At 35.6% G+C, this 56,182-nt stretch carries 64 protein-coding genes (2 of these 64 cut by a window edge); 35 read left to right on the top strand and 29 right to left on the bottom strand.

The window, feature by feature from the left end; all coding sequences use genetic code 11:
- Positions 1–391, bottom strand: partial view of a TIGR00645 family protein gene (locus J0M15_02820; protein MBN8535961.1) — the 5' portion only. The gene continues 161 nt to the left of window position 1, outside the view; the window shows 391 of its 552 coding nt (coding positions 1–391); its start codon is at positions 389–391; its stop codon lies beyond the left edge, outside the window.
- Positions 392–408: 17 nt separating this feature from the next.
- Entirely contained in the window at positions 409–900 is a 492-nt protein-coding gene (locus J0M15_02815) for a hypothetical protein (GenBank protein MBN8535960.1), read from the bottom strand.
- A 127-nt stretch (positions 901–1,027) separates the two neighbouring features.
- Here J0M15_02815 and J0M15_02810 point away from each other — a divergent pair, with 127 nt between their 5' ends.
- The 7 genes from J0M15_02810 (at position 1,028) to rfaE2 (ending at position 6,253) form a co-directional block, all read left to right on the top strand.
- Positions 1,028–2,029 (top strand): hypothetical protein, encoded by a 1,002-nt coding sequence (locus J0M15_02810; GenBank protein ID MBN8535959.1) that lies wholly within the window; start codon positions 1,028–1,030, stop codon positions 2,027–2,029.
- Positions 1,957–2,832 carry an rRNA pseudouridine synthase gene (locus tag J0M15_02805; protein ID MBN8535958.1) on the top strand — a complete coding sequence of 292 codons (876 nt, stop codon included), beginning with the start codon at positions 1,957–1,959 and terminating at the stop codon, positions 2,830–2,832. Before J0M15_02810 ends, J0M15_02805 begins: the two co-directional genes overlap by 73 nt.
- 113 nt (positions 2,833–2,945) lie before the next feature.
- Complete coding sequence (locus J0M15_02800; GenBank protein ID MBN8535957.1) at positions 2,946–3,338, top strand: hypothetical protein; 393 nt, start codon at positions 2,946–2,948, stop codon at positions 3,336–3,338.
- Positions 3,339–3,353: 15 nt separating this feature from the next.
- Positions 3,354–4,250 carry a 50S ribosomal protein L11 methyltransferase gene (locus tag J0M15_02795; protein MBN8535956.1) on the top strand — a complete coding sequence of 299 codons (897 nt, stop codon included), beginning with the start codon at positions 3,354–3,356 and terminating at the stop codon, positions 4,248–4,250.
- A gap of 10 nt (positions 4,251–4,260) precedes the next feature.
- Complete coding sequence (locus J0M15_02790) at positions 4,261–5,034, top strand: 16S rRNA (uracil(1498)-N(3))-methyltransferase (GenBank protein MBN8535955.1); 774 nt, start codon at positions 4,261–4,263, stop codon at positions 5,032–5,034.
- Position 5,035: 1 nt separating this feature from the next.
- Entirely contained in the window at positions 5,036–5,779 is a 744-nt protein-coding gene (locus tag J0M15_02785; protein ID MBN8535954.1) for an RDD family protein, read from the top strand.
- A 6-nt stretch (positions 5,780–5,785) separates the two neighbouring features.
- The gene (gene rfaE2 / locus J0M15_02780; GenBank protein ID MBN8535953.1) at positions 5,786–6,253 is read left to right on the top strand and encodes a D-glycero-beta-D-manno-heptose 1-phosphate adenylyltransferase; all 468 of its coding nucleotides are present in this window, start codon (positions 5,786–5,788) and stop codon (positions 6,251–6,253) included.
- Positions 6,254–6,280: 27 nt separating this feature from the next.
- Here rfaE2 and J0M15_02775 read toward each other — a convergent pair whose 3' ends face one another.
- The 6 genes from J0M15_02775 to pal form a co-directional block, all read right to left on the bottom strand.
- Entirely contained in the window at positions 6,281–6,985 is a 705-nt protein-coding gene (locus tag J0M15_02775; protein MBN8535952.1) for a hypothetical protein, read from the bottom strand.
- A gap of 22 nt (positions 6,986–7,007) precedes the next feature.
- Positions 7,008–8,081 carry a hypothetical protein gene (locus J0M15_02770; protein ID MBN8535951.1) on the bottom strand — a complete coding sequence of 358 codons (1,074 nt, stop codon included), beginning with the start codon at positions 8,079–8,081 and terminating at the stop codon, positions 7,008–7,010.
- A 303-nt stretch (positions 8,082–8,384) separates the two neighbouring features.
- Positions 8,385–8,741 (bottom strand): hypothetical protein, encoded by a 357-nt coding sequence (locus J0M15_02765; protein MBN8535950.1) that lies wholly within the window; start codon positions 8,739–8,741, stop codon positions 8,385–8,387.
- 128 nt (positions 8,742–8,869) lie between these two features.
- Positions 8,870–9,529 (bottom strand): tetratricopeptide repeat protein, encoded by a 660-nt coding sequence (locus J0M15_02760; GenBank protein MBN8535949.1) that lies wholly within the window; start codon positions 9,527–9,529, stop codon positions 8,870–8,872.
- Positions 9,526–9,843, bottom strand: coding sequence for a DUF4398 domain-containing protein (locus tag J0M15_02755; protein MBN8535948.1), 318 nt, complete (start codon positions 9,841–9,843; stop codon positions 9,526–9,528). Before J0M15_02755 ends, J0M15_02760 begins: the two co-directional genes overlap by 4 nt.
- 40 nt (positions 9,844–9,883) lie before the next feature.
- Positions 9,884–10,420 (bottom strand): peptidoglycan-associated lipoprotein Pal, encoded by a 537-nt coding sequence (gene pal, locus J0M15_02750; GenBank protein MBN8535947.1) that lies wholly within the window; start codon positions 10,418–10,420, stop codon positions 9,884–9,886.
- 109 nt (positions 10,421–10,529) lie between these two features.
- On the opposite strand from pal, the gene J0M15_02745 reads away from it, so the two are divergent.
- Both J0M15_02745 and J0M15_02740 read left to right on the top strand, forming a co-directional pair.
- The gene (locus tag J0M15_02745; protein ID MBN8535946.1) at positions 10,530–13,484 is read left to right on the top strand and encodes a hypothetical protein; all 2,955 of its coding nucleotides are present in this window, start codon (positions 10,530–10,532) and stop codon (positions 13,482–13,484) included.
- Positions 13,485–13,571: 87 nt separating this feature from the next.
- Complete coding sequence (locus J0M15_02740) at positions 13,572–14,081, top strand: hypothetical protein (protein MBN8535945.1); 510 nt, start codon at positions 13,572–13,574, stop codon at positions 14,079–14,081.
- On the opposite strand, the gene J0M15_02735 is transcribed toward J0M15_02740, so the two are convergent.
- Positions 14,049–15,464, bottom strand: coding sequence for a UDP-N-acetylmuramoyl-tripeptide--D-alanyl-D-alanine ligase (locus tag J0M15_02735; GenBank protein MBN8535944.1), 1,416 nt, complete (start codon positions 15,462–15,464; stop codon positions 14,049–14,051). The genes J0M15_02740 and J0M15_02735 overlap by 33 nt on opposite strands.
- 27 nt (positions 15,465–15,491) lie before the next feature.
- On the bottom strand, positions 15,492–17,072 hold the full coding sequence (locus tag J0M15_02730; GenBank protein MBN8535943.1) for a UDP-N-acetylmuramoyl-L-alanyl-D-glutamate--2,6-diaminopimelate ligase: 1,581 nt from the start codon (positions 17,070–17,072) through the stop codon (positions 15,492–15,494).
- A gap of 65 nt (positions 17,073–17,137) precedes the next feature.
- Between J0M15_02730 and J0M15_02725 the strand changes: the two genes are divergently transcribed.
- Positions 17,138–17,803, top strand: a complete 666-nt coding sequence (locus tag J0M15_02725) for an esterase (protein ID MBN8535942.1) — start codon at positions 17,138–17,140, stop codon at positions 17,801–17,803.
- Here J0M15_02725 and J0M15_02720 read toward each other — a convergent pair.
- The 3 genes from J0M15_02720 to rsmH all read right to left on the bottom strand — a co-directional run bounded on the left by J0M15_02720 (position 17,790) and on the right by rsmH (position 21,022).
- Positions 17,790–19,694: a penicillin-binding protein 2 gene (locus J0M15_02720; protein MBN8535941.1), complete on the bottom strand. Its 1,905-nt coding sequence runs from the start codon at positions 19,692–19,694 to the stop codon at positions 17,790–17,792. The two genes, J0M15_02725 and J0M15_02720, sit on opposite strands and share 14 nt — an antisense overlap.
- Positions 19,684–20,004 carry a cell division protein FtsL gene (locus J0M15_02715; GenBank protein MBN8535940.1) on the bottom strand — a complete coding sequence of 107 codons (321 nt, stop codon included), beginning with the start codon at positions 20,002–20,004 and terminating at the stop codon, positions 19,684–19,686. Before J0M15_02715 ends, J0M15_02720 begins: the two co-directional genes overlap by 11 nt.
- A 145-nt stretch (positions 20,005–20,149) precedes the next feature.
- Complete coding sequence (rsmH, locus tag J0M15_02710; protein ID MBN8535939.1) at positions 20,150–21,022, bottom strand: 16S rRNA (cytosine(1402)-N(4))-methyltransferase RsmH; 873 nt, start codon at positions 21,020–21,022, stop codon at positions 20,150–20,152.
- Positions 21,023–21,156: 134 nt separating this feature from the next.
- Here rsmH and J0M15_02705 point away from each other — a divergent pair, with 134 nt between their 5' ends.
- The 5 genes from J0M15_02705 to J0M15_02685 all read left to right on the top strand — a co-directional run bounded on the left by J0M15_02705 (position 21,157) and on the right by J0M15_02685 (position 25,231).
- Complete coding sequence (locus J0M15_02705) at positions 21,157–22,125, top strand: hypothetical protein (GenBank protein MBN8535938.1); 969 nt, start codon at positions 21,157–21,159, stop codon at positions 22,123–22,125.
- Between the two features lie 6 nt (positions 22,126–22,131).
- Positions 22,132–22,902: a uracil phosphoribosyltransferase gene (locus tag J0M15_02700; protein ID MBN8535937.1), complete on the top strand. Its 771-nt coding sequence runs from the start codon at positions 22,132–22,134 to the stop codon at positions 22,900–22,902.
- A gap of 95 nt (positions 22,903–22,997) precedes the next feature.
- The gene (hpt, locus tag J0M15_02695) at positions 22,998–23,522 is read left to right on the top strand and encodes a hypoxanthine phosphoribosyltransferase (GenBank protein ID MBN8535936.1); all 525 of its coding nucleotides are present in this window, start codon (positions 22,998–23,000) and stop codon (positions 23,520–23,522) included.
- 8 nt (positions 23,523–23,530) lie between these two features.
- Positions 23,531–24,007 carry a hypothetical protein gene (locus J0M15_02690; protein ID MBN8535935.1) on the top strand — a complete coding sequence of 159 codons (477 nt, stop codon included), beginning with the start codon at positions 23,531–23,533 and terminating at the stop codon, positions 24,005–24,007.
- A 33-nt stretch (positions 24,008–24,040) separates the two neighbouring features.
- Positions 24,041–25,231 (top strand): hypothetical protein, encoded by a 1,191-nt coding sequence (locus J0M15_02685; protein ID MBN8535934.1) that lies wholly within the window; start codon positions 24,041–24,043, stop codon positions 25,229–25,231.
- Here the strand turns inward: J0M15_02685 and J0M15_02680 are convergent.
- On the bottom strand, positions 25,194–25,334 hold the full coding sequence (locus J0M15_02680) for a hypothetical protein (protein ID MBN8535933.1): 141 nt from the start codon (positions 25,332–25,334) through the stop codon (positions 25,194–25,196). The two genes, J0M15_02685 and J0M15_02680, sit on opposite strands and share 38 nt — an antisense overlap.
- Before the next feature lie 182 nt (positions 25,335–25,516).
- Here J0M15_02680 and J0M15_02675 point away from each other — a divergent pair, with 182 nt between their 5' ends.
- The 3 genes from J0M15_02675 to J0M15_02665 all read left to right on the top strand — a co-directional run bounded on the left by J0M15_02675 (position 25,517) and on the right by J0M15_02665 (position 27,216).
- Complete coding sequence (locus J0M15_02675) at positions 25,517–26,311, top strand: thymidylate synthase (protein ID MBN8535932.1); 795 nt, start codon at positions 25,517–25,519, stop codon at positions 26,309–26,311.
- Positions 26,308–26,814, top strand: coding sequence for a dihydrofolate reductase (locus J0M15_02670; protein ID MBN8535931.1), 507 nt, complete (start codon positions 26,308–26,310; stop codon positions 26,812–26,814). Before J0M15_02675 ends, J0M15_02670 begins: the two co-directional genes overlap by 4 nt.
- Before the next feature lie 96 nt (positions 26,815–26,910).
- Positions 26,911–27,216 carry a PilZ domain-containing protein gene (locus tag J0M15_02665; protein MBN8535930.1) on the top strand — a complete coding sequence of 102 codons (306 nt, stop codon included), beginning with the start codon at positions 26,911–26,913 and terminating at the stop codon, positions 27,214–27,216.
- A 32-nt stretch (positions 27,217–27,248) separates the two neighbouring features.
- On the opposite strand, the gene J0M15_02660 is transcribed toward J0M15_02665, so the two are convergent.
- On the bottom strand, positions 27,249–28,463 hold the full coding sequence (locus J0M15_02660) for a lytic transglycosylase domain-containing protein (protein MBN8535929.1): 1,215 nt from the start codon (positions 28,461–28,463) through the stop codon (positions 27,249–27,251).
- Between the two features lie 150 nt (positions 28,464–28,613).
- Between J0M15_02660 and J0M15_02655 the strand changes: the two genes are divergently transcribed.
- Positions 28,614–29,561, top strand: a complete 948-nt coding sequence (locus tag J0M15_02655) for a signal peptidase II (GenBank protein ID MBN8535928.1) — start codon at positions 28,614–28,616, stop codon at positions 29,559–29,561.
- 75 nt (positions 29,562–29,636) lie between these two features.
- On the opposite strand, the gene J0M15_02650 is transcribed toward J0M15_02655, so the two are convergent.
- Both J0M15_02650 and J0M15_02645 read right to left on the bottom strand, forming a co-directional pair.
- Positions 29,637–30,023, bottom strand: coding sequence for a YkgJ family cysteine cluster protein (locus J0M15_02650; GenBank protein ID MBN8535927.1), 387 nt, complete (start codon positions 30,021–30,023; stop codon positions 29,637–29,639).
- Positions 30,020–31,309, bottom strand: a complete 1,290-nt coding sequence (locus J0M15_02645; GenBank protein MBN8535926.1) for an MFS transporter — start codon at positions 31,307–31,309, stop codon at positions 30,020–30,022. The genes J0M15_02650 and J0M15_02645 overlap by 4 nt, the downstream gene beginning before the upstream one ends.
- An 81-nt stretch (positions 31,310–31,390) precedes the next feature.
- Here J0M15_02645 and J0M15_02640 point away from each other — a divergent pair, with 81 nt between their 5' ends.
- Complete coding sequence (locus J0M15_02640) at positions 31,391–32,320, top strand: hypothetical protein (GenBank protein ID MBN8535925.1); 930 nt, start codon at positions 31,391–31,393, stop codon at positions 32,318–32,320.
- Positions 32,321–32,328: 8 nt separating this feature from the next.
- Here J0M15_02640 and J0M15_02635 read toward each other — a convergent pair whose 3' ends face one another.
- Both J0M15_02635 and J0M15_02630 read right to left on the bottom strand, forming a co-directional pair.
- Positions 32,329–33,615 (bottom strand): class I SAM-dependent rRNA methyltransferase, encoded by a 1,287-nt coding sequence (locus J0M15_02635; GenBank protein MBN8535924.1) that lies wholly within the window; start codon positions 33,613–33,615, stop codon positions 32,329–32,331.
- A complete protein-coding gene (locus J0M15_02630; GenBank protein MBN8535923.1) occupies positions 33,616–34,467 on the bottom strand; it encodes a bifunctional 5,10-methylenetetrahydrofolate dehydrogenase/5,10-methenyltetrahydrofolate cyclohydrolase in 852 nt (283 codons plus the stop codon).
- 110 nt (positions 34,468–34,577) lie between these two features.
- Here J0M15_02630 and J0M15_02625 point away from each other — a divergent pair, with 110 nt between their 5' ends.
- The 6 genes from J0M15_02625 to J0M15_02600 all read left to right on the top strand — a co-directional run bounded on the left by J0M15_02625 (position 34,578) and on the right by J0M15_02600 (position 37,996).
- Positions 34,578–34,835 carry a hypothetical protein gene (locus J0M15_02625; GenBank protein ID MBN8535922.1) on the top strand — a complete coding sequence of 86 codons (258 nt, stop codon included), beginning with the start codon at positions 34,578–34,580 and terminating at the stop codon, positions 34,833–34,835.
- A 143-nt stretch (positions 34,836–34,978) separates the two neighbouring features.
- Positions 34,979–35,224 (top strand): hypothetical protein, encoded by a 246-nt coding sequence (locus J0M15_02620; protein MBN8535921.1) that lies wholly within the window; start codon positions 34,979–34,981, stop codon positions 35,222–35,224.
- Positions 35,224–35,568, top strand: coding sequence for a hypothetical protein (locus J0M15_02615; protein MBN8535920.1), 345 nt, complete (start codon positions 35,224–35,226; stop codon positions 35,566–35,568). Before J0M15_02620 ends, J0M15_02615 begins: the two co-directional genes overlap by 1 nt.
- A 161-nt stretch (positions 35,569–35,729) precedes the next feature.
- A complete protein-coding gene (locus J0M15_02610) occupies positions 35,730–36,281 on the top strand; it encodes a hypothetical protein (protein ID MBN8535919.1) in 552 nt (183 codons plus the stop codon).
- Between the two features lie 265 nt (positions 36,282–36,546).
- Complete coding sequence (locus J0M15_02605; protein MBN8535918.1) at positions 36,547–37,035, top strand: hypothetical protein; 489 nt, start codon at positions 36,547–36,549, stop codon at positions 37,033–37,035.
- Positions 37,036–37,048: 13 nt separating this feature from the next.
- A complete protein-coding gene (locus tag J0M15_02600) occupies positions 37,049–37,996 on the top strand; it encodes a hypothetical protein (protein ID MBN8535917.1) in 948 nt (315 codons plus the stop codon).
- Between the two features lie 26 nt (positions 37,997–38,022).
- Here the strand turns inward: J0M15_02600 and J0M15_02595 are convergent, their stop codons facing one another.
- Genes J0M15_02595 through J0M15_02585 form a run of 3 tightly spaced genes read right to left on the bottom strand, consistent with a single transcriptional unit; the run spans position 38,023 to position 40,264 of the window.
- The gene (locus J0M15_02595) at positions 38,023–38,997 is read right to left on the bottom strand and encodes a hypothetical protein (protein ID MBN8535916.1); all 975 of its coding nucleotides are present in this window, start codon (positions 38,995–38,997) and stop codon (positions 38,023–38,025) included.
- Positions 38,981–39,889 (bottom strand): peptidylprolyl isomerase, encoded by a 909-nt coding sequence (locus tag J0M15_02590; protein ID MBN8535915.1) that lies wholly within the window; start codon positions 39,887–39,889, stop codon positions 38,981–38,983. Before J0M15_02590 ends, J0M15_02595 begins: the two co-directional genes overlap by 17 nt.
- Positions 39,890–40,264, bottom strand: a complete 375-nt coding sequence (locus tag J0M15_02585) for an alkylphosphonate utilization protein (protein MBN8535914.1) — start codon at positions 40,262–40,264, stop codon at positions 39,890–39,892.
- A gap of 144 nt (positions 40,265–40,408) precedes the next feature.
- Between J0M15_02585 and J0M15_02580 the strand changes: the two genes are divergently transcribed.
- From J0M15_02580 to pflA, 4 genes are all read left to right on the top strand, one after another.
- The gene (locus tag J0M15_02580; protein MBN8535913.1) at positions 40,409–41,005 is read left to right on the top strand and encodes a hypothetical protein; all 597 of its coding nucleotides are present in this window, start codon (positions 40,409–40,411) and stop codon (positions 41,003–41,005) included.
- Between the two features lie 111 nt (positions 41,006–41,116).
- Positions 41,117–41,770, top strand: a complete 654-nt coding sequence (locus J0M15_02575) for a hypothetical protein (protein MBN8535912.1) — start codon at positions 41,117–41,119, stop codon at positions 41,768–41,770.
- 380 nt (positions 41,771–42,150) lie between these two features.
- Positions 42,151–44,415 (top strand): formate C-acetyltransferase, encoded by a 2,265-nt coding sequence (gene pflB / locus J0M15_02570; protein MBN8535911.1) that lies wholly within the window; start codon positions 42,151–42,153, stop codon positions 44,413–44,415.
- Positions 44,416–44,460: 45 nt separating this feature from the next.
- Complete coding sequence (gene pflA / locus J0M15_02565; GenBank protein MBN8535910.1) at positions 44,461–45,195, top strand: pyruvate formate lyase-activating protein; 735 nt, start codon at positions 44,461–44,463, stop codon at positions 45,193–45,195.
- Between the two features lie 13 nt (positions 45,196–45,208).
- Here the strand turns inward: pflA and J0M15_02560 are convergent, their stop codons facing one another.
- On the bottom strand, positions 45,209–45,583 hold the full coding sequence (locus J0M15_02560; GenBank protein MBN8535909.1) for a hypothetical protein: 375 nt from the start codon (positions 45,581–45,583) through the stop codon (positions 45,209–45,211).
- Between the two features lie 280 nt (positions 45,584–45,863).
- On the opposite strand from J0M15_02560, the gene J0M15_02555 reads away from it, so the two are divergent.
- Complete coding sequence (locus J0M15_02555) at positions 45,864–46,682, top strand: DUF4423 domain-containing protein (protein ID MBN8535908.1); 819 nt, start codon at positions 45,864–45,866, stop codon at positions 46,680–46,682.
- 1 nt (position 46,683) lies between these two features.
- On the opposite strand, the gene J0M15_02550 is transcribed toward J0M15_02555, so the two are convergent.
- The gene (locus J0M15_02550; protein ID MBN8535907.1) at positions 46,684–47,190 is read right to left on the bottom strand and encodes a purine-binding chemotaxis protein CheW; all 507 of its coding nucleotides are present in this window, start codon (positions 47,188–47,190) and stop codon (positions 46,684–46,686) included.
- Between the two features lie 346 nt (positions 47,191–47,536).
- Between J0M15_02550 and lipA the strand changes: the two genes are divergently transcribed.
- The 3 genes from lipA to lpdA are packed head-to-tail and all read left to right on the top strand — an operon-like array spanning position 47,537 to position 51,651.
- Entirely contained in the window at positions 47,537–48,463 is a 927-nt protein-coding gene (gene lipA, locus J0M15_02545; GenBank protein ID MBN8535906.1) for a lipoyl synthase, read from the top strand.
- Between the two features lie 57 nt (positions 48,464–48,520).
- Positions 48,521–50,140 (top strand): dihydrolipoyllysine-residue acetyltransferase, encoded by a 1,620-nt coding sequence (locus J0M15_02540; protein MBN8535905.1) that lies wholly within the window; start codon positions 48,521–48,523, stop codon positions 50,138–50,140.
- A 32-nt stretch (positions 50,141–50,172) separates the two neighbouring features.
- Positions 50,173–51,651, top strand: a complete 1,479-nt coding sequence (gene lpdA, locus J0M15_02535) for a dihydrolipoyl dehydrogenase (protein ID MBN8535904.1) — start codon at positions 50,173–50,175, stop codon at positions 51,649–51,651.
- Here lpdA and J0M15_02530 read toward each other — a convergent pair.
- Entirely contained in the window at positions 51,617–52,042 is a 426-nt protein-coding gene (locus J0M15_02530; protein ID MBN8535903.1) for a CBS domain-containing protein, read from the bottom strand. The genes lpdA and J0M15_02530 overlap by 35 nt on opposite strands.
- A 299-nt stretch (positions 52,043–52,341) precedes the next feature.
- Between J0M15_02530 and J0M15_02525 the strand changes: the two genes are divergently transcribed.
- Positions 52,342–52,686, top strand: a complete 345-nt coding sequence (locus tag J0M15_02525; GenBank protein MBN8535902.1) for a hypothetical protein — start codon at positions 52,342–52,344, stop codon at positions 52,684–52,686.
- Between the two features lie 35 nt (positions 52,687–52,721).
- Here the strand turns inward: J0M15_02525 and J0M15_02520 are convergent, their stop codons facing one another.
- The 4 genes from J0M15_02520 to J0M15_02505 all read right to left on the bottom strand — a co-directional run.
- A complete protein-coding gene (locus J0M15_02520; protein ID MBN8535901.1) occupies positions 52,722–54,197 on the bottom strand; it encodes an NAD(P)H-hydrate dehydratase in 1,476 nt (491 codons plus the stop codon).
- A 21-nt stretch (positions 54,198–54,218) separates the two neighbouring features.
- Positions 54,219–54,632 carry a MaoC family dehydratase gene (locus J0M15_02515; protein ID MBN8535900.1) on the bottom strand — a complete coding sequence of 138 codons (414 nt, stop codon included), beginning with the start codon at positions 54,630–54,632 and terminating at the stop codon, positions 54,219–54,221.
- Between the two features lie 75 nt (positions 54,633–54,707).
- A complete protein-coding gene (locus tag J0M15_02510; protein ID MBN8535899.1) occupies positions 54,708–56,063 on the bottom strand; it encodes a PhoH family protein in 1,356 nt (451 codons plus the stop codon).
- 50 nt (positions 56,064–56,113) lie between these two features.
- Positions 56,114–56,182, bottom strand: the 3' portion of a protein-coding gene (locus J0M15_02505) for a PilZ domain-containing protein (GenBank protein ID MBN8535898.1). 441 nt of this gene lie beyond the right edge of the window; only the last 69 of its 510 coding nucleotides appear in the window; its start codon lies beyond the right edge, outside the window; it ends in the stop codon at positions 56,114–56,116.

Raw genomic sequence — 56,182 nt, 5'->3', positions numbered from 1 at the left:
TATCGATAAAAGACTTAAGTAAGTGAATTCCAGAAATTCCTACTAAGGCTCCTGCTAATTTTACCTTCAAAGTTCCCGCATCAATTTTCTCTAGCCAATCGGGCCTATCTTCGTGTGTATCAAGATGCATCCTACTCACAAATGTCGCGTAGCCACCAATAATCACCATTACTAACAGGTTTAAGACCATCGAAATATCAACCAGGGTTAGAATCCCAAGCATCAAAACTTCCTCTTTAATTGACCCAACAGTCAAGCAGAGATGAAGAAGTTCATCTAAAAACTTATAGGCGTAGAGGACCGCTCCAATGATGAGACCACCATAAATAGGAGCTTGAATCCAGCGGCTTGAAAAAATAATTCCTTCAAAAACATTCTCTAACTTTTTCATATCACTTCCAGACTATCCTAGAGTCTTTTGATTCTTGCGATTTCTGACTTTGCTTCTTTCAGTGCCGAATGGGCTTCAACGAAATCAGATTCTTTTTGTTGTAAAAGTTTTTGCAGTTGATTCATTCTAACTTCATAACCTTTTAACAAATTATTGTGCCTGTCCACAATATCTTGTACTTTTTGGTCAAACTTTTTCTGGTCATTTAATTTTTGCAAAAGTATCGCCATCTTTGAAGAAATTTCTTGCGATAGGTCAGCGTAGTTTTGCTCCCATTTTTGAATTGAATTGTTCATTCGATCTATTTTTAGCTTCGTCGAATTTTGATATTCTAAAACTTGAGTTTTGAGTTCTTCAAGCTCTTTATGAGGACTATCTGGCTTAGATTTAGAAACATGACTCGAGCTAGGCAACCAATCAATAACGGGGACCTCGATTTCATGTACTTCACTCTCTTCACGGACTGCTTTTTCAACGCCAAAAAATGAATAGTTTAATTCTTTTTCCATTTTTTCCTTCCAAAATGCCCTGGGAACATTCTTTTGCAGAAAATAGGCTAATATTATTTCTTGATGTTGTAAAAGATTATTCTGGACTAATTCCAAAAAAATCCCTAGTGTTTGAAGTATGCTGAAAATGGCTCATTTACTTAAGTTTTTAATGGAATTAAATCCACATACCTCTCCGGTTAGATTAGCCCTTTATAATTATATTAAAACATTTTGCCAGGCAGATGAGGCTATCACTCCTCAGTTTTTTGAAATCTTTTTTAGTTCCTTGTTCGAATTTCCCCACTGGTATTCAAATAAGTCCCACCTAGGTCACGAGATGGCTTTATTATTAAAAAATTTCAATGGATTTTATCAAAATAAAATGAACTTAATGGAAATTCGATCTCCCGAGACTGTTCAAATTTTTGAAGTTGATAGCAACAAAGATTGCGAGGACATGTTAAAAAAATTTCTCATAAATCAACACGGACTCAACGCTCAAGTCAGATTTCAGTTTGAGCAAAAAAAATGGCTGGCCTTTGTTTTAGCTGAAAACCAAAAATTATATGTTTACCAGTTAGATAGAAGATTTATTATTCGTAATGGTTTTTTAGAACCGCTCCGAAAAAACCTAATGCTCGAGTACGGTGCCAATTTAGAACTTTCTTCTGAAAAAAAATTCTTTTTTGAAATTAGCCCTCAACATTTAATTCAGTTTCAACTGAAAGGTGATAAAATCAGTGGCAGTATAACAAGGGGGTATATGTTTCAAAAAATACAGGATTTTTCAGATCTAAAAATACACGAAGTTCCTCGACTTTTCTGGCCTCTCAAACGCACCGAGCAGTTTTTCATCACCAGAGACACTGATCCGTTTTATCAAGATTTAACTAAGAAACTCTATGATATTAGCCAAGGTTTATGGGAAAAAAATTCAGAGTCCTGGCAAAATTATATGACCATATTATTGTCCCAATCAGATTCTGCTCTTGAAAATGTCTATATTGGTGACAAAAGTCTAGAAGACCTGATATTAAGAGTCCGTCAGATTCTTACGACGGAAAAGAGTGAACCATGTCTTACAATACAGCCAAAAAATCACAAATCATTACCCAGGATTCACGAGTTAGACTCAATAAATTCTTAGCTGATTCTGGAGTTTGCAGTCGTCGCGCCGCTGATAAGTTAATTGCTGAAGGCAAAGTGTTAGTCAATGGTAAGAAAGTATTTGAATTAGGAATTAAAGTGAACCCTACAGACCGAATCACTGTTTCCGGCAAACCTATTCAACAAGAAAAGCAAAAACTATACCTCATGCTACACAAACCAAAAGGTGTTCTGAGTACCCTTTCTGACCCAGAAAATAGGCCTACGGTTGCTGATTTTATAAAGCGTTTTGATCAAAGACTTTTTCCCGTAGGAAGACTTGATTGGGATTCTGAAGGCCTTTTACTTTTAACAAATGATGGAGACTGGGCGAATAAAATTATGCAACCTAATTCTGAGGTGACTAAAACCTATTTAGTAAAATTAGATGGCCAACCCCAACCTAGTCATTTTTTAAAATTAAAGACTGGCATCAGTATTCCTGGCGGTCGAGTTAAAGCCTTGCATGTCGAAAAAATTAAGAGAAAAGAGGGCTCTAAACAATATGACTGGATTAAGATTGTCATCAATGAAGGTAAAAATCGTCAGATTCGTTATATGTTTGAAAAAATTGGATTTGATGTTTTAAAATTACAACGCATCAGCATTGGAAAACTAAAATTAGGACATCTTGAAAAAGGCGAAATATCCTTCTTAACTGAAGCTGAACAAAGAAAGGTGTTTCAAGTAGATAGTCCTGAAGGCTCTAATATGGCTCGAGTCAAAAGAACGAATTCTGCTAAGCGAAAACCAGTAACCCAAAGTAAAAAAACAACGAAAGAATTCAATGATATGTTCAAATAGATTTTTCTAAAAAGTCCATTTAGGGCCAGGGGTTGCGCCTATTACTCAAATCTAGACGAAAATACTATTGAGTCTCATTTTAAAACTCCGATGCTTTTATCATGAGATTTATTTTGGCTTTTTTATTTACACTTTCTCTCAAAAGCAATTCGGAAGAAATCAGTATCTTTGAGGTTAAAAGAAATATTCCACTTTCTGATTCTGATCCAATTTTTCGTGATTTTTATTTAAAAAATGATGATTCAAAAAGTTTAAAGAAAAATCTAGTCGTCCAAGTAACAAGAAAAATAACCCTAAGGGACTCCGCTGGCTCTCAAGTCATTGGGGAAATAATGGCACCAGTTGGCCAATTAAAAATTATTGCTGTCTATGGAAGAATTGCCGTCGCTAGGGAGTTCCATTATTTTGGAAGAGAAAGCTTGCCCATGCTAGAAATGCCCTGGTTTATGATTGGAGATACGATTGATTTAGAAGATTCTTTTCTTGATAAACCCAGCAAGAAGTGATTAATCTCACTTCAAATGACAGCAATTTATTTTCGTATTCATCTTTCTAATTTATCAAAAGAACAAGAAGACATTATCACCTCACACTCTTTTGATTGTGCCGCAAGTGGCGTCTCTGAATCCTTGAGCTTTATTCAACCTGACTTGACCTATGAGCCCAAGATTATCGCAACAAACTCTCACGAGATTGATGTTTTTTTTAATGAAAAACCCTCGCCCCAATTTTTTGACGGGTTATTAAAATTAGACAAAAATATCAAATGGCATATTTATGAAGAGGAATCTAAAGACTGGCTTGAAGAATGGAAGAAGGGATTCAAAGCTTTTAGGCTTGTTGACCGCTTTTGGATTGTCCCAAGCTGGGAAACTGTTCCAATGAATTGTGAATACCCTATTTTTATAGACCCCGGTATGGCATTTGGCACAGGGACTCATGCGACCACACAAATGGCTTCTTATTTTTTAAATAAATTTTCAAAAAACATCAATTGTAGCTCTTTAGTTTTTTTAGATGTAGGAACAGGAACTGGTTTGCTGGCAATCATGGCTGATAAATTAGGTTTTCAATCTGTCACTGGAATTGAAATCGATTCCGAAGCAAGGCGTGTCGCTTTGGAAAACATCACCCGAAATTTAACAAAAAATACGACAATTTCGGATCATTTAATTCAGGATTACGATAAGAAATCTGACGTCGTAATTGCTAACATAACGGATGGTATTTTACTTCAAATCAAGAATGATCTCGTTCGAAACACCAAAGAGGGTGGAAGTTTATTTCTTACTGGAATTCTTAAAGATCATGAAGATGATTTTATCACAGAGTTTATTGAAACAGCGCCGTTAAAAGTTGAATTACGACTTGAAAAAGATGACTGGATTGGCTTCTGGCTTAAAAAAATTACATCTTAGGGTTGATTAGATGCGAAGGTACTGGATCTCTCGGAAAGATATTAGTCATAATCAGATTACTTTTCAAAATGAATTATTTCATCATATTTTCGAGGTTTGCAGGCAAGAACCTGGAAATCGATTTGAAGTCATCACCGAAGATGCCAAGGCCTTCCTTGTGGAAGTTAAAGAAAAATCAAAAAAAAGAGCTATCGCGGAGATTCTTGAAGAACGACAAATAGCCCCTTTGAAAAAACCCCATCTCCATTTGTGTCTTTCAATTCCTAAGTTTTCAACTCTAGAAAGTATTATTGAAAAATCGGTAGAATTAGGAGTCTCCTCCATTCAGCCCCTCATTTGTGAATTTTCTTTTATTAAAAATTTTTCTGAAAAAGAATGGCAACATAAATTGGATCGATGGAAAAAAATTGTGATTTCTGCAACTCAACAATCAGGTCGAGGTGATTTACTCAGGATTGAGCTTCCAAACAAACTTTATGATTTCATAGCTAAAATTCACCGAAACCCAGAAACCCTTTGTCTTGTCTTATATGAGGGAGATGCAAAGGTTGACGTGAAGCGATATCTATCTGAGCTGAAAACACTGAATCAATTTAGTCACATTGAAAATATTTGGATCTTTATTGGCTCAGAAGGAGGTTTTTCTGATATGGAAATTAGCCACTTAATGAAGCAAGGCCTTAGTCCTGTGACTCTTGGAGAACAAATTCTACGTGTTGAAACGGCTTGCCTCGCTACCATCTCCGTCCTAAAGTATGAATTTGATCTTATGAGGGGATTTTAAAATGAATAAAAATACCGATCCATTTGAGGAATTTGAATTTAAACCAATTACTGAAGGTTTGGGGTTTCATCGGGATCCTAAAAAACTTATTTCAAATATGCCCAAAAAAACAGAATCATCTGATATTGATAGTCATAAACTTTTTTCAACTCCCTTACCTAAAAATAATTCCCCCTATCTTTTTGAAAAAGATTTGATTCCTTCAAAAAATAAGTCAAATGATGTTGTTGATGAAATTTTACGAACTATTGAAAATACCAAAAAAGCTAATATAGAAATAAAAACATCCCACCAAAAATCACTCAAACAGACTAAAGTGGAATATAAGAAATCTAATGTGATTCTTTCTGCCATCTTTCTGGATCTGATGTTGGTTGTAGCCTCCTCTTTACTATGCTTGGTTCTCTTGCTCTCTATTACTAAAGTGGATTTATTTGCAAATTTAAAAAATCCTGATGAACAAGGGCTAATCTATATTTCTACATTTTGCCTTTTCCTTTCGGTTGGGTTTATCTATTACACTTGCTATAGAGCCTTTCTAGGTGCGACCCCTGGCGAATGGGCCTATGATCAAAAAATGGCGCCAACTCAAGAAAATGAAATTGGATGGTATACTTTTAAAATAGTTTTAAGAAGCATCCTTATTATTTTTTCAGGAATTATTTTTTTGCCCCTACTGTCATGGCTATTAAACAAAGACTTAGCTGGAGATTTAATTGGATTACACCTGGTTAAAAAAACATAAAAGACTATGGGAGCCGTCTATCTTTCCTCTGAATTATTAAAATTGTTAGAACCCATTCGTGGAAAAAAGAAAATTGTTTTCACCAACGGTTGTTTTGATCTGCTCCATATCGGCCATGTTCGTTACTTAAAAGAAGCACGTTCGCTTGGAGAATTTCTCGTTGTCGGTATTAACTCTGACTCCTCTGTTAAGCAACTTAAAGGACCAAGTCGCCCTATTCAAACAGAACTTGATAGAGCTGAAATCCTTGCCTCTCTCGCCTCTGTGGACGCCACTATTATCTTTAATGAATCGACACCAGAACTTCTGATTCAATCAATTAAGCCAGATATACTTGTTAAAGGTGGCGATTGGACTGTCGATCAAATAGTCGGCGGAGCATTTGTACAATCCTATGGTGGCAAAGTTCTTTCACTTCAGTTTATTGAAGGGAAATCAACAACTCGATTGGTTGAAAAAAGCTCTCAAAAATGAAGTGTTTTCTACCACGAACCTGCGCTACTAAAATCTTGTGCCAACTTTAGCAGAAAACACTTCGTTATAGGCTCGATCTATTTGAAGTGATAAAAAATATTTACCAAAATTATAGGACACTCCGGAGTAAATTCTAAAATAAAATAAGTCTTCAACTGCTGATTCAGAATCAGAAGTGACACCATTAATACCACCAACAAAACTACCGATAGTTCTTATCATACCAAACGCCAGATAATAAGACCAATAACCTGAATAATAAGAAGACACCAGATCTAAACCCGATGTCTGCATGCCTACTAAATTAGAAATATTCAGTCCATTTCCATGAAAAAATAATCCCATATCAAAAGCATTTGTTGTGTCCTGATATATAATATACTTTAAAGCAACTCCATAGGATGAAATTTGGTTCTGAAATATAAATGGACTGAAAGAGAAAAAGAAATCGACATTTTGAAATAAACCCTTTCCAATAATTATATTCTGTAAAATTCTATCCGTTTCATCAATGGGTGATTGGCTTAAATAATTTGTCCTACTAAAGGGAACTGTTTCTAAGCTTGTTGACAGCTCTAACCCGTCAGAACCACCAAGAATATATCCTTGAGACAAGTATTTAAAGCCACTTGAAAAACCTAGTTGTTTTAAAAATTGATTTCTGGAACCTTGATCTAACCCGTTAGGAATTTTTATTGCGGCAAATAAATTAATGCTAAGAAAAAAAAACAAGAAAAACAAATTATAATTAATATTATTTAATAGAATTAGATGGTCCCATTTCTTGAGAAATAGAATCTCCAATGCTCGCCACACTTGCATTGCCACTCTTTTTAAGATTCTCAGCAATAGGAAGAAGAAATTCAAAAAATTTCGTTGAATCAATGTCATTATTTCCACGCCCATCTCTACCTGCATAATTTATACTTTGACCATTTTTAATTTTTTGCAATCCTAAAATGATAATCTCGCCCGCTTTCATCACTATTTTTATATCGCTACTTTGTAGTGCCTGACCAAGATACTGAAGCTTAGCTTGATTATTAAAACTAAACAAAAACTCGTCCGCATAACTTTTTACCTGATCATTAAACTTATCTAGATTTAACGTTACGATTGAAAAAGATTGCAAACTTGGAAAATGATAACACAAATAAACACCCAAAGATTGTGCATTTGGATTAGAGGATTGCACCATGGAGTTTACCACATGATAAAAATCTTGGGTTGAAATTTCTCCTTTTTTATATGCCAATATCAATTCATTCATTTTTTCAGTGTTTGGGTTACTTGATAAATCCATAAAATCAGAAGCTGTCTTCTTGATTTTCTCATCGTCTTCTTTATTTTGTATTTTTTTCTTAGCCATCGGAGTTTCATTTATTAGAATATTTTGTTCTGGATTATACACATTGTTTGCATAGTCTAAATCGCCAGGAGAGAGCCCCTGCTGTTGATCTTTCGGTATGAATCTCAATGCCAACTTATTTCTACTATTATTTATATTTTTATTTTGTGATTTTTTTTCTGCCCCGTTAGCTTGTTTCTTTTTAATAGGAACTAACTTAGCTTGAGTCGTTTTAGGATGACTTTCTTTATTTAAATTCTTTTTAACGAAAGGATTTATAAACTGCTTATCAAGCTCTCTATCTTTTAATGAGTATTCGTTTCTAAATTCAGAAATAGGTCTAATCATTTCAAAAGAGACATCCTTGAAAAATCCTACTTTCTTTGGCGACCAGCTAAGTATATTCAAAAATAAACTAACGAAAAAAAGCGACAATCCCGCTCCAAACATCAGTTCAAATTTGTGTTCCTTAAAACCCATAAAACCCTCTTATTCCAAAAGAGTGCAGCAAGGGTGCCACCAAATAGCTAATCAATGTATCAGATTGAGATCTCAAAGCAATTCAATTGGAGATAGCGAATTCATTTAACTAAAAAGAAGAGTGAGTAACAAAAAATTGTATCTTAACCTTTTGAAGTTGACACCAACTCCGTCACCCGCGAGGGGGCCACCAGTTAGTTCTGATAACTCCGTGGAATTTGAATATTTTCAGACGTGAAGAGGCCATATACTATGCCTTTAATGAACCTCTCGTTTCACTATTTATGGTTTTTTTAAATCAAACTACTTTAAACATTGATATAGGTACATTTTCAAATTCAATAGTCTTTGATAGGAAGACATTATTTTATTTTCACTTAGATCCTTAAAAGCCGTATCAAATTCTGTCATTACAAAATCCTTTTTGCATGACTCAGTTGGCGGTGGCTCTGGGGGTGGAACATAGTTAGTAACTATATCTTGAATGCAGGAAATAATTTGGCTTGAATAAGGCCTTTGACCACAAACAGCAATAGCATTTTCGTTTGCAGATTTATTTGCAACTAGCTTTAGACATTGCATACGATCTGTGCTGTAGATCATTTTATTACAAACAGCAATTAAGCTTGATTGATAGTACTTATCCTTTATTTCTAGCAAACAATTATTTATTTCAGAAACATATGAAAATTTAGAACAAAAACCTACGGCCTCGAAGTTTAAAGCTTTTGCAGAGGTTAATCTACTTCTAGGTATCGGTAGTTTTTTGTTGCAAGCCCTAAGTTGTTTTACTTCTTAAAACCTTTTAATTTAAGTTTTGCTTTTTTTGCTTCTGGAGAATTTGGAAACTTAGATATGACTTCATCATAAAAAGCCCTTGCTTCCTCTTTCATATTAAGAAGTTGAAAGGAAACTGCCATCTTATAAGTGCTTTCTGGGAACTGCTTACCTTTTGGATTATCATCACGGTACTTCTGGTATTGAATAATAGCTTTCTTCCATTCGTTTTGCTTAAAATAATCTTCGGCAATTTGAAAAGGATTCCTTTTGTCCGCAGGCACTGATTGATTGGCTGCTTTTAGATTCTGCAGCTCAGCGGTTAAGCTTTGTATCTGAGTTTCCTGTTTTGCAATTTCCTCCTGAAGGAGAGTTAGTTTTTTGTTTGATTCAATTTGCATTTCAGCTAAATTTTTAATTGTACTTTCGTGTTCTGGATTTACTTTTGATAATTTATTTTCAAAAGTATCCACTTTTCCTGAAAGCTCTCTAATCTGTTCGTCTAGTTCGACAAAACGACTGCTATTATCTGCATTGGTTTTTTGCAAGGTAACCACCTGCTGTTGCATTACCTGCTTCTGCTCGGAGTCTTTGACTTCATTTCTGGTTTTCAAACATCCCACAAAAATCAAAGTATTTAAAATCAAAAAACTGTTGAAAATTATTTTCATAACACCTCTCCACTTTGTTGACGCTTGATCCTTGCAGAGTTTTCTGCTTTTTCTGCAGCTTTTCGTGCTATACTAAATTCTTCTCTGGCTTCTGAATAACTTTCTTCCTTCATTAAAACCCTAGCTTTTCTGTAAGCGTCTTCAGCTTGATGCCAGAACCCAGGAGAATACTTTGCAGCCTGTACGGCTTTAGCGGCTTCTATAGCAGATCTAGCCAAAGACCATTCTTCAACTGGTTCTCGAGTTGTTTGACAAGAATTAAGAATGAAGATCAAGAAAAAAAAACAGCCGCAAAAGAACAAAATATCTAACATGCGGCTGTTTAGTTTTATTTTCATCTAAGGACTTCCTAAATTAATTCGCAGAAGGAACAAAGTTAGCTCTTCTGTTCTTCGCCCAGTTTGATTCACTATCACCAGAAACAAGAGGCTTTTCTTCTCCATAACTGATGGTTGCCAATCTAGAAGCTGATACTCCTAAACTAATCATGTAATCTTTAACTGAGTTAGCCCTTCTTTCGCCAAGAGCCACATTGTATTCAATAGAACCTCTGCTGTCACAATGACCTTCAATTTGGACCTTTGTCTTGGGGTTTCGCTTCATCCATTCGACGTTTTCTTGAATTAATTTTTTTGAAGCTGCCGTTAAGGATGCCTTATCAAATTCAAAATTAACTGTTTTCAATCCCTCAATCTTACCGCTATCAGATCCAGCAGCATCAAAAGACATCGGAGTCGAATCAATAGCAGACTTATCCTGTTCTGTTGTTGGAGTTGTCGGTAAAGCTTCTTCAGGCTTTTCCTGCTTGCCTCTACAATTCGTTAAACATAGTGCTGTAGATAACAATAATAAAAACAAAAATGATTTATTAAATTTTATGGATCTGTTCATTTAGGACTCCTTATAGTTCTGTTTTGTATTTTTAGTTAAATCTATTGCATAGCTTCTAAAAGTCAAACCTGTTTGATGTTGCAACGCTTTAGGTATTACCTTATAGACTATGAAAAAAAACTTTGCATTTCTCCTTCTTTCACTTTGTCTCCTGATAAATGAAAAATTGTATTCTCAAGAAGTTCCCCCTTCTTTAGAATTTCTAACCCTTGAAACAGCTCATTTCTTCGTCATCACCAATAAAAACCAAATTGAAGTTGGAACTTTTGTTGCGAGCAAACTCGAAAAAGCCTACAAATCTCTTGATCCGTTTTTTTCTCAAAAACCAAAAAAAACAACTGTAATCATTAACGATAAAACAGATATTGCTAACGGTTTTGCAACTCGCATTCCTTATCCCTACATCATGATCTACCCTGTGCTTCCCACTTCGAATGAAAGTTTGGCTGATTATGGTGACTGGGCTTATGAATTGTTACTTCACGAATACACTCACATTCTTACTTTTGAAGGAGCCAATGGCTTTGTTCGCTATCTTCGACCTATTTTTGGATCGGTCATTGCCCCCAATGCCCTACTGCCAAGATGGTGGAAGGAGGGAATTTCCGTCCAAATGGAAACACAGTTGTCAACAGGAGGACGTCTGAGATCTTCCTATCAAGATGCGATGTTAAGATCTTTTGTCTTAACCGATAGCTTAAAAAATTTCAAAATTTACGACATAAACGAGTTCTTACCTACGTGGCCAGAAGGTCAAAGACCTTATTTTTTTGGTAGTTTAATTTGGAGTCAGATCGTTCATGAAAAAGGTCCTAAAATAATAAAAATTCTGCATGACCGTCAAGCGGGCCGAGTACCCTTTTTTATTAATTCTCCCTTTGAGGAACTATTAGGTACTGATTATGAAAAGTTTTTTGAAGACACCTTATATGTCTTAGAAGAAATGATACAAAAGCAAATTGAAGTAATTAAACAAGTTCCTGAGACTACCCATGTTCCCATTGGAATAAATGCCCAGTACTCACTTTCTCCCTCTACAAGCCCCGATGGAAAATATTTGGCCCTTGTAACAGTTTCCAACGATGACGAACGAAGATTACAGATATTAGAAAAAAATAGTAATGGTAACTTTATTATTCTAAACCCCTCACAAATAGAAGATAGCAAGGTTGTTGATGATATTTATAAAAACATTCAAGATTCAGATGATGAACTTATGGATGGCCCCCCCGGAGGAAGCATTCAAAAAGCCTCTTGGTTTCCAGATAGCACACGCATTTTATTTGATAAAGTGGACTCTGTAAATCCCACAGAAACTTTCTCTGACTTATATATTTATGATATTAAGGCAAAATCCACTCACAAAATTACAAACTCCCTTCGTGCTAGAGAAGGCTCTGTTTCTGAGGACGGGAATGAAATTGTGTTTGTCAAATTGGGTGCTTTTAAGACAGAACTTGGACTCCTTAACCTGAAAACAAAACACGTTAGCGTTTTATGGTCTGCAGATATCCAGGAAAGAATTTCTTCTCCCCTGTTTCTTTCAAAGGAAGAAATATTGTTTTCTTTAAGAAAACCTTCTGGCCAAGAAACTCTTTGGCTTTTCAATAGAAAAACAAACATTCTAAAACCTTTTTTAAATCAGTTTCCCCAAGCTAGATTTGCCTACAAAGCAAGTAATATTCTTTATTTTACATCCGTTAAAAATGGCATTAGCAATATTTATTCTGTTAATTTAAGCTCAAACTTAGATACAGTTTATAAATCAGCACTACCCCTTACTCACACTTACACTGCTTACCAATCCTTCAGTTTAGATCCCGTCACAAAAGATATTTACGCAACTAAAATTACAAATAAAGGACCTCAGGTCCACTTCTTAAGCGCGAATGACTATGTAAAAACTCCTGAAAACCTGCCCTCCGTAACTAGCTTGTTAGCAAAAAGGTACGTGACAAAATCAAAAGATGTAGATGAAAAACTCGAAACAAAAAGTACTGTCAGCGAGTATTCGCCTTGGTCTTATCTTTGGCCACAGTATTGGATTCCATTTTTGACAACTTCCAGCACCGACAATAGATTTCTTTTTCAAGCACAAACAGGTGGATACGATCCTCTAAAAAGACACACCTACGATCTTCTCATCAACTATGACTCGGCAACGCAGAAAACTTCAGTTCAAGGTTCCTATGTTAATCGTTCCTTTACTTGGGGCTGGGGCGGAAATTATAATCAAAATACTACCTATTTTGTAACTACAAATAACCGAGCAACCTACACAACTAAAAGCATTTTTACATTACCTGATATCTGGACACTGAATAAAAATTCAATTTTTCAATTGGGTTTTAAAGAAATTACATCACAAACAACATCTACAGAGTATTTAAGAAAAGGCCTGAGCCTTCTTTATATCTATAAAGACTTTACGCAACCCTTAGCACTCGTTTCCCCGAAAGAAGGCTCAAGTCTTTATTTAGGGCTCAATCAATTTTTTAACCAGGATTCCTATAGAGAACAAACTCAGTTTCTAGTTGGTTCAAATTTATTTTTCTCTAAATATCTTCCAGAAAATCACGCTTTGTTAGCTAAGTTTGACTTGCTCTATTCACCTAACAAAATCAGCCCTATCGTTGGAGGATCAACAAGCTCCATCGCTGTACAACAAGATCCCTACACTCCCTTCTATTTAATGCGCGGATATAATACAGGTCACTTTGTGGGTGAAACTATCATCAATCCAAAATTTGAATACCGTTTCCCTATCCGTGACATTAACAAAGGACATTCAACAGATCCTTTCTACCTTCGAAGACTTCATGGCGCTGTTATTGCTGATGGGATTTTTTTGGAAGGAAAAGCTTACAAAACAGAAGAATCTAGATTTGATTCCATCAGCACAAATCAAAGCTTTTGGAATGTCGGTTTTGAGTTTCGTTTTGATTTAAATCTTGCTTATCAACTTCCGCTAACAACAATTATCGGGATATATAATCCACTTGGTGGCGCTTTTTCTGGAAGTTCCAGCGTATCAACTAGCTTTCAGCTAGCTAGCATTTTTTAGTTGATTTCAGGGTCTCTCCTTTTTATCCTTAAATAAGTGCTGCTAAAATGGCAAAGGGACGTCCTAAATCAAATTCAAGGAGTGAATATGAATCAGTTAGAATGGATCAAGGAATTAGTAGAGGCTGAAGATCAATCCATAGAATCTGGAGTCATTAACCTAGATCCATCCTATAATCAAAAAAGAATCTTAGTTCAAGAAACTCTTAATTTTTTGGCTCTTCTCAAAGAGAAATTCACCGATGCTATCAGTATGTACAATGACTTAAAATCAAGTCCAGTTGGTAATATAAAAATTTACACCATAGCTCAAACGCACGGTGACTTTATGCTTTTTAGGAATGGCTACAAAATGCTATTTTCATTATTAGAACCTGGTTCAATATGCATTCGCTTCAATTTTATTGGTTCACAAATGCTCTCTACCTCTCAAATTTCAGAATCAAAATTAAACTCCAAAATTTTAGATGACCAGTTAATTATTGCTAAAATAAAAGTGTTTAATGAACTAGTTTGGACCTATAAGGATCAGGAATTTAAAATAGACTATCTAATTAAGTACTACTTAAATGTATTTACCAGAGAAAGTCTTAACTAATCCCTGAACCACTCTTTCCGTTTTCATTCCTCTTGATCCTTTAATACAGATCAATGATTCTGAAGTCTCAAGTTCTTTGATCTTTGTAATCATTTCGTTGTTAAAATCGGGATAATAGAAAATATTTTGTGATTTATTAACTGAATCAACCCCTTCTTTAAATTCTTTCCAAGGTTTTCCATAAAAGAAAACGATATCAAATCCAGAATTAGCAACCTGTATTCCTAAATTCTTATGGCACTCAGCTGACATATCACCCTGCTCTAGCATTTCAGCAAGCACTGCGATTTTTTTTCCTCTAGTTTTCAATTTTGAAAAATTTAACAATAAACTTTTCATAGAGTCGGAATTAGCATTGTATCCATCAAATAAAATTTTACCTCCAATATCAGACTGTAAAAATTGATTCCTCCCCCAGTTTGTACTTAAACCCTTCAATGAATCCCAAACTCTTTCAGGTTGGACGCGTAAGGCAATCGCTATCGTAGCTGCAACCATGATATTCGTAATATTCTGTTCTCCGAAAATAGGTACTTGAATTGTATTTTTAACTCCTAAAATTGAACCTTCTATAGTTAATGAATCAATCTTAAACTCATTAACTTTCATAAAAACATCTGCCTCCTTACGGTTCGTTGAGAAAGTGAATGCTTGACTACGGTTAAATCCATATTTCACATACATTTTATATGTATGCTCATTATCCAAATTAAAAATTTTAATCCCATTTGGATCTGAATATTTGTATATCTCCTCTTTGGCTTCAGCTATTTTTTCCACTGTCCCAAAGTGTTCAATATGAGCATTGCCAACCATCGTGCAAACGACTATTTGAGGACAAGCTATTTTGACCAGTTTTTCGATTTCGTGGGGGTGGCTCATCCCTATTTCGATAATTCCAATTTCATGCTCTGGCTTTAATGCTAAAAGTGAAAATGGCACACCCCAATGGTTATTATAAGATCCAGAATTAAAATGGGTTTTAAAAAAAACACTTAATACTTGAGCTGTAAACTCCTTGGCTGTAGTTTTACCATTTGAGCCCGTGATGGAAATAATTTTAGTTCCTAAGGCCAGGCGATACTCATGTGCTAGTGATTGCAATGCCGTTAAAGTGTCTTTAACCAAAAAAACGGTAATGGATTTAGATTTCTCTTTTATTTCATCAAACTTTTCTGATTTATCAATTACCAAACCAGCAGCGCCTTGTTCAATGGCCTTTTCTAGAAACTGATGAGCATCAAAATTCTCTCCACGTAATGCAAAAAACAACTTCCCTTTCAAATCTTTGCGGGTATCCGAAGCCACTTCCAAAAACTCAGTTCGTTCAGCCTGAAGAATCGTCGCCTCCATCCAGACTTTTAATTTCTTTAATTCAAACATTTTTTTCCTTATTTTTATTAATTTTTATTAATTTATGTTTTTTAATACTTCATCATAATCACTAAAATATTTTTTTTGAGAGCCAATAACCTGATAATTTTCATGCCCTTTTCCACAAATAATTAACACGTCCTTTGGGGACAACATTTCAATTCCCTTTTTTATTGCCTGGGCTCGATCAACTTCCACAATCACGTTCAAAGTATTCCTCTTTTTTAGACCTTTACAAATATCTTCTATGATTTGTTTTGGATCTTCATTTCTGGGATTATCTGAAGTAATTATCATGATGTCAGATAATTTTTCCGCCAATTTTCCCATTAAGGGCCTTTTCCCTTTATCTCTATCTCCACCGCAACCGAATAGACATACTATTTTATTTTTTAAATTATTTTTTATTTTAATTGAAATGAGTGTATTTAGTACTTTCTGTAATGCATCGGGAGTATGCGCATAATCAATGAAAATATTTAGTTTTCTTTTATTCTCTACTTTTTGCAATCTTCCAGGAACACCCGGGAATTTTTTAAATGCTTCCATTGATTTTTTTACACTAATTGAATTCTTTTCTCCGAGAATCAAAACTGGGATTAAATTATAAATAGAATGATCACCGATTAAGGGCACATGAAATTTCCATGACGTTTTTTTGTATTTTAGTTCAATGTCTTGCCCGTAATAATTTCGGTTTAAGATTTTGAAAGAATAATCATTGGTTTGATTCATACCAAAATAAATTTTATCCACACCGTTGGCAATTTTTAATTTTTTTCCAAAAGAATCATCTCCGTTGATAATGGCCATTTTATTAGTTTTAACGCTTTTCCACATTTGATCCCAAAAAAGCACTTGCTTTGCTCGAAAATAGGCACCCATTGTTTTATGATAGTCCAAATGATCTCTTGTTAGATTTGTAAATATCACAGCATCAAAATTTAATGAATTCACTCTTTTTTGATCTAAGGCGTGACTTGATACCTCTAATACAACACCTGCCGCTTGTAATTTATAAAAATCGTGTAACCTTTTGTGTAGGGTCCAAGAATCGGGGGTAGTTAACTCCGTATCCCATGTTTTTGCACCCAATCGATGATTAATTGTTCCAATAACTCCGAGTGGCAAATTCAAGTTTTTAAAAATATATTCGGCGATATAAGTAATGGACGTTTTCCCATTTGTTCCCGTAACACCTACGGTATAAAGTTTTTGATCACTTTGATGAAAAAATTTTGAACTTATAAAGTCAAATGCATTGCGGGCATCAGGCACAATCATGATCGGAAGAGAGCATCCTTTAGGAATTTTAGATTCATCTTCAATTACTAAAGCCAAAACACCTTTTGAAATTACCTCAGAAATATAGAAATGACCATCCTCCCGAGATCCCTTGAAGGCAAAATAAACTGATTTCTTTTGTTCTTCTCTTGACGAAGACGTCAAATTTTTTATTTTATGTCCCATTAGTGACGGATGAACATTCAGCTTTTTAATGGAATTTAACCCGTGATTTAACCGGTGATTTAACTGCTGGTTTAGCTGCTGGTTTAATTGGGAGCTTAACTTATTGTTTAGCTGAGGAAACAATTCAAATAATTCTTTAATATTCATCTGTTCAGATTTAACAAAGTAGTATATAAGTGTCCATCAATAGTGTATTTTTTAGGAGAATTTAAATGAACCTATTTGATAAAAACCTGCTTGAGGATTTTCAAGATCCTAACTTGGATTCTATTGTTCTCTTCCACGGTTATGGCGCCGATGCTCAAGACTTATTCCCTCTCTCAAAAGTGATTCCTACTCAAAAAAAATTTAATTGGTACTTTCCAAATGGACCCATCTCAATCCCACTAGGTGTAGGGTGGACAGGAAAAGCCTGGTGGCCTATTTCACTTGATCGGTATCAAAAAGAAAGCAGAAATTTAGATATCAGCGATGAGGTACCAGAGGACATTGAAAAATTGGTCAGTGATTTTAGCTATTGGATTAAAGCAAAAAAAATAGACCCAAAGAAACTTATCATTGGCGGATTTAGCCAAGGGGGCATGTTAGCTCTAAATTTATTCTTTAATTTAGAAGTTCCACCTAAAGCGCTTATTTTGCTATCATCAAACTTAGTTAATAAAACTAATTTAAAGAAGCACTTAAAGTCAGAAATGATTGATTCTGCATTTTTTATGAGTCATGGACAAAACGATCCTGTTTTGCCTATGGGTGGCGCCGACAGATTGCATTCGTTTCTGACTTCCGCAGGGTTAAGAGGAAAAATGATTCGATTTAATGGAGGGCATGAAATTCCTCAGCAGGTGATAGCCGAACTAGGACTTTTTATTTCACAATAACTTTGACCTTGGTCATCTCATCTTGTTTGGAATCGTCTTGTTTAGAGATTTCGACACTTTCTACGGTTTTGCCGTTACCAAGAATTTCGATTTCGTTTTTATTGGGTTCTAATCTCTTAATAATTTCCCTTAAAGACATCCCCATCGTCGGATTCCTAGCAGTTTGTTTTTGACTCAAGTTTGGAAGTTTTTTTGAATTCTCGGAAATTAAATTTTTTTCTGAAACTAAGCTCGGAGCAAAACCATCCTTCCGAACTAAATAGGACGCCACCTTTGAAAAAACGGGGGCCGCTACTTGCGATCCATAATAGGCTTTTTGAGGATTATCAACGATGATATAAATAATATATTTTGGTTCATGCACTGGAATAAAACCAATAAAACTGGAAAGATACGCATTAGGCAGATAGCCTTTTCCATTCGGATTACTTTTTTGAGCTGTTCCCGTTTTTCCACCTACTTGGAATCCTGGAACCCTTGCATTCACTCCTGTCCCCCCGTCATAGGTAACGGCAGTCAACATAAGCTTTATTTTATTAGATGTTTCTTTTGAAATAACTTGCACTCCCGACGGTCTATTCAAGCTTTTAAAATCTGACAAGTCCTGGTTCTTGGTCGCTTCAACCAAGTAGGGTGAATTCAAGATCCCTCCATTTACAAGGGCGGCAAAGGCATTTGCTAACTGAATTGCTGTTACACTGATTCCATGACCAAAGGAAATGTTAGCAAATAAATGATCCCTCCAAGGCAACTTCTGTAATACGCCTCTTCCTTCGCCTGGAAAATCAATCATGGTTTTCTTTCCAAATCCAAATTTATCTAATCCCTTCCACACTTGTTCTTGGCCTAATAAAAAAGCAATTTTTGACGATCCAATGTTTGAAGAATAGGCTAAGATCTCGGAACTAGTTAAATTTCCAAATTGATGATGAGAGTCAGCTTCTCTGATGGTTTTATTACCCACTTTCATCTTACCATTTTCACAGAAAATTTTTGTATTTGGCTCAATTTTTTTTTCATCTACTGCCATAGCAACAATAAATGGTTTCATTGTACTTCCTGGCTCAAATACATCAGTAATATTTCTTTGTCTTTTAGACATTAAATTGAATTTATTTTGATTGGGCAAAGACACTATTGATCTTATGGCTGATGTCTTTGCATCCAACACCACACCCATGGCTGATTCCGCAGAAAAAGAATTCAGAACAAATTGTAATTCATTTTGCAAATAAAATTGCAAATCCGTATCCAATGTTAATTGAACATCCTCGCCTTCCTGATTCTCAGTAATCGTCATGCCCTCAATATTTAAAGTTCTCCCCCTGGCGTCTCTGCGAATTTTTTTCTTTGTTAAATCACCCTTTAAAATATTCTCATACTCTAATTCGATGCCTTCTAAGCCGACTCCTTCCTGCCCCACCGATCCAATCGTTTGAGCTAGCAATTCCTCATTCGGATAGTATCGCTTCCATTCTTCGACAAACGACAAACCTTTTAATTCTAGTTGCTTGATGTTTTCATACTCATCTTTATTTAAAAACCTTTGAATCCAAACAAATCTTTTTTTCTTATCTTTTAGTTTAAGATAAAGATTCTCTGAATTTATATTTAATTTCTTCGCTAAAAGTTTTGCATATTTTCTTGGTAATTCTATATTTTTTGGATCTGCAAATAATGAAAACGTTTGATTAGAAATGGCAATTTCCTTTAAGTTTTTATCTACAATATTTCCTCTTCGTGACTGCAAAGTGACATTTGTTTCAAATTGTTTGTTTTGCAAAGAAGATAACTTACTGTTAGGAACCAACTGAATAAAAAATCCTCTAATAAGTATGAAACTCCATAGGCAGATAAAAAAAATAAAAATAATTATAATTCTAGTTTTCAAATTCAATCCTTTTTTTACTTGAATAAACTTTCATAGGACCAGCCACATGGATAATTTGATTCAGTTCAGGTCTTTTTAATGTCAATTTACTTTTTGCAACTTGCATTAAATGAGATGGCATGGTGATTTTTGCTAACTCAATTTCTCGAAGTCTTCTTTCTTGTTCAACCTTTTTAACTTTTTTAGCTAAATAGTAAATTTGATATCCAAGTCGACGCTCTTCCATCTGCATAAATGCCACAAAAAAAAGAGTCAAAATAACAATGGCCAAACTAAAAAAAGGCTTTATCTCATCTTGCTTAGATTTCATCCATGACCTCACATTTTATATCATTCTTGATATTCAGACCATCCTAGTCTCTTTAATTATAACCCGTTTTTCTTTTTAGACATTTTATTACTAAGATAGTCTCTAAGATCCTAGACAGAGGTCTCAGCGCTTATTTGAAAAAACTTCAATTCTTAACAAATATTCTTAACTTACTACTACGACTTCTTGGATTTGATACTTCTTCTTCTCGAGACGGCTGAATCACTTTTTTAAATAAAGGACTCCCTTTTTCTAACGAATCTTTAAATAGATTTTTTATAATTCGGTCTTCTAAGGAGTGAAAGGAGATGACGGCCATTCTCCCTCCCGAATTCAGATGTTCCATTAAAAGTGGAACTACTTCTTTGATTACTTGAAGTTCCTTATTAACAGCTAGCCTTAAGGCCATAAAGTATTGAGTTGCCGGATGAAAGCCTTTCCTTCTCCAACCATCGACCCGCTCAATAAGGCCCGACAGGTCCTTTGTGTTTAGAAATGGCTTTGATTCCCTATCATGCATGATCGCCTTCACAACCCTATAAGGACTCCTTACCTCACCCAGTTGTTGAAAAAGAGTAATGAGTTCTTTTTCCGACTCATTTTGAATAATGTCTGCAGCTGTTAAACCAGCTGAGTTATTCATTCTCATATCCAGAGGGCCCTGATGATAAAAACTAAATCCTCTCTCGGGTTGATCTAGCTGAGGTGAGCTGACTCCTAAGTCTAAAAGTATCATATCTATTTTTTCTATTCCGTACTTTTGAAAGTTGATAAAGTTATCATGGATAATCTGCAATTCTCCCGAATCAATCTCTTTTGCAAAATATTTGTTCGCATATTTGATGGCTTCTGGATCCTGATCAAAAGCAATCGTTTGAAGCTGAGGAATTAAAAGCTTCAATTCCTTATAATGGCCACCTCTCCCGAATGTACCATCTAAGTACAGCGGTCTTGAAAAACCAACAAAAGGTTGAAAGGTCGACTTAATTTCATTCAATAAAACAGGAATATGGCTCATTGGACCAACCTAAGAACTTTTCTATTGAGGGTCAACGACTAATCTTTTATCCTATATTAGTTATGCAAGTTGAATGTCCCAAATGTCATTTTAGACAACCAGATGATCGATTCTGCGCCAGATGCGGAATCGATATGCAGACCTATAATCCGCCAGAAATTTCTGTTGTTCAAAAGCTGTTTCAGAATGGAACGGTCATTTTTTTTGTGGGCATGGTTCTTTTGCTTTCTGCTAGTTTTTATTATTTTAACTTGTCTAAGTCCCAAAGAAATTTTATTGAAACTAATAAGAAAGCTATTTTTATATCAAATTCTCACCATTCTTCATCGACTTCGAATACGGACCAAAATACATCATTTTCAAGTAAAGAGACCCCTCCGGCTTCCCCGACCTCAGCTCCCTTTCCAAAAAACTCTGAAACTGACAACAACCAAGCAACTAAAGAAAATGGATCTCCGACAACTTCCAATAATAATGGGTCACCTACTGAGAGCCCTACAGAGGCCTCAACAGATTTAACGGCGGCAGCTAAAAAACCAATTGTTTTAACCCTCATGATCCAATACGCTGAGGTCACCCTGAAGGGCCTTTATGCTCTTGAAGATGAAGCCAAAAACTCAGGTCAATTTATTTCCAGTGACTATTCTCAAGGAACTATCAATTTAGGTAGACAAAAGATAACCTCTCTTAAAAATGAGATTCATATTTATGGAACAGATAAAAAATTGATTAAACCGGAAAAAACTGAAACTTGGTTTCAGGGATTAAAGAGCTCAAATGAAAACAATACCATTGGTCTAACCTCAGAACTCAAAATTAAAGAAATCTCGACAGAAAGTGTTTTAGCCGATCTCAAAATTTCAAAACGTTATCAAGTCAACATTTCAGATCCAAATTCAAATAACTTTCAAACCTTGGATTATCTAGGCTCTATTGAGCTTTCTGATTCTCAATTTTTTTTTATTGGCAAAGTTTTAACGACGACGCCAATGATAAAACAACAGGAATACTTGACTTCTATAAGCCCCTTTGAAATTTTGAAATCCGCATATTTTAAGAATGGGGAAACTTTCTCTGTTTTCTTTTATAATTTTGAGAAATAGGTTTTTATGAATCACCATTATGGACCCCAAGTTTCTATTCTCGATAAACCAAATCTAATCAGTGTACTCACGAATCTATGCTCGCCTAAAACAGTGCAACCTTTAATAAATCAATATGTCAAATACCTATACTCCGAACTGATAGCCACTGTGATAAATTCAGAATTACTTCTTGAAGAAGTGGCTGTCCCAACCCGTATGACATCCGATCATCCTGATAAGCTGCTGACAGCCAAAATCATTAACCCAAATCAAAAAGCAATTTGTGTGAACCTGGCCAGAGCAGGAACCTATCCAAGCCATCTATGCTATGAACAACTTCATATGTTTTTAAAACAGGAATACATAAGGCAGGATCATATCTTTGCAGCCCGTATGACCAATGATGACTACCAAGTTACCAGTACTTTACTAGATGGGTTCAAAATTGGAGGAGATGTGGATCAGGCCTTGGTTCTAATTCCTGACCCCATGGGGGCCACTGGCACTACTATTATTTCTACTATTGAACATTACAAAAGGAAAATACCAGGTAAGGCAAAAAAATATATAGCCATTCATTTAATCATAACTCCTGAATATATTAGAAGGGTCCTTCAAATCCATCCAGATGTTAAGATATACGCCTTACGTGTTGATAGAGGATTATCTAGTCCAAAAGTTTTGCACGCCGAACCAGGACTCTTTTGGGATGAAGAAAAAGGACTTAATGCGAAAGATTATATTGTTCCTGGTGCTGGTGGTTTTGGCGAAATTATGAATAACTCCTTTGTCTAAAATTAATCGCTGTCTCACGATCACATGGGTTGACTTTGATATTTCAGGCTACTAATTTAAGTACATTCATAATCCAAATGACCTCGAGGTAACACATGAATTTAAAAATTAATCCTTTTATTTCCGCCGAAAAAATTCAGTCTCGAATTGATGAGCTTGGCAAAGAACTTACAAAAAAATTTAAAGACAAGCACGTCGTTGCGATTTGCGTTCTTAAGGGTTCCTTTCTTTTTTACTCTGATCTAATCAGAAAAATAGATACTGATATTTCTTGTGAGTTTTTTGGAGTTTCTAGCTATCATGGCGCTTCTTCTTCTGGCGAAGTCAAAGTCACTCTTGATTTGACTCGTCCTATAGAAAATAAACACGTCTTATTAGTAGAAGATATTGTCGACACGGGCTTAACGATGAATTATTTAAAAAACTCTATTCTGTCAAGAAAGCCAGCAAGTTTAACCACTGTAGCGCTTTTAGAAAAACCCGAAGCTTTAAAAGTTCCATGCACGTTGGACCATGTAGGATTTCAAATCACAAATGAATTTGTTGTCGGCTATGGCCTCGATTATGAGGGTCATTACAGAAATTTACCCTTTATCGGCCAAGTTCAAAATTTTCAATAAAGAGAAAAATGAAAAAAAGTCCTCTCATCGCTTGCTATTTAAAACTAATGGTCACTTTCTTCACTATTGGTTTATTTTCTTTTTCTATTGATGCCCATGCAACATCACCAAAATTGACAACAAAAGAAAAAGCCTTTGTCGATGTCCAAAAGTATCTCGCTGAAGGAGGACCTTACATTGAAACAGTTCTCGCTCCCGAGGGGGAATTTGTTCTCATATTCAACCCTGAAATAAAACAGTGGGTTGAAAAGCGTTGGACCCGCGGCGACCTTCAAGAACTCCAAAAAAAATTAGCCCCAAGTCTTTATATCCCACTGACTAAACGTGGTTATGCAATGGCAGCCAACCGAGATACTGAAGAAGGAAAAAAAGATGAGACTAATTATGATGCCATTTGGGTTCGAGATTCTATTTGGGTTCTATTTAGTCTTCTTCAGGATCCAACTCGAAAAGAAGAGGCTCGTCGACTGATCCTAGGGATCTAGGACTACTATGCCAGTGATCATCAGATTCAAAGAATGAAGAACCTCATTCAGAATCCTACACTCATCGCAAATAAAATGGAAGTTCCCCATATTCGATTTGATGGAAATTCTCCTACACTGGATGATGTGATGGTTGATGGAAAACCAGAGGAATGGAACCATTTGCAAATGGATGCCCACGGTCTTTTTCTCAATGGATTGTGGCAAGCTTTGAATCAAAAAATAATCGATAAAACTGACATAAATAAAAAACGTCAAGAAGTCATTCAGTTGTTTCCCACCTTTTTCGAAAAAGCAAATTTTTGGAAGCTTGAGGATGCTGGTGCTTGGGAAGAAATCAATAGACGTAATTCATCAAGTATCGCTATCGTCACGTGTGCTCTTGGCCTTTGGCTGAAGGAAAACTCACTAACTAAAACTTTGAAATTAAATCGAACGCAACTCTCTGACTTAATTGCAAAGGGCCTTGCGACGGTTCGCCGCCAAATTGCTTTGGGTGGGGAATCTCCCGATTATGACTTATATAAAGACGCAAGTTTGTTCCGCCGAGCTGATGCTGCCTTATTCAACCTTGTTCTTCCTACTCCTTTGCCAGGTCTGAGTGAACAAGATCTAAGACACACTTTAGCCATCATTGAGACATTAAAACGACCAGCAGGAATTCTTCGTTATCAAAATGACTCGTACCAGGGGGGAAATTATTGGATTGAAAATCCTATTAAAGCTCCAAAAAAATTGGTTGAAAAAAGAACCACAGAACCTAACGTAAATAATGAAAAGAAACCCAGTGAAACCGGAGATGCTTCTGGGTTAAAGGCCTTTTTGGGACGCTTGGAACAACTACCTCCAGGAACAGAAGCTCAGTGGTTTTTTGATAGTAAATTGGCCCTTATACGTTTGGAATTGCGAAAACTTGCTATACTACGAAAGGATCAAAGACAAGCGGATCAAGACCTATCTATGGCTTCTCTACACATTAAGAGAGCTCTTGGACAAATGACAGGTCATAAGGGTAATCGTCCTTTAATAACTGCAGACGGAAAACCTGTAAAGGATTGGCTCCTACCAGAAAGCATCAACACTGTTTTAATGGATGGAAAAATGTATCTGTTGCCTTCTCCGATTGCACCACTCAATTGGGCCAAGGCCTCTATGAGTCTAGCTCTTAACCAAATGATGGAAGCACTTAATGGGATGGACCAAAGCTCCATGCTAACAAAATAGTTATTATTAAGGGAATTGCGGCATAAAAGAAAAAAGGAAGCATCTCTTTAATCACTTCATCTTCATTTTGTGCTTTTTTTTCAACTACTGATAAGTTTGACATTTTATACTCCTTGTTATGGATTTTAGCGAATTTTTGTTTTTGAAACAATAGACATTTTTTCTAACTTGCTGTTTAACTTCTTTTCTCTGTCATTTTTTTCTTGAGATCCAATTACGGCAAAGGCTATTTTAAAGCTCAACAAAAAATTGATAATTTATCATTTTTTCACCTGTGGAGTTCCTATGCGCGCCTACTTAGAATTACTTGATGATGTTCTTAAAAATGGCACACCAAAATCCGACAGAACAGGAACTGGAACACAAAGTCTATTTGGATACCAAATGAGATTTAATCTACAAAATGGATTTCCCTTGTTAACGACAAAAAAACTTCATACTCGGTCGATATTTTATGAGCTTCTTTGGTTTTTAAGAGGAGATACCAACATCCATTTTTTGAAGGAAAATAAAGTAACCATCTGGGATGATTGGGCTGACAAAGAAGGGAACCTTGGGCCTGTATACGGAAAACAATGGCGTTCTTGGGAGGCCGCGGACGGAAGAAAAATAGATCAAATTTCCCAGGTTATCTCTCAAATCAAAACCAGTCCAGACTCAAGAAGACATCTCGTCGTTGCTTTTAATCCAGGTGAAATTGATAAAATGGCCTTACCTCCCTGCCATGCATTTTTTCAATTTTATGTAGCTAATCATAAACTATCATGTCAGCTCTATCAAAGAAGCGCTGATATTTTCTTGGGAGTTCCCTTTAATATAGCTAGTTATGCTCTCCTAACCCACATGATAGCTCAAGTTTGTGACCTTGAAGTTGGTGATTTTGTTCATACCCTTGGCGATGCTCATCTTTATCTCAATCATGTAGAACAAGCTAAACTTCAACTCACAAGAGTTCCAAAGAACTTGCCTGTCCTCAAATTAAACCCCCAAATCAAAAATATTTTTGATTTTAAATATGAAGACATTCAAATTCTTAATTATGAAAGTTATCCAACAATTAAGGCAGATATCAGCGTATGATCGTTTCTCAAATTGCAGCCCAAAGCTCAAATCGTGTCATAGGTATTCATAATAACCTTCCATGGAATATCCCAGAAGATTTAAGTTATTTTAAAGAGAAAACTAAAGAAAAAATTATTATCATGGGTAGAAAAACATTTGAATCATTGCCAAAAATGCTACCTAAAAGATTTCATATTGTTATCAGTCGCAATCCCAAGCTGGAAAAGAAAGAAAATATTTTGTGGGTTAACTCGTTAGAATCAGCTCTTGATCAGGCCAAAAAACTAATTCCGCCATGGCCAGAGGAGATCTTTATCATTGGCGGAGGGGAAATATTTCTCCAGGCACTACCTTGCACCCAACGAATATACTTAACTCAAATCCATAAGGAGTATGATGGGGATGCTTTCTTTCCAGAATTTGATAAGAATATTTTTAAAATGGTCTCAAAAATCAAGGGGAGCTCTTCAAAACTAGACAATCAATCACTTCAATTTGACTATCTAGTTTTCGAAAAATAATAGGCGTATCTCAAAATGAGATATCTTTTTAAAAAATATAGTTCTCAGTTAAAATCCCGATAAAATAGAGAGTAATAACCAAACCAAGGGGATTTTATGCTAGAGCTTCCAAAACGATTTTCAACTCTTGAATTTGCAACTATAGAAATCTACGGAAGAATGGGCAAGCTCCAAGGCACGATGAAAAATCTCTCAAAATCTGGATGTTTTGTGGAGCTAACCAAAGGAACCTACGTTCCGAAAGAGGGGGACCTCATTCATTTAACTTTTGCACTGACTTCGATTAACAAAATTAGATCCGTATCAGGGCAAGTTATCTGGAATAAAGGAGTAGGGTTTGGAATTATGTTTATTAGGAAAATGGACGTATCGAAAAAAATTTTAAAGAATAACTATGCTTAAACTAAAAACGCGAGTTCGAAAAAATATGTCCATCATCTTTCCTTAGCTATCCTTTCATGAGCTGGTTTTCGTTTTCTTTTAGCCATATCTGAAAGAGCCAGTAAGTAGTTTTTTTCTGGTATCATGACCCAAGTGCCAGCTGGGATATCATTTTTACTTGATGTCACCGCTTTGGTTAAATGCGGATTATATAATTGCAAATGTTGAGAGTTTAAATCAAACCAACTATGAAAATTTTGATAACTAACGGGCTGTTGTAACTTTAAATTTTCCCCATCTAGTTTTTTCGACCAAGTAATGTTTTTAAAATATCTAGAAGCATTTTTTTCAACCTCTAAAATGGCTAAGAAACTGGCATAGAAATTTTTAGACGCAAAACCAAAACTTTTTCTTGAGTTTACATTATCAACTAATTCCACCAAATTTCTGGTTTTATATTTTCTAGTCATTTTTAAAACACCTGTAGGACCATGATTATAACCAGTTACCGCAAGCGCCCAATCCCCAAGCATCATAAAATTATTTTTCAATATCTTAGCGGCTAATTTCGTTGCCTTGATTGGATGATTTCTTTTATCAACAGTATGTGAAATCATTTTATATGGTTTTGCATTGGAAGGCATGATTTGCCAAAGACCACTGGCACCTACTTTTGATCTCGCCAAAACATTAAATGAACTTTCAACGAACACCAATCTGACTAATTCCAATGGCAGGTTATTTAATCTGAAGACTTCTTCAAAATCTTCGATATACCGTCCTGATATGTATATTGCCTTTTGAATCCTATCGCTTTGCCCCAACTGAAATCGTAAGTCTGACATTTTTAATTTAGAATTCTTTTCCAGAATTTCCTTCTTAAAATTTTCAACTCGTTTTTGTTTTTTCTTATCCTTTTGATTGAGTGACAACTCTGAGTTTTGTTCTATATCAGTAAAGTTTACTTCCTTATAGATCACTCCTACATCTTCACTGTCGTGAATAACACCCTGTTGAGTAGAATACTCTGTGTAAATTTTTTTCCAAAATTCCACTCTTGATTCAAACCCTTTCGGGGTCTTAAAAGAAGTTGATTCGTATCCCAAAGGGTTCACAGCATATTCATACCTTGGTGCTTTCCACTCTCTAGATCCGACAACTTCATTTATACCTGCTATAGGGTCATGGGTTACCGGAGTATCCTCTTCTCCATAAACGTTAATTGAACCAGCAAGAGCGAAAAATAAGAAAATTTTCATGTCTATCATTTTAATATTCTATCATTTTTTTTTAAAATGACTAAAAAATACGACCTAGACCTCTCTGTAAGTTGAGTCTTAAAAATTTATTTCCAGACTTTAAGCAGATTTATTTTATCTTAGTTGCTGGTTGAATTTTTGAATAATAAACTGAACTCTATGAAGAAACATGAATGGTTAATCGTCTTAGTCCCACTTGTTGTTTGCTGGATAATTGATAGATTTACAAAAATATGGGCAAATAGTATTGAAGGAATTATTTCCTATGGGTATTTAAATTTTGTACTTCATCATAATCATGGTGCCATGTTAGGATTGTTTTCTGATTTACCTAAAGTCTTAAGGATTGTTTCACTATCAACGGGCGGTGCCTTTTTACTCTGCATTTATGTCATCATTCAATATCTACTACCAATAAAGTCCCTGCTGTTACGAACAGGATTGTCTATTTTAATAGGTGGCATTCTTGGTAATGTTGCCGATCGTATCATATGGGGTTATGTTGTAGACTTTATTGTTATCGGCACTCCTTCCTTATCTAGCCCCGCTTTTAATATAGCAGATGCAGTTCAATGGGTTGGGTACGGCATGATTGTAACAGCTATCATAAAGGAAGGCGAAATTCTTTGGCCTGAAATTAACTCAAGAAGAAAATATTGGGTTAATCCAAGTTTCCAAATTAAATATTGTCTTGTGCTATTAGGAGTTGGCGTTGGTTTAACCTTGATTAGCTTGGTTTTCTCTTATACTTACCTGCGAGTTTCAATTTCAGAATTAGTCGGAGGAAACATTTTTTTAATTAATAAGTTCATCTCGCCCTTTGTAATTACTTTTCTTATTATTTCTGTAGGATTTTGCGCCATTCTTTTCACTGTGGGTAAAATTATTTCGCATCGAATAGCAGGACCTTTATATGCCTTTGAAAGATTTTTAGATGACACCCTTGAAGGAAAAGATGTCCGTTTGAAGCTACGAGCTGGGGATGAATTCAAACATCTTGAAGAAATCTCAATGCAAATCAAAGTTCAACTTTTACAGCTTAAAAGTCAGACGATGCGAAATGTAGCTAACTTGGAAGATAACAAAATTATCTCTGATGATTATTAAAGGCTTGTGAAAGAATAACTTTTTTGTTTAAACGCTGCGGATCTCGAGTCAAACCGGGGCTTGAGCCATAACCAATTAAATTTTTTTTAACTCCTGTGGACAAAAACCAGGACGAGGGCCTTCGTCTGGAAAATTTCGACAAACATCCGGTCTTTTTGAATACACCGTACATTTTCTAGATTTTAAATCCAAAAAAATACAATCTTTATTAGCCTTTTGCATAAGCATGAATAAACCCGTAGCTTCACGAAAATAAATAATTTTTTTTTCTTTAATCAATTTTTTAGTGACTCGCTTAATACCTAAATTCTCCACCTCGTCTTTATCAGTTAGGTCGAGTCGAATCAGATCTTCAATCTTAACTTCAACAGGCATGGTACAACAACCTGCAAAACAAGATTCACATTGAGTGCTCGTCTTAAATTTTTTCCAAGTTGAAGGTCTATCTATATCTATTTTCATTTTAAAAGATGAAAGTACCTCTTAGGGATTACTAACAAGACCAAGCAAGCCAAAATAAAGAAAATTCCTACTCCCGGCCCAAAAGCATAGGCTAAACTATCATATTTTTCACCAGGAACTTGAGACTTAATATTAACTAGCTCTAGAACAAATCCAGTTAAAGTTAAGGCCACTCCTCGAGAAATTTTATTATTCATTTTCCATAAACTATAATAAAAACTCATTTTTTCCTGATGCATCTGATTCTCTTTAAAAATGATAAAATCGGTAAGAACTGACTCTAAAAGAAATGCTACACTTATTAAAAATCCCCCCACAATAGAAGCAAAAAAAACTGTTAATATTAGATTTTTTTCTGGTAAGTAAACATAAACAAAACAATTTACTATTCCCATTAACATGAGTGAATAAATCGATAAATAAAGTTTATTATATTTTTTTGATAAATAAGTCCAAAATGGCACAAACAATGAGGCACAAATTAAAAAACAACCTAATACTATTTGAATCTCTTCTTCCGTGAATTTAAGCCTTAGTTTATAAAAATAAATAGCTAACGAGTAATTAATGGTGAGCCCTAAATTAGCGATAAAAAATGCACTCATAAATAAAATCACGAAAGGTTCTTTCATTCCTTTATATAACTTTTCAAAACTAATTTTGGCAGATTTCAATTCAATGTTTGGCTTATTATGTTTCTTTAAAGTGAGAAAGGTAAGCAAAAAACATCCGGTCAAAATGAGTACAAAAGAAATACTCGAATACCTATAGGCATTGGCTGAATCAAAAATTAAAAAAATACCAGGCAATCCAATGCCAATAAAAGAACCTAAGTTACCAATTGCTGACCGCCAACCGATTAACTTTAATCGCTCTTGAGAGTCTTTAGAAATATCTGCTACAGAAGATGAATACGGTATTGTTACAAAAGAATAGGAAATATTAAAAATTAATGAAGCCACTAGTAAGTATGAAAAATCCAAATACTCATTAGAAAAATGAGGAGGATTAAAAATAGCAAAAAAACTGATCCCCCAAAAGAAAATACCATAGGCAATTATGTGATACCTCTGTTTGTGTTTAACTTTATAGTCATCCACAAAACTTCCAATTATTGGATCTAAAAAAGCATCGACTAATATGGATACCCCCAAGGCTATTCCAACATAATAATGATCTAAGCCAACCCTTTCTGTGTAAAAAATAAGCAGATAAAGTCTTAAGAAAACTTCAATTCCATTTATCGCAAACTCTAATAATGAAAAACTTAAACTTTTTAATATCATTGGCTAGACCTAAATCTGTTGCTTTCAAGTATTTTAAAAAATTGTGTGACGGACTTTATTCTAGCATTGTACTCTTTCTTCATGTCGAATACAACAGCTGAACACGAAAAACTTTTTGATGAAATTTGTAATAAATTAAATGAGCTTTCTCAAAGAGAGGATAATTTTGCCCCTCAATCTTCGAAGATTGAAAAGATGCAAACCCAAATAAAAAAATTTCATACAGAATTACAAGACACACAAGACGAATTCAGGTTGAAAATTAAATCCCTTGAAAATGTGCAGGTTTCAAGTTCTGAGATTAACCAACAGTTTAAAATTTTGACTGAACAGTTGAATGCTGAAAGAACAATCAATACCAAGCTCAATGCTGATTTGGTGAAGGCACATGAAATTTCCCTTCAGTTACAACTTGAATCGCAAGGATTGAAGTCACGAGCAACCCAAATCCAAAACGAAGAAAAAAAATATTCTCAAAGTTTACAAGAAAAAGTGAAACAACTGCAAAGAGACCTTGAACTATCTTTTGCTTTAAAAGAAGAAATTTCTATTGAATTAGCTAAAGCAAAAAACCAATTTCAAATAGAAAAATCAGACTGGATAAACGAAAAGGAAAGCTTTAAATCCTCTTTAGAAGAATGGACAATTAAACTAACTGAAAAAGATTCACAAATTTCAGAACTTAATTTGCAGATCGAATCAATGTCCCAATCTCTTAATGAAATTGAACTTGCTTCCATCAATCAAAATGAAGCTATGAAGAATCTGATGACAGTCGCTGAAAATAAAATTGTTGAATTAAAGTTGGCTCACGATAAGAAGAGCATGGAATGTCAGGACTATTACCAGCACCTACAACAATCAATGACGCAGCAAAGTTTATTAAAACAAGAAAATCACAATCTCAAAGAATACATAAATAAAGTTAATATCTTTATCCAACAACAGCAAGCTCAGCATCAACAACTGCAACCACAACAAAATTCTCAAGTCGCACCAAGCCCACTGTAGCTGATTCTTTACAAGACATGAAGTAACATTTTTAAATAATACCCTTCAGGAAACGAAAGCAAAAATGGGTGATCAGGCGCATGCCCACCTTGGGCGACACATTTAGCCTTTACATAGGCTTTAGTAAAGGCCTTCTGTAAGCAAATCCTAAAATCTTCCATTGATAACAAACCCGAACAAGAACAAGAAACTAAGAGTCCGCGCTCTTTGAGAAACGGAATCACTTTAGAATTTAATTTTTGATAGGCATGCTTTCCTGTAGGAAGACTCTTTTTGTTTTTAACGAATGCGGGCGGATCGACAATAATCAAATCAAACTCATTTTTATTAAAATCAAAGTCTTTCTCTAAAACATCCATTATCAGCGCAGAATGTTTTATCCCATATCTATCTAAATTAGTTTTAGCCTTGTTAATAGCATCCTGAGAAATGTCTAACAAAACAAATTCCGCTTCAATGTTTAGCTCCTTAAGAATAAGTCCCATGTAAACAGACCATTGCCCCAGGTAACAACAAACATCTAAAACTTTAATTTTTTCGGGTTTATGAAAAACTAAATAATTTTTAAATAGTTCAGCAGTTCTCAGCAAATTATAACTTTGGTCAAGAAAAAAACCTGTCTTTTGCCCTTCATTCAAATTCGTCGAGATTGAAAATTTTTTTTCTAAAAAGAAATGGTCTAAAATAATCTGACAATCTTTGAGATTAATGCCTTGAACTTCCTTTAAAACTTGAGGAACCGTCACCATCAAGCCTTCTTTTTCTCTTATTTTAGAGTCATTTCTGACTACGATGCCCGTTTTCTCCCAGGAAATATTTGAAATTTTATGTTCAAGAGATAACTTAACAATTTCTTTTACGAAACCCATCATATCAGTTAATAAGTTATTCATCCCCATGGTGAGAATTTGTATTGTAAAAACTTGAGAATCTGAAACTTGAAAATAATCAATAATTAAACCTGGCAGGTAATCATTCTCGCTAAAACATATCCTACAGCTAGATTGATACCCCAAAGCTTTTCTTTCTTTCCAACAATTAAATACTTTTGCTTCAATGAATTTTTGCTTTGCTTCAATGAACTCTCTGGAATCAAAGGTAAGAGCTCGGTAAAAAATTTGTGATTTAAGATTTGCATAGCCTCTTGAAATAAATTGATTCTTTGAGTCTCTTACTTCAATGACTTGATTTGCAGAAATGCTGTCAGGAATTTTTTCAAAATCATCGATAAAACCCCACGGATGATACTGTTTATATCTGTATTCTTGGTTTGCTTTGAGTTTTAAACTGATCATTTATTTAGATCTTCTTTTCGCAGCTAAAATAAGAGTATTTTCTAGTAAGCAAGCAATCGTCATGGGACCAACTCCACCAGGAACAGGAGTTATCGCTTTCACCTTTTTAGAAACTGAAGAAAACTCAACATCTCCACAAAGCTTACCTGTACCTGTACCATGAATGCCCACATCTATCACCACCGCATTTGAATTAAAATACTCTCCAGTTAAAAACTCGGGCTTTCCTGCAGCTGCGATAATAATGTCATTGGCTAACGTGAATTCCTTTAAATTCTTTGTCCCACTATGAGCCACTGTCACCGTTGCATTTTCATTTAACAACAAGGCCGCCATCGGTTTTCCAACAATCTGACTTCGTCCAATAACAAGAGCTTTCTGCCCGGCAATAGGTATTTGATAATACTTTAAGATTTTAATAACACCATTGGGTGTGCAAGGCTTTACATGATCAAGCCCGGACCATAAATAACCTGTTGAGGTATAGGTCATTCCATCAGCATCTTTTTCAGGTGAAATGGTACGAAAAACCATCTGACTTGATAAATTTTTTGGTAATGGTAATTGCACCAAAATACCGTCTATTCTTGGATCTTCATTCAGTTTTTCAATTTGATGCAAAAACTGAGACTCAGTGAGATGAGAGGGCAACTCAAGAATCTCTGAATTAATACCGACTTTCTGACATGCGATATGTTTATTTTTCACGTAGACTTGACTGGCTTTGTCCTCTCCGACAATAACCACTTTTAATAAGGGAGCTTCTCCAAATTGTTCTTTAAACTGCTGCACTTTGTATTTTAATTCGTTTTTAAGATCCTCAGCCACCCTTTTTCCATCTAATAGAATCATATCGCCCCTAATCTGAATATTAACATTGACCAAAGCCCCACTTTTCATTAATTTAGCGTCATCTATAGCGTTTTTACAAACAGAAAATGGTTAACTTGGGGGATTCAAAAATGGCTGATAAAGTTAAATTATCGAAAGATGGAAGCTCTATAGATTTTGTTCAATCTGAAAGCATCCCTACATCCCTTAAGAAATTTAGACAAAGCCCAGAAATTGAAGCATTTTATCGGTTTATTTTTGAAAATGACTTACAAAAAGAGGCCTACGAAATTTTAGATCGAATTATTGTCCAACGAAAAGCGAAAAAATCTCAAGACAAAAAACTCCAAGCGGCCGAAGATAAAAAAGACCTCAAGAAAAAAAAATAGTTCATTGTCCGAAATTTACTCTTCACCCGGATATCCAAGCTGTGTGAACTCATACCCTATAGTGGCTCCATTATTTCAATGTAAATGAATTAAATATCATTTGATTGATATTTTTAAACACTTCGAAATGTTAGGAGCCTATTATGGTAAATCTTTCACTAAACAAGCGTGGCCAAGGTCTTGTGGAATATTTAATAATTCTATCTTTAGTCGCTGTCGGCACCATAGGAGTTATCAAAGTTATAAGTCAGAACATAAGGGTTCATTATTCGCATGTTGCAGAATCCTTAGGGTCTTCAATTCAGGGTGAACGTCCCAAAAAAGGCATTGTCACGAAATCAATGCATGAAGAAAAGGACTTTAATAACTTTTGGCAAGGAAATCAGTAATGAATCAGAAGGGGCAAACTCTTGTTGAAACAATGTTGGTTTTGCCCTTATTACTCTTGGTTTTTTCCAGTCTTTTGATTATTTTCACCATGACATTTGCATTTTTCTATTCTCAATACCATCTTCATGAAGCCACTTTCTGTGGACTTAGCTATCCTACAAATTATTGTCAAAAAATTCTTATAAAAAATATGACCCTATTAAAATTTATTAAAACAAAATCAACTACCATCGTTAAAACTCCTTCCCAGGTCATAGGAAAAATGACGATTGCTTTGAATGCATCTGATGAATTAAAATCAGTACACTTTACTAAGACCATTGAGCTCATTCAATGGAAGTGAGAAAGGAACCGTGCCGTAATAGACAGGGATGGGTCTTACTCAAGTTCATGATCCTCATAAGCCTACTGGTAGCCCTTATTTCTTACAGTTTGTCATTTCAACTCTTACTGAATCATGAAATGGTGATTGATAAGATTTGCAGGACAGAACAACAGAAGATTATGAGCTTAGCTAAAGAAAATATCGAAACAATTCTAAACTTTAATTCATTGGCAGAAAGTCTTTACGCTTTTCAAGAATCTCTTAAACCCTTTATATGGATCCCTAAAATAGCCATTATTTATAAAAACCTTCTCTCTCTAAGAAAAAATTTGGAAAAAATTCAGCTGTCATTTATTACGATACAAAATTTAGTTTTAAAAAAGAATGCCTTTTTACTCTATTCGAACCTCAAAGGGGGCTTGCAAAAACTTAAGGAAAGTTATCGTTTCCAATCAGAGCTTCATTCACAAGCTCTTCCTTTTCTAAATTTCAAAATGGCCATAAAGAAAAAAAAGGAAATTATCTTCCCTCCTTACGAACTAGTTAAAGATTTCACTTCAGAGCAAAAATTAAAATTTGCAATTATTAGTCTCAGCAAAAAAAAATTAGGATCTATTCTATTCACTGATTATAAACAAAATAAGTATTGCTGGGCCAGCTTAACCGCAGCCCCTGAAAAAAAACTTGAAATCCTCTATTTTAAAAAGTCAATGTTTACAAACACCTGGTAAGTGCCCTGAGGATCCGATATACGAAACTCAAATTGGCGCCATCTCCCTGTTACTTTGGCTACGAAAATGAAATGAATCGGGTTTATGAAAAACTCTCAGTTTTCTCAAACACCATTGTATAGTAAAAAAGGACAAATTCTGATTGAGGCCCTTTTTGTCGTTGCTTTCTGTGTTTTTTTAATTCTCATCGCCAACGAAAGCACAAAAAAATTCCATCATAATTACAAAAAAAATGAAACTTTTACACAAAGAAATAAACAAAATTATGGAAAAACTCAATACTCAAATTATTAGCAAGTATTTTTTAAATGTACGTATCAATCAAAATAAAAAAGTCATCCTCTTTTTCTTATTAGGTCTAGTGATAATTCTTAGTGCTACTTTTTTTAATCAGGAAGAAAAGAAAACAACCAATAAGTTTTTTTTAGATTCAACAATACCTGAAGGTTATGTTTTTGTTCCTGTATCCATATTAAACGGAGCCTCCCTTTCCAATATGATTGGTCAACATGGAGTTGTTGATCTCTATCTCACCTTCAATGGTAAAAAAACAAAAAAAATAGCTTCTCGAGTAAAAATTATTCAAGCTACAAATGAAATTGATTCTTTTGCCGTACTTTTAAAAGAGGAACAAAGTCAAAACATCTTAACCTATACAGAACCCTTTTTTGCAGTCATACAAAATCCAACAATAAAATCACAAAACATCTTTCAAGCAGGAAAAAATAAAATTTCAATTCACTATCAAAATTAAAAAAGGACTTCTTATGAAAAAATTAACTTTAAGATTATTTTATAACAAAATACTTATATGGGCTCGTCTAGAAATGTCTCTGTTTAAAGATTATCTTTGTTATTATTTCATTATATTTCCTTGTTTTCTCTTCGGTTCGGTTCTTATTCCAGCTAAAGACTCGAACTATAAAGATTTTGAATCGTATATTAAAAATTCAGAGTACCTTTCTTATTCTCAATACCAGTTAATTCAAATTAAAACTAAACAATCGCAAATTCAATTCACTCTGGCTTCTTCGGAAAATTGGCTTAGATTGGAAAGTCAATACTTAGACGTAAATAAGGAGATCCGATCTCGACAATCTGAAAACATTTTTAATGGCGCCGAAAGGAAATTATTATTTAATACTTTTGAAAAAAAATTATCACAGACATTGGACTCTCAAGCTCATAAATATTATTTGTCTCAATTATGTTGGATCTTTTCGAATGATAAACAATTAAAATACGAATTCAATCAATTTGAAAAATACTGTCATTACGAAAAAATTTATTTTAGGGATCTCTTAAAACAATTTCCTGACTATACGATTCTTATTTCCGATGGAAATATCTTCAATCTACAGGATGATCAGCATTTAAAATACAATGAGGTCCCACAACACTTACTTTTTCTCTCAGACAAAAAACAGGCAATTAAATATTATGGTCAAGTAACCGAACTTACAAAATTATCGCTAGATGTAAACAAATACCTTGTCACAGGAAACTGCAAGGATTACGAATCATCTAAACTCGAAGATATAGAAAGCTATGATATTTTCTTTAACCATGAGTGCATACAAAATTTCAAACCTAAATCAATATTCTCAAAAATAGGTACTTACATTAAATCAAATAAATATGAAATAATTTCAGGAATTATTCTTTCTGCCCTGTTATATAACTATTTTAGTGATAAAAATATTAAGTTTGAATAATCCCAAATGCTTTTGCGATCTGATCTCTAAGCAAGTTTTTGACGAGGTAATTTCCAAATTATCCCATCAACAAAAAAATGATGGATTTGAACTAAAGACAGGACCAACGCGTAAGATATGTCTAGCGGTATATTTCCTTGTCCAAGAAAACGAGGAATTCCTTCAAATAAAACGATCCCACCAATGATATTTATTATGATCCACTTTCCATGAATTCGAAAATTAAAAGATACACCTTGAAGCACATAAGCTAAAAATAAATATTGCAAGGAGTGTAGTCCGGGTACGAAAATATTAAAATTAACGTCTGTAGTTGTACAAAAATATATAGCTTGTGTTATTGGGATCAATAAAATTATCATTGGTAAAAATGTTTGCGATTTTTTCTTTTTAATAATGAACCAAAACATAAAGAAAATATAACAGAAAATCATCCAAACCAAAGTAATCTGAGCAAACCAAGATGGAAATGAATAACTAGGAATTGTTATACCCCAAAAATATTTTTCAGAATTGCTGCTATTTGAGGTGACGAAAGAATAAATAAATGATGAGAAGCAAGTAAAACCAATGAGTCTTCGCTCCCAAGATGTAATTACTATTTGGGCTCTTTGTAAGTACAACAAAATCAGTCCTAAGCTTTGACCACTGAAATGAAAAGGAGACCAAATCATGAATAATCTTACTATGACAGTACCAAAACCATTTGGAGCTAGTAATCCAAACACAAGTAATATAACAATGATCCAAGGAAATACATAAGCTGTAACAGGGAACAATTTTGTTTGGGTTTTATCTGAATAAAGGCGATACAATGTTGCTGAAAAATGTGGCCAGTTAATCACCCAAGATATAATGTAGGCTGTACTTGATAATTGTGCATTAATTGAAGAATTAAAAAATAAATATAAAACTCCTGAAAGCAAAAACGAAACTGAACATAGAAAGAAAATATCTATATAGGAACTAATAAAATAAGGTGAATTAACTTCGTTCTTCAAAACGTCTGAATCCTACAAAAGAATATAAAACACAAAAAAACGATATTATAGTTTCAAAAGAACTCATCGGAATACTTCTTAAAAAAAAGAAACTTAAAATCATGAAAATTACCAATAACAAACCCACAGAAACAGCGAACCTTGCCCATTTAATTTTATTCTGCCCCATTAGTTGAAGCGAAATTGAAAACAAAATGACAACTACACATAGGCCCAGATGCATCCATTTAAGTTTTTCCTCCATTTTCTTCTGTGAAATAAAACTACTCTCATAAAATATCTGTTTTTTAGGTTGAAACCTATTGGCTTCTTCACCTCGCAATATGTATGACTTCTGGACTACAACTTCTATTTCTGGACTCGTTCCATTTCTTGGAATCTTTAGAATTTCAGAGATAACATCCTGACCTTCCAAAAGTTTTCCAAAAATAGTATAATTTCCATCAAGATGCGGAGCCGACCCAAGCAAAATTGAAAATGAACTATGGGCACTATCTTTATCATTATCCTCTCTGGCTGCGGATAATACACCAGCAATATGTTTCACGTTCGATATTTCAAGAGGGAGTTTTGTAAATTCTTTAAGAACCTCATCTGGCAAAGATTTTTTGCGATTATAGATATCAGAAAACTGAATAACGAATCCTGGTTGAATTCTGAATGCATTCACTGATTCAAAATATCCCCTCTCGGCAATTTTTCTAAATTGTTGAGCGTGCTTAGGGGCGATTTGATCGTTTAATTCAAAAACCAAATCACCGAAATTTGTTTCAAAAATAATTTTTTCTTCCTTCTTGTCCTCCCCTTTTGCATTTGAAAAGGCAGAAGATAGAAAAAGAAAAAAAACTGAAATTAGCACGTTTAAATAAGAAAAATGAATTCTTCTAGTCATTTATACTTTTTTTACATATTCTGATTTTAAATTCATAGCTCCAAATCCATCGATTTTACATGAAATATCGTGGCCGTCACCAGCATCCATCAGTCGTATATTTTTAACTTTCGTTCCCACTTTTACAACTGAAGAGGATCCTTTTACTTTTAGATCTTTAACAATTGTCACGGTATCCCCATTCTGTAAAGTATTTCCATAAGCATCGCTTACTCCTTGAGGTACTTGAATGGGTTCCTCGTTCGTATTTACAGTCTTATCTACAGTTTCATTTTGATGGTTCCATTCATAGAAACACTCTGGACAAGTCCAAATACTGCCATCAAAATAAATATTTTCAGAATTACACTTAGGACAATAGGATACATTCTTCATATTATGAAGACTACTTCAACTTGCATGATGGAGCAAGTTTTGAAATAGACACTCTAAAATAAATTTTTGCATTAATTTAGCAATAATTATTGATCAATTCTATTTTCAAAAGTTACACTTCAATGGAGTTTTTAGGAGAGTTTTATGTTGTATTTTATTTTTTTAAACCTGACGCTTTTTATTATGAGTGGTACCAGTGGTTGTATCTCTAAAAGTAAAAATAGCACTTCTAATTCTAAGAAAGAACAACAAAAAACAGTTCGATCTAGCAAGTCAGTTTCATCGCCAGATGAAGAGGAGGATGAAGACCCATCGAGTGACCCCGTATTACATGTAATAGGGGTCTATGAAGGCGCGGTCCCTACCGATGTTCCAAATGAAAAAGAAGTGATCGTCACAATCAGTGACAATAAACAACCTATTATATTATGTCTAATGGCCTACGACAGTACTCTTTGGACTTTGAATATAAAAAGTGGAGTTCGTATTCAAAAAATTATTTTAGCAGGTTATCATTCACAACGAATCAGAGGATTCCTAGCGCCAAAAATTTTACAAGTTTATTCTCATGATTACTCTCCATGTAATGACTGCTGGGATGGAAAAAAATATTTTTATTCTTATACAAAACCTCCCGTCGAAATTACTGAGATCACCGGCTATGATGTCACTACTTTTCAAGGTAAATATTCGGGAAAAGAATTTTTTATCTTTCCAGGAATGACGGAGTGGAAAAACTAATAATGCATCACGTGGGGCATTTTGTACTCTTTTTTTTGGGCACAGTCCTTGCTTATTTAGGCCATCTATAGAAGTTGTTTCTATTTGACACCAGTTAAGAAAGGATTTTTTATGAAATTCAAAAGGATGATCATCGCAACACTCGTTGCAACTAGCAGTTTGGGAATTCAAGGTTGTACTGATTCTGAGGTAGGCTTAAGCGTTGGCGCCATTGTCGGTGGAGTTATCGGAAACCAGTTAGGTAAAAGTAGCGAAAGAGATCGCCGTTACGACAACCACTACAACAATGGTTACGACCAGCGCTATGATGGCAGATATTACCGACACCCTCAACGGCCTCCCAGGTATTGCGATCGTTACCGTTGCTATGCTCCGATGAGCAAGGAAGTTGAGTTGCAAACTGATGCAGCTGATTCTTTAGACTTTTCAGATTCTTCAAATGCATCTGAATCTTCACTCGCCTTCGATAAAAGCCGTTTAGATAATCCCGTGCTCCTCGTTTCAGAAAAATATCAAATACCAGAAAAATCAGCGCAGCTTATTGTGAGTGCACTAATTAAAGCACAAAATAAGGATTATACGGAGCTCAATGAGCTTGGCATTGATACAGATGATTTTGAATTAATTTATAAAAACGAAAACCCCTCCTACAAAGCGCTCATGACGTTGAGTCAGAAGCTAGGGTTGGATGCTGGGGAAACTAATGATTTGATCCAAAATATGAAGGCTGACATTCAAGCTGAAAGACAAAGATTAAATTTGTAATAAGAATGATGTATAAAAGTGTTGATAGGAGCGCTTCGCAGTGGTTGAGCCTACGACTCAAATCAAGGCCGCAGGAAGGAGACGACTGAGGCCTAATATTCAAGTCCCCCCCCTGAACGAGTGACAAAGAATGGCACTTTTTTGGGTGTTTTGGTGGTTCCCCGTTTTTGAGTGGGATTCGATATTCTGATTAAATTTTCCGACAGTTCTTTTAACCATTTGAAATGACGTTCCTATCGGAAATTCTTGGTTAGTTGCTCTAGTTTATCCTGTTTTATTTATCCTGTTTAATTTGTCCCAATTACATCTCCAAACTAACCCTTTCAAGTAAGAAAAAACAGGAGTATACTGTTGTTACTTTATCTAAAAGGAGTTATTCAATGAAACAAATTCTACCTCTTCTTAAACTTGTAAATACTTCTCCCGAGTGGGAGGGTTTCTCTGCTGGTGATTGGCGTTCTGAAATTAATGTTCAAGATTTCATTTCTAAAAATGTGTCGCCATACCTGGGTAATGATGAATTTCTGTGTCGAGCCTCAGATAAAACTGAAAAATTGTGGAAACAAGTCAAAGAATTAATGATTCAAGAAATTAAAAAAGGAGTTCTGGATGCCGATACAGAAGTTGTCTCTAGCATTGTTTCCCACGCTCCTGGATACATAAATAAAGACTTAGAAACAATTGTGGGACTCCAAACTGAGAAACCTTTAAAGAGAGCGTTAATGCCTAATGGTGGTTATCGCATGGCCATGAGTGCTCTTGAAGCATTTGGCTATAAGATGTCTCCAGCCACAGAAGAAATTTTTAGCAAACATCGTAAAACTCACAATGAAGGGGTCTTCGATGTTTACACCAAAGAAATGAAGGACGCTCGCAAATCTGGAATTATCACTGGTCTACCAGATGCTTACGGGCGTGGACGTATCATTGGTGACTACCGCCGCGTGGCTCTTTATGGAATTGATTTATTACTCCAAGCTAAATCTGAAGAAAAATTGCAGTTAGAATACCGAAATATGGATGAGGACACTATCCGGCTTCGAGAAGAACTTTCTGAACAAATGCGCGCCCTTCAAGAGTTGAAAACAATGGCAAAGACTTATGGTTTTGATCTGGGTCGACCAGCCTCAACAGCGACAGAGGCGGTTCAATGGACCTATTTTGCTTATCTTGGAGCTACCAAAGAACAAAATGGTGCTGCCATGTCTTTAGGTCGAGTCTCTTCCTTTTTAGATATCTATATTGAACGTGACTTAAAGAACGCTAAATTAACAGAGTATGAGGCTCAAGAAATAATGGATCAATTTGTAATGAAATTACGAATGATTCGTTTTGCTCGAACACCAGAATATAATGATCTTTTTTCAGGAGATCCTAATTGGGTTACCGAGTGTGTAGGTGGAATGGCTTTGAATGGAACTACCCTTGTCACTAAAAATAGTTTTCGGGTTTTGCAAACTTTATATAATTTAGGCCCGGCTCCAGAGCCCAACTTGACAGTGTTATGGTCAGAGAGCTTGCCCAAAGGATTTAAAGAATTTAGCGCGAAGGTATCTATCGATACTAGTTCTGTACAATATGAAAGTGATGATTTAATGCGCCCAATGTACGGCACAGATTATGCGATAGCTTGTTGTGTTTCTGCAATGAAGGTTGGAAAACAAATGCAATTTTTTGGAGCCCGCGCCAATATGGCTAAATGCCTACTCTATTCAATAAATGGAGGAAAGGATGAAGTGAGCGGTGAGCAAGTCGGACCCTTGTTACCAGTCATTACTGATGAGGTTTTGAATTTTGATATGGTCATGGAGCGCTATGATGTCATGATGGATTGGTTAGCTAATTTGTATGTAAACACGTTGAATGTAATTCATTACATGCACGATAAGTATTGCTATGAAAGATTGGAAATGGCTTTACATGAAAGAGATATCGAAAGAAAGTTGGCTACGGGAATTGCTGGTTTGTCCGTGGTAGCTGATTCTCTATCAGCTATTCGCTACGCTAAAGTTTATCCTGTTCGAAACGCCCAAGGTCTTGTGACTGATTTTAGAACCGAAGGCGAGTTTCCTAAATATGGAAATAATGACGAGCGTGTAGATCTTATTGCAAAGGGTTTAGTTAAAAAATTTAATGACAAGTTATTACAACAAAAAACTTATCGAAATTCTAATATCACCATGTCTGTATTAACTATCACCTCCAATGTCGTTTATGGTAAAAAAACAGGCAGCACCCCTGATGGAAGAAAAAAAGGCGAAGCCTTTGCTCCGGGAGCAAATCCCATGCATGGTCGCGACACCCACGGCGCCCTAGCTTCTATGGCATCAGTGGCACAGTTACCCTATGCTTCGGCTCAAGACGGTATCTCGAATACTTTCTCTGTCGTACCTACCGCCCTTGGAAGAAATCAAGCGGATCAAGTAGATAATTTAACAAATATTTTAGACGGGTATTTCAAGCAAGGAGGACATCATATCAATGTGAATGTTCTTAATAGAGAAACCCTTCTTGAGGCCATGGATCACCCAGAAAAACATCCTCAATTAACCATTCGTGTTTCAGGTTACGCCGTAAACTTTGTAAAATTGACTCGCGAACAACAATTGGAAGTTATTAACAGAACTTTTCATCAATACATGTGATATGTAAAAGTTCTGTTGAAGTTCTTTTGATATGAGGACGTTATTTTGAAAACTCAAGGTCGAATTCATTCTTACGAAGTTGGCAGCGCGGTTGATGGGCCGGGGTTGCGTTTTGTTATCTTTACTCAAGGCTGTCCTCTTCGTTGTCTTTATTGTCATAATCCAGACACTCGCAATCCCAACGGTGGAAAAGAAACTACAGTTGATGAGCTGATGCATGAAATTGAAAAGTACCATGCTTATACGGACCATGGCCATGGCGGCGTTACCATTAGCGGGGGTGAGCCTTTGCTGCAACCAGAATTTGTTTCTTCTCTGTTAAGAGAGTGCCAGGCAAAAGGATTTCACACGGCACTAGACACTTCTGGCTTTGCATCCCATGCGGCGATGGATTTAGTGCTACCCTATGTGAATCTAATTCTGCTTGATATAAAATCATGGAAACGTGAACTCTATGAGCGGCTTACCCATGTTCAATTGGAACCAACATTAGAATTTGCAAAAGTTGCAAGTGAAAGAGATATACCCATCTGGTTACGTTTTGTTCTCGTTCCTGAACTTACCGACGATTCAGAAAACATCGAAGGTGTTGCCAGATTTGCTGCGACTCTTAAGACTCTTAAAAGAGTAGAGATTCTACCATTTCACAAATTAGGTGAATACAAGTGGGAAGAGCTTGGTCTTGAGTATTCCTTAAAAAAAACAGTGCCACCAGCCCCAGAAAAGGTAGCTATGGCACAATCCATTTTTAAAGAACATCTAACTTGTCCTGTTTATTAAAAATAATTAATAATTAAAATCTAGTACACACCAATGTGTTTGCAAGCTTTTGGTCTACGTATAAATTAGCTACAAAAGTATTGTTAGGATTTGGAACTTGATTATTTGGAACGACGACTGACATGGGGGTTCCTTTAAAAATACTAACACCTGAAGTATTCTCTTCAACAGTTACAAGATTGTAGTGAGCGGCCTTTCCTTCTTCAGCATAACTTAAAACGATTCCTTTTCCCATAATGACCTTAACAGCCAACCTAACTGCATTTTTATTTGATTTACCAGTGCAATCTAAATATTGATAACCAGTAGGTCCGTTACTTAATGATCCTCCGGCAAGGACTGCCAATGTTAGAAAATTTAAAACAACAAAAAACTTAAAAAACTTCATATAACTCTCCTTAAATTTATTAAAATTATTTTATACCTATTTTATATTCTTATTCTTCTTTTTACTTAATTAAGTGGGCTCAACCTATACAGAAATTATGCTATTTGCTATATTTATATTATAAAATATCTAGTGATTTTTTATATTAATAATAATGAATTATTTTCAAATCAAATGTGAAGATCAATAGGTCGTATCTGCGTGAAATCTTTCAATCCAATCAATTCAATTTTATAAATAATCTTTGCCAATCTTAAATGTTTTAGTTCATATAAGGCTTATGAACGACAGTGTTTTTAATTTTAATAACTACAAGGACTTTCTTAATCAGCGCTTACACTCAGAAAACTCTACGCGTGGAATTCAAAGTCAACTTGCCAAACATTTGAGTTGTCAATCTTCATATATTTATCAAGTTTTAAAAAGCAAAAATGATTTGACAGATGATCAGGCCTACCTAACCACCACTTTTTTTAAATTATCAGCTCTAGAAACAAATCACTTTCTTTTACTTGTAAGATATTCAAAAGCCGCTACGAAAGAACTAAAATCCTTCTTATTCAATGAAATTAAAACGAATAAACTGGAATCTGAAAAGCTTTTATACCATTCTGACGCAACTCCGGCAGTCAATTCAGACGAAGGCTGGAGCTTTTATTTTTCATCATTACTTCCATCCTATATTCACATGCTAACCAGCTCACCTAAGTATCAAAGCGTCGAATCTTTAAGTTTAAAATTAAAAACTGATAAAAGTGTTATATCAAGTACTCTCTTAGAGCTAAAGAAGTATGGATTTGTCGATTTTGAAAAAAACCTATGGATCAATAAAAATCCAAATATTCATTTTTCTAAAGAATCCATTCATAATTATAATTTACATATTCTAAGAAGATCTCAAGCCATGGCCTCTATTGTTAAAATGAATACTCATAACGATCTTCATTTTTCCAGTCTGTTTACTCTGGATCATGAAAGTTATGAGTTCATCAAAAAACAAATATTAGAAAATATAAAGAAAATTCAAAAAAAGATTCATGCTGGAGGTAGCGATGAATTATTTGTCATGTGTTTAGATCTGTTTTCCCCACAGATATAAATCAGGCAGCTTTATTGTTTTGTTCTTTTAGTATTTTATAATCATCAGCATTAAGAGCCAATTTTAAATCTAAAATAAGAGTTAAAGCCTTTTCACTTCGAGCCACTCCCTGAATAAATTCAGTTTTGACATTAGATTCAACATCAGGAGTTCTGCTGATATCTTTTCCCTCAATAGCAACGACACTATCAACTGAATCAACGATGACTCCCAAAGATAAGGGAGCAAAGTCCAGAATAATAAACGTCGTTTCTGAATGAGCCTCTGGCTTCCCTAGCTTAAGTTTTAACCTTAAATCAATAACAGAAATTACTTGCCCACGTAAATTCATAATCCCTTTAAAATGAGGAGGAGCTTGAGGAATCGCCGTTGTTTCCACGGTCCCTAAAACTTCTTTAACTTGAAGCAATGGGATAGCGAATTTTTCTTTTCCCAAAGTAAAACAAAGGTAACGACCGCCTAATTCAGTCTGATTTTCTTGATTTGAGGAAACATCGTTCATACTCATGCCTTTCTCTTAAATTATCGATCTAAATAATTTTCAATTACGAATACACATCCAGATCGGTTATATTTTAATTTTCTAAAGGACTTTATTTTTGATAGGCTATTTCAGCTAAAACCACTAACCGACACAAAGAACTCCCAAAAGTCTCATTTTGACGCACTTGAACTATTAGATTCCTTTAAGAGCCTGTCCCCAAAAGGTCAGATAGCTCTTTAAATAGGGTTTCATTAAAAACTTAACTATTGCAAACTAAGCCCTCGGACCTATTGCTCTCTATACTCTTTTAGGCTACAAATTGACTATATAATTAAAGCAGAGAAAGCAGCAAAACTAAAGAGAGCCTACGATGACCCTATCTAAAAAATCATATACCCCCAAGCCATCTTGGCTTAAAGTCCGTGCCCCCAGTGGCGAGAATTATTCCCGCATCAAAGACATGTTAGGGGAATTAAAATTGGCCACCGTTTGCCAAGAAGCCAAATGTCCAAATATGGGTGAATGTTGGAGTGGAGGAACAGCTACATTTATGCTTATGGGAGAAGTCTGTACCCGAGGTTGCCGGTTTTGCCATATTAAAACTGGAAATCCTAAAGGTGCGATAGATCCTTTTGAACCCGAGAAAGTAGCCTATTCCATCTCTCAAATGGATTTAGAATATGTCGTCATTACCAGTGTCGATCGTGATGATTTAGAAGACCAAGGCGCTGGTCATTTTGCCCGAACCGTTGCGACCATAAAAAAACTCTCTCCGAATCTAATTGTTGAGATTCTAACTCCCGATTTTCGCGGAGATGAAAAGTTAATCGAAGTGATTGTAAACTCCAAACCTGATGTCTTTGCTCACAATGTTGAAACCGTAGAAAGACTCACTCCAGGAGTTCGCGATCCTCGAGCTCACTATTGGCAATCTCTAAAAGTTTTAAAACATGTAAAGACTCTTGATCGCAAAATGTATACTAAATCCTCTATCATGTTGGGGTTAGGTGAAACGGATGAAGAGCTTTTATCAACCCTAAAGGATCTTCGCGATGTTGGCTGCGATGTCGTGACCTTTGGTCAATACTTGCAACCTACGGAAAGACATCTGAAAGTGGAAAAGTTTGTCACTCCGGAAAAATTTAAAGAATGGCAAAATATTGCTGAAACTATGGGCTTTTTGTATGTGGCTTCTGGCCCCCTAGTGAGAAGCTCTTACCGAGCCGGCGAATTTTTCATGAGGGGAATTATTGAAAAACAGAAAAAAGAAATGGAAAATTCTAATAACCCGAGTTAGTACGTTAGCTTAATTTTTTTAATTGGAAGATTTGATTTATTGAAAAAGGAGAATTCAATGACTTATGATTTGAGATTGCCGGAACTTGGAGAAGGAGTTACCGAAGGTGAATTGATCAAGTGGTTAGTTAAGATAGGGGATCTCGTTAAACCAGACCAAAGTGTGGCAGAAATCATGACCGACAAGGCCACCGTGGAGGTTCCTTCTTCCAAAGCCGGAGTTGTAAAAGATCTTAAATTCAAAGCCGGAGATGTGATTAAAGTAGAAACGGTTCTCATGGTGTTAGATGAACAAAATGTTTCAGCAACAGCTTCGACACCCGCCGTAGCAAAGGCACTCGCCAGTTCTTCCAAAGCATCAGCTCCTCAAGCCTCTTCCTCTGGCGCCGGAACAACAACCTACTCTATAAAACTCCCTGAACTCGGCGAAGGAGTGAGCGAGGGTGAGCTCATTAAATGGCTTGTGAAGGTGGGAGATACGATCAAACCTGACCAAGGCTTGGCTGAAATAATGACCGACAAAGCCACTGTCGAAATCCCCTCGCCTAAAGGGGGAGTGATCACTGAATTGAAATTTAAAGCTGGAGATGTGGTTAAAGTTGATTCTCCTTTAGCTACGATTCAAATTTCTGGAAGTTCGACGTCCATGCCCTCTGAAAAGATAAAGGAAGCCCCAGTTGCTCCTTTAGTCAAGGCTCCTGCGGCTGCAGTTTCTTCCTCATCCTCTTCGGCGTCAAATGCTGCCAAAATTTTTCCACCTGTGATGGATTCTAAAGTGCTTGCCACTCCTTCGACCAGAAGATTAGCTCGAGAATTACAGGTGGACATCAATACCCTTTCTGGTACTGGATTAGCTGGCCGAGTTACCCGTGAAGATGTGATGAAAACCACAGAGTCTGTAGAAACAAAAAGTCCAACGGAAAAGACGACTCTGAGCCTGCCAAAACCTGGTTACTCGTCAACAAGAGCCAATGAAGAAGAGAGAGTTCCTCTTAAGGGAATCAGGAAAAAAATTGCTGAAAATTTGCAAATGGCCAAGCATATTATCCCACACTTTACTTTAATGGACGAAGCTGACGTCACTGAGCTTGTCAATTGGAGAGAGTCCCTTAAGGAGGTCGCTGAAAAAGCTGGCACTAAAATCACCTACTTACCTTTCGTCATGAAAGCTTTGATCGCGACAATACGTGAATTCCCTATGTTTAATGCTTCCATTGATGATGAAAAACAGGAAATTATTTATAAAAAGTATTTTAATCTCGGTTTTGCTGCCGACACACCCAATGGACTCGTTGTTCCTGTAATTAAGAATGCGGACCAAAAAAGTCTTTTAGAACTTTCAAAAGAAATTTTAGAACTTTCTAAGAAGGCCAGAGATGGAAAGTTAAAACCTGACGAAATGAAAGGGGCCACGATCACCATTACCAATATCGGGTCAGTTGGGGGCACTTATGCAACTCCCATTATCAATCATCCCGAAGTCGCTATTCTTGGAATGTACAAAATCCAAGATCGTCTTTATTTAGATTCAACTGGAGCCGTAAAAAATCAAAAAATCATGAATTACACGATTACCGCTGACCATCGATTAATAGACGGGGCCGTAGCCGCTAGATTTTTAAAATCATTTTTGGCTCGAATTCAAAAGCCATCCATTTTGATGTTGGACATGCAATAGCTTTAACTTATTTAGAAAAAAAGGAATTTAGTATGCAAAAATTTGATGTTGTCGTTGTGGGAAGTGGACCTGGCGGTTATGTGGCAGCTATTAAATGCGCCCAACTGGGACTCCATACAGCTATTATTGAGAAGGAGTCTCTCGGTGGAGTTTGTTTAAATGTTGGATGCATTCCCTCCAAAGCAATGATCACCGCAGCCCACTGGTTGGATAAAATGGAAAATGATTTTCCCAAAATGGGGTTTGAGATTTCCAAGCCAAAAGTAGACTACAAAAAACTGCTCTCTTGGAAACAAAGCGTTTGTGAACGTATGTCCATGGGAGTTAACCAGCTTTTGAAAGGGAACAAAGTAACTGTCTTTAATGGTGAAGGTCAGTTTGTAAGTCCGACTCAGATCAAAGTCATTCCTTCAAAAAAATCTACTTCATCCGAAGCTTCTTCATCTGTGGAAGTTTTAGAAGCTAAAAATTTTATTTTAGCTCTTGGTTCTCGTCCTATTCAGATTCCTGGTTTTGAATTTGATGAAAAAAATATTATTTCTTCTACAGGGGCCCTAGATTTAGATCACCCTCCTAAAAGAGTAGTCACTATTGGTGGAGGTTATATTGGTTTAGAGATTTCAAGCTATCTAAAAAAGTTTGGCTCTGAGGTGACCGTTGTTGAAGCTCAGGGAAGTCTTTTGGCTGGTGTTGTTGATCCAGAATGTGCCCAAGTTGTTTCTAAACGATTGCAAAAAAAAGGTGTTAATTTGTTATTCAATGCCAAGGCAAAATCGCAGAAAAAAGTAGGCAATGAATATGAAGTGATTGTTGAGTTAGATGGTAAAAACCAGGTTCTAAAAGCAGATAAGATTTTGGTCACCGTTGGCAGAAGGCCGAATGGAGATCAGCCTCATCTGAAAAATCTAGGAGTGCAAATCGACGAGCGCGGTTTTGTAAAAGTAGATGCTCAACGAAGAACGAACCTTAAACATATTTTTGCAATTGGTGATCTTTGTGGCCAACCTATGCTGGCCCATAAAGCCAGCTACGAAGGGGTTATGGTTGCTGAAATCATCAAAGGGAGTCCGAGGGCCTATGATGTCAAAACAGTTCCAGCTGTTGTTTTCACAGATCCAGAAATTTCTTCTGCCGGCTTAACTGAAAGTGAAGCCCTTAGTAAGGGATACAAAAATTTAAAAATAGGAAAATTTCCATTTGCCGCTAACGGAAGAGCTGTTTCCATGCTTGAAACCGATGGGTTTGTTAAAATGATTGCTAGTGAAAGTGATATCTTGCTAGGAGTTCATATTGTTGGCCCTGAAGCTTCGAATTTAATTTCTGAGGCCGCCTTAGCCATTGAGATGGGAGCAAGAATGCAAGATCTTTCGTTGACTATACATCCTCATCCTACATTGGGAGAAACGATGATGGAGGCCGCTGAAGCTACTTTGGGTCATGCTATCCATATTATTCAAAAGCCTTTACATCGAGAACCTACTCGTTTTCAACATGAGTCAAATAGGCCTTAAGAATGTCCCTACGGGCGACAATCCCAATAGGTCTTTTTCTGTTATCGATGACTAATACTCGGCGGATTTGATTCTCTAAGAATAGTTTGAAAAGTTCTGCAAAGGATTTGTCCTTTGTTATTGTAATTAATTTTGTTGTTTTTGGTAATTTTTCAACACAAAGAGCTAGCTTGGTATCTACATTTTCAAGAACCCCTATTCTCATTAAATCCATTTCACTGATGATACTTAAAAGTTCTCCATCTTGCCTTAGTAAAGGAGCACCACTGATTTTATTCTCAATGAGAAATGTGATAGCTTCTTTAATTGTCATAACGGTATTTAGTGAACTCACCGGTGATGTCATTATATCTTTCACTGTTGTTTTATGAATCGAAACTTTCCCTTTCATTCTCTTCCCCTTTACCCTTAAAAACTGTCTAGAATATCAACAAACCTATAGGTTTTACCCCATCCCCAATAATTTTCCATTTATTTTTAAAATTCGGGTATATTTATCTCGTCATCATACTTCATCACTAATCTTGAAGTAAGGAGTTTCAGATGAAAAAATTAGTTTTGTGTTTAATTTTTATTTCAGGAATAACTATTTCATGCCAAAAAAGTGATTCAAACTCTAATACTCCTGCACCCGTAGTTGTTGCTCCTCACCAATACAATTACAACAACGGTGTTTGTTACGATTATACTATGAATGTAAATGCCGATCCAAGTTTCTGTCCACAACCAAACCCTGCAACAAATGCCATGAATAATCCCAATTACTATAACAATGGTATGTATAATCCCAATGGGATGTATAACAGCTTCTATAATTCTAACGGTCGATGGTTAAACGGAAACTGCGTTAATACGGCTGGGCAGACCATTGATCAATATTATTGTTTAAGTCAGACCTATCCAGGTCAATGTCAAGGTTTGTACATTCAGTACTATGAATATGGACTTAATACGACTTATCAATGTGTAGCGGCTCTGTGCAAAGGTAAAACCTTAATAGAGTATGCTACGGGTAAACAAGTTGTTTGCCAGTAGTTCAGATTTAACTAAACCTATTAACTAAAATAAATTTAAACTGAATAGTTCTTTAAACCTTCTACTAAATCACTGGCTAAAAGGGATTGGAAGTTGTTACCGTCTTGAATCCATTTGTCAGCAAGACTTCCGTGAATATAGGCCCCTAAACAAGATGCTTTATTAACAGAAAGACCTTGGGCTAAATAAGATCCAATGATTCCCGCTAAGACATCTCCCGTTCCAGCCTTTGCTAAGGCTTTGTTTCCGCTAGAAATTATATAAAATTTTCTCTGATCATAAATCATAGTTTTTGGCCCTTTAAGTAAAAGGGTGGCCTTTGCAAATTTTTTAGCAAATTCTTTACAAGCAGAAATTCTTTCACTTTCTATCTCTTTTGCAGACATTCCAATGAGTCTTGAAAGTTCTCCCGCATGAGGTGTCACAAGGCAGTTTTCATGAAGTTTCATTTTAAAATGGGCGATAAAATTTATACCTTCAGCATCAATGAGAATTTTTATTTTCAATTTTAACAGTTTTTCAAGTATTTTTCGGTTCTGTAAACTCGGCTCTAATCCTGGTCCAAACAAAAACCCAGAATATTTTTTATTCATTTCTTCATTCGATAAGTTTAACAGTTCCTCTTTAGATATGTATAAAAAATCAGGAAGTAGTTCTTTTACATTTTTTAAGTTCTTTAGCAAATCTTCTTCTAAGGCCAATGTGACATAACCAACACCAGACCTGGACGCCGCTTCAGAAGCAAGTCTTAAGGCCCCAGGCATTTTTTTAGAACCGGCTACTATGAGAAGATGTCCATACTTGGATTTATTTCCTAAGGGGTTTTTTTGGGGAAAAAGAAGCTTCGCTTCTTTTTTTTGAACCAATCGAAAATCAAGCACCACTTTTCTAATCAACTCTTTTGGGAATCCAATCGAAATTCTAATAATTTTTCCCGAACGGTAAGGCCCACAATTTAAAAACGAGCCCACTTTAGGATACTCACAAGCTAAGGTATAATCAGCCTTCACGGCAGTTCCAAATTCATTTCCTGTATTGGCATCGAGGCCAGAAGAAACATCTAAAGAAATAATTTGAAATAGTTTTTTTTTGGAATTTAGTTTCTCAATGATCTTTATGGTTTCATCATTTAAGTTTCGATTCAAACCAACCCCAAAAATAGCATCGATAACCAACATGGGGTGCACCCATTGGTCTTCTAAGAAATCAGGAAGTTTAGAGAACTCATGATAATTACATATTTTAATAGCTAGACAAGGGTATTTATTAGCGATCAGCTTTGAAAGACAAAGGCCATCCTGCCCATTGTTTCCTGGGCCAATGAGAAAAATCATACCTTCCATTGTCCCCAAGGGAGTTCGAATACTGTCTTTTGCAAATTCAAAAAGACTTTCCAGTTTAAGAAGCATCCCCGATGCGGCACTATGAATTAATTTTTCGATAGAGATATCAAACTGTGTGCTAGCTAACTTGTCTAATAGCAGGGATTCTTCTCTATTTAACATTCTCATAATAGGTTGAGCTCATGGTAACTAAACGTTCGAAGCCACCATCACAACAGCTTCGCCCTTAACACAAACTTCTCCTTTTTGATTTCTCGCAATGGTTTCAACGGAGGCAATTCCTTTTTCTTTCCTCATTCCCGTGACATGCATTTCAATAGTGAGAGTATCATTTATAAATACAGGAGATAAAAATTTCATCGTCTGGCTTAAATAAATTCCACCTTGCCCCATGTTTTCATTCAAAGCTCTTGAAAACAAAGCCCCCGCAATCATTCCATGAGCGATCCGTTGTCCAAATCGAGTTGTTCTTGCGTAGGCTTCATCAAAGTGAATTGGGTTAAAATCGCCACTCATTTCGGCAAATTGGTGTACCATTTTATCAGTAACCTGAACAGACATCGAACACTTGTAACCCGTATCAAATTTAATATTCGCAGCCATCATAAACTCAACTCCATCTCTTAACTCCCTCATGAATTAAATGTATTACATGTATTAAATGTATCCGTAAAAACATTATAAAATGTTAGCCGCTAATTCTGCCAACTCGGACCGTTCGCCCTTCGTTAAAGTGACATGAGCCGCTATAGGATGACCTTTAAACTTTTCTCCCGCATAGGTCAAACCACTATTTGCAGAATCAACGTAGGGATTATCAATTTGATAAACGTCCCCCGTCAAGACAACTTTTGTACCTCGGCCAGCCCGTGTAACAATTGTTTTGATTTCATGAGGAGTTAAGTTTTGAGCTTCATCGACAATTAAATATTGTTTTGGAATACTTCTTCCACGAATATAGGTCAGAGGCTCAATATTTAACATCCCTTGATTGATCAATTCTTGAGCTCTGCCCGAAGCTTTCTTATCTGCCCCCATAAGAAACTCAACATTGTCAAATATAGGCTGCATCCATGGATTTAATTTTTGCTCAATGTCCCCAGGCAAATACCCGATATCTCTTCCCATTGGAAAAATGGGCCTAGAGACTAAAAGTCTTTGAAATCTGCCCTCATCTAGAGTCTTATGAAGACCTGCAGCAATCGCCAGAAGGGTTTTTCCTGTGCCAGCCTTTCCGACTAAGGAAACAAACAAAATCTCATCGTTTAAAAGACAGTCCAAGGCAAATGCCTGTTCCGCATTCCTTGCATGGATTCCCCAAATACTATCTGATGGGGAAAGCAAAGGAACGATAGCTTTATCGGCAAAGGAATACCTGCCTACGGCGGAATGATTGGGGTTTGATTGGTCTTTCATAATAACATATTGATTAGCAATGAGCTTAGAATCAGGAGCTAAATATTTTTTTTCTTTGTAAAAAGAATCGATTTGAGCCGAAGTAAGCTCAATCTCAAGATAGCCTTCGTAGAGATCATTTTCGGAAGCGTTATTGGGCTCATAATCTTTTGCCGTGATACCATACACATCGGCTTTGATTCGAAGGTTGATATCCTTCGTAATCAGCTCAACCGTATGTCTTGGGTGTTGCTTCTGCAAAGACAATGCGGTCATCAAAATGCGATTGTCAGCCTTCATCTGGTCTAGTTCTGTGGACATCCCTGCAAACATCAAATCGGTGTTAATATAGACGAAGGTTTCTGAATGATTATCTAACTGCACACCTTTAGATAAAGATCCCTTGGCCCTGAGCACATCAATAAAACGACTGAACTGTCTCGCATTTCTTCCGTTTTCGCCCTGATCTCTTTTAAATCTATCAATTTCTTCAATGACCGAAATGGGAATATGGATATCACCTTCACCAAATTTTAAAATAGCTTGGGAATCAAAGAGGATCACATTCGTATCAACTACAATTTTCTTTTTTTTATTTGGATTTACTTTATTCAATTTGTTCAGCTCCTTTAGCGACATGACTGTCATTTAACTGTCACTTACAGGATGCCAACTAAAGGGAATAACTATCAAGAAATATTTGAGACTTGAATATCGCCATCATCAGTTTTCAGACTCGCACTTACCGTTTCAATAAA

This window comes from Deltaproteobacteria bacterium, from assembly GCA_017302835.1.
Taxonomy (GTDB): Bacteria; Bdellovibrionota; Bdellovibrionia; order Bdellovibrionales; family Bdellovibrionaceae; genus UBA2316.
The sequence above is the reverse complement of the archived record's forward strand: the minus strand, read 5'-3'. Positions and strand labels throughout refer to the sequence as shown.

Bases quoted from the DNA above. Each gene is read 5' to 3' on its own strand.
- J0M15_02815 (MBN8535960.1), bottom strand. From the start codon at position 900: ATGGAAAAAGAATTAAACTATTCATTTTTTGGCGTTGAAAAAGCAGTC.
- J0M15_02810 (MBN8535959.1), top strand. From the start codon at position 1,028: ATGGCTCATTTACTTAAGTTTTTAATGGAATTAAATCCACATACCTCT.
- J0M15_02805 (MBN8535958.1), top strand. From the start codon at position 1,957: ATGTCTTACAATACAGCCAAAAAATCACAAATCATTACCCAGGATTCA.
- J0M15_02795 (MBN8535956.1), top strand. From the start codon at position 3,354: ATGACAGCAATTTATTTTCGTATTCATCTTTCTAATTTATCAAAAGAA.
- J0M15_02790 (MBN8535955.1), top strand. From the start codon at position 4,261: ATGCGAAGGTACTGGATCTCTCGGAAAGATATTAGTCATAATCAGATT.
- J0M15_02785 (MBN8535954.1), top strand. From the start codon at position 5,036: ATGAATAAAAATACCGATCCATTTGAGGAATTTGAATTTAAACCAATT.
- rfaE2 (MBN8535953.1), top strand. From the start codon at position 5,786: ATGGGAGCCGTCTATCTTTCCTCTGAATTATTAAAATTGTTAGAACCC.
- J0M15_02770 (MBN8535951.1), bottom strand. From the start codon at position 8,081: ATGGGTTTTAAGGAACACAAATTTGAACTGATGTTTGGAGCGGGATTG.
- J0M15_02760 (MBN8535949.1), bottom strand. From the start codon at position 9,529: ATGAAAATAATTTTCAACAGTTTTTTGATTTTAAATACTTTGATTTTT.
- J0M15_02755 (MBN8535948.1), bottom strand. From the start codon at position 9,843: ATGTTAGATATTTTGTTCTTTTGCGGCTGTTTTTTTTTCTTGATCTTC.
- pal (MBN8535947.1), bottom strand. From the start codon at position 10,420: ATGAACAGATCCATAAAATTTAATAAATCATTTTTGTTTTTATTATTG.
- J0M15_02745 (MBN8535946.1), top strand. From the start codon at position 10,530: ATGAAAAAAAACTTTGCATTTCTCCTTCTTTCACTTTGTCTCCTGATA.
- J0M15_02740 (MBN8535945.1), top strand. From the start codon at position 13,572: ATGAATCAGTTAGAATGGATCAAGGAATTAGTAGAGGCTGAAGATCAA.
- J0M15_02735 (MBN8535944.1), bottom strand. From the start codon at position 15,464: ATGTTTGAATTAAAGAAATTAAAAGTCTGGATGGAGGCGACGATTCTT.
- J0M15_02730 (MBN8535943.1), bottom strand. From the start codon at position 17,072: ATGAATATTAAAGAATTATTTGAATTGTTTCCTCAGCTAAACAATAAG.
- J0M15_02725 (MBN8535942.1), top strand. From the start codon at position 17,138: ATGAACCTATTTGATAAAAACCTGCTTGAGGATTTTCAAGATCCTAAC.
- J0M15_02715 (MBN8535940.1), bottom strand. From the start codon at position 20,004: ATGAAATCTAAGCAAGATGAGATAAAGCCTTTTTTTAGTTTGGCCATT.
- rsmH (MBN8535939.1), bottom strand. From the start codon at position 21,022: ATGAGCCATATTCCTGTTTTATTGAATGAAATTAAGTCGACCTTTCAA.
- J0M15_02705 (MBN8535938.1), top strand. From the start codon at position 21,157: ATGCAGACCTATAATCCGCCAGAAATTTCTGTTGTTCAAAAGCTGTTT.
- J0M15_02700 (MBN8535937.1), top strand. From the start codon at position 22,132: ATGAATCACCATTATGGACCCCAAGTTTCTATTCTCGATAAACCAAAT.
- hpt (MBN8535936.1), top strand. From the start codon at position 22,998: ATGAATTTAAAAATTAATCCTTTTATTTCCGCCGAAAAAATTCAGTCT.
- J0M15_02690 (MBN8535935.1), top strand. From the start codon at position 23,531: ATGAAAAAAAGTCCTCTCATCGCTTGCTATTTAAAACTAATGGTCACT.
- J0M15_02685 (MBN8535934.1), top strand. From the start codon at position 24,041: ATGAAGAACCTCATTCAGAATCCTACACTCATCGCAAATAAAATGGAA.
- J0M15_02680 (MBN8535933.1), bottom strand. From the start codon at position 25,334: ATGTCAAACTTATCAGTAGTTGAAAAAAAAGCACAAAATGAAGATGAA.
- J0M15_02675 (MBN8535932.1), top strand. From the start codon at position 25,517: ATGCGCGCCTACTTAGAATTACTTGATGATGTTCTTAAAAATGGCACA.
- J0M15_02670 (MBN8535931.1), top strand. From the start codon at position 26,308: ATGATCGTTTCTCAAATTGCAGCCCAAAGCTCAAATCGTGTCATAGGT.
- J0M15_02665 (MBN8535930.1), top strand. From the start codon at position 26,911: ATGCTAGAGCTTCCAAAACGATTTTCAACTCTTGAATTTGCAACTATA.
- J0M15_02660 (MBN8535929.1), bottom strand. From the start codon at position 28,463: ATGATAGACATGAAAATTTTCTTATTTTTCGCTCTTGCTGGTTCAATT.
- J0M15_02655 (MBN8535928.1), top strand. From the start codon at position 28,614: ATGAAGAAACATGAATGGTTAATCGTCTTAGTCCCACTTGTTGTTTGC.
- J0M15_02650 (MBN8535927.1), bottom strand. From the start codon at position 30,023: ATGAAAATAGATATAGATAGACCTTCAACTTGGAAAAAATTTAAGACG.
- J0M15_02645 (MBN8535926.1), bottom strand. From the start codon at position 31,309: ATGATATTAAAAAGTTTAAGTTTTTCATTATTAGAGTTTGCGATAAAT.
- J0M15_02640 (MBN8535925.1), top strand. From the start codon at position 31,391: ATGTCGAATACAACAGCTGAACACGAAAAACTTTTTGATGAAATTTGT.
- J0M15_02635 (MBN8535924.1), bottom strand. From the start codon at position 33,615: ATGATCAGTTTAAAACTCAAAGCAAACCAAGAATACAGATATAAACAG.
- J0M15_02630 (MBN8535923.1), bottom strand. From the start codon at position 34,467: ATGATTCTATTAGATGGAAAAAGGGTGGCTGAGGATCTTAAAAACGAA.
- J0M15_02625 (MBN8535922.1), top strand. From the start codon at position 34,578: ATGGCTGATAAAGTTAAATTATCGAAAGATGGAAGCTCTATAGATTTT.
- J0M15_02620 (MBN8535921.1), top strand. From the start codon at position 34,979: ATGGTAAATCTTTCACTAAACAAGCGTGGCCAAGGTCTTGTGGAATAT.
- J0M15_02615 (MBN8535920.1), top strand. From the start codon at position 35,224: ATGAATCAGAAGGGGCAAACTCTTGTTGAAACAATGTTGGTTTTGCCC.
- J0M15_02610 (MBN8535919.1), top strand. From the start codon at position 35,730: ATGAGCTTAGCTAAAGAAAATATCGAAACAATTCTAAACTTTAATTCA.
- J0M15_02605 (MBN8535918.1), top strand. From the start codon at position 36,547: ATGGAAAAACTCAATACTCAAATTATTAGCAAGTATTTTTTAAATGTA.
- J0M15_02600 (MBN8535917.1), top strand. From the start codon at position 37,049: ATGAAAAAATTAACTTTAAGATTATTTTATAACAAAATACTTATATGG.
- J0M15_02590 (MBN8535915.1), bottom strand. From the start codon at position 39,889: ATGACTAGAAGAATTCATTTTTCTTATTTAAACGTGCTAATTTCAGTT.
- J0M15_02585 (MBN8535914.1), bottom strand. From the start codon at position 40,264: ATGAAGAATGTATCCTATTGTCCTAAGTGTAATTCTGAAAATATTTAT.
- J0M15_02580 (MBN8535913.1), top strand. From the start codon at position 40,409: ATGTTGTATTTTATTTTTTTAAACCTGACGCTTTTTATTATGAGTGGT.
- J0M15_02575 (MBN8535912.1), top strand. From the start codon at position 41,117: ATGAAATTCAAAAGGATGATCATCGCAACACTCGTTGCAACTAGCAGT.
- pflB (MBN8535911.1), top strand. From the start codon at position 42,151: ATGAAACAAATTCTACCTCTTCTTAAACTTGTAAATACTTCTCCCGAG.
- J0M15_02560 (MBN8535909.1), bottom strand. From the start codon at position 45,583: ATGAAGTTTTTTAAGTTTTTTGTTGTTTTAAATTTTCTAACATTGGCA.
- J0M15_02555 (MBN8535908.1), top strand. From the start codon at position 45,864: ATGAACGACAGTGTTTTTAATTTTAATAACTACAAGGACTTTCTTAAT.
- J0M15_02550 (MBN8535907.1), bottom strand. From the start codon at position 47,190: ATGAGTATGAACGATGTTTCCTCAAATCAAGAAAATCAGACTGAATTA.
- lipA (MBN8535906.1), top strand. From the start codon at position 47,537: ATGACCCTATCTAAAAAATCATATACCCCCAAGCCATCTTGGCTTAAA.
- J0M15_02540 (MBN8535905.1), top strand. From the start codon at position 48,521: ATGACTTATGATTTGAGATTGCCGGAACTTGGAGAAGGAGTTACCGAA.
- lpdA (MBN8535904.1), top strand. From the start codon at position 50,173: ATGCAAAAATTTGATGTTGTCGTTGTGGGAAGTGGACCTGGCGGTTAT.
- J0M15_02530 (MBN8535903.1), bottom strand. From the start codon at position 52,042: ATGAAAGGGAAAGTTTCGATTCATAAAACAACAGTGAAAGATATAATG.
- J0M15_02525 (MBN8535902.1), top strand. From the start codon at position 52,342: ATGAATGTAAATGCCGATCCAAGTTTCTGTCCACAACCAAACCCTGCA.
- J0M15_02520 (MBN8535901.1), bottom strand. From the start codon at position 54,197: ATGAGAATGTTAAATAGAGAAGAATCCCTGCTATTAGACAAGTTAGCT.
- J0M15_02515 (MBN8535900.1), bottom strand. From the start codon at position 54,632: ATGGCTGCGAATATTAAATTTGATACGGGTTACAAGTGTTCGATGTCT.
- J0M15_02510 (MBN8535899.1), bottom strand. From the start codon at position 56,063: ATGTCGCTAAAGGAGCTGAACAAATTGAATAAAGTAAATCCAAATAAA.